Below are 57,671 nucleotides of genomic sequence, written 5' to 3'. Positions count from 1 at the left end.
CTTAGTTTGAGGCAATAATAAGTAAGCCCCAGTAAGCGAAAATAAAATAATCAGCACGGCGCTAAGATCGAGTATCCAAGCCCATGCAGTGCCTGTGTTGCGGCCCTTATGCAAATCATTCACTACAGCAACAACACCGTACTCTAAGGTTTCGACATAGGCTTGGCCGTCGAGTAAGTCCAACGTCAGGCTGCGGTAAGTGCCAGGCCCTTTGCTGACTAAGCTAATTTCGTCTTCATCTATGTCGGCAGTGGCCATATCCATCGCCCATTCACTTTTCAGCCAATGGCCCGTTGCCAAGCGCCACTGGGCATCTTGTGTATCAACGGGTAATAAATAGGCAGGGATGGGCACTTGCTCCCGTTTAGGTTCCTGATCCGCTTGAGAAAACCAATTAGGGTGATTTAACGTTATGCCTGTCACCGCAAAAAACAACATCAGCAACAACAACGCCATAGACACATATACATGGATAATTCGAGCAAAGGATAAAGACGACTTACTGACTCTTAATTTCAATGGTGCACTCTCAAAAGCAACCCGAAGAGAAATGCCTCCAGAATCGGCTTTCCCTATGCAGCCTAAGACTGAAATAAGCTGCATTAAACTAATTTAATGGGTGAGATTAAATGAGATCGATTATCAAATAGAACAAAGTTTACAAACTTTACATATTCAATACTGCAAAAGAAGCTGAAAAATAGGATTGAAGAATAAGACTGAAAAATAAACCGCTTACAGACAAATCTGCATTTAACACTCAAAAGCCATTATCTTTGATTAAATTAGCAGCAAGTCATTTACGGTATCATCTGTAAATACTCATTGGATTCATAGGGATAAAATCCAACATTCACGCTAAATTTTTGGCATAAAATTTACTTTACGCCCCCTCTCGTTTACCTCATTACAATCGGCTACAATCCGCCGCCGGCGACTTGCTGGTACTCCCAAGGAAATATCATCTTGAGTACATCTCTGCTCAAAAAAATGCGCTGCCTGCATATTCTGTGGCTCGCGTTCATGCTCAACGCCTGTGTTGCTCCACTCTTATTAATGTCACCCCAAGGTCAACTGATGTGGGCCCTGCTCAAACCCCTGGTCGGTTTAGATCCAAATGATGTCGGCTTATTCGAACAGCCACTCATCAAAAACCGTATGCAGGAATTGCTGGGTAAAAATTACGATACCACTCTGTCGCTGCTCAAAACGGCCGATAAGATCCAGCAGGAAGGTCCACTTATTTATTTAGTGTCAACTTATACTCCTGTACCTGAGATGGCAGAAAAAGCGGGGCTAGTGTGGAACTCAGACACCAACCAAATGGCAGTCATGCTAATGAAAGGCGGCGCGCCCTTAGTGATCTCTGAGCAATTCAGTAATCAGACAGAAAAGCTAGTCCCAAGCTGGCCGAAGGAATTAGCCGACTATACCGATCCACAGAAGTTACAACAAAAAGCCTTAGATGCGGGCGCGAACCAAGTGCAGCAACAGTTAGCAGTGCCTAATGCCGTCAAAGCAGTTGCCACGGGTGAGGTTAACGCGGTTCAAAGTGCTGTCACTGAGCATGCTGTATTGCCAGCAACTATCACTGATGCGGCAGCAAAAGTAGCCACACCTGCAATGCCAGCGGTTCCAGCGGTTCCAGCGGAAATAAAATCGCTGCCTGTCGTGCCAGAGGTCAAAAAGCAATAACACAGCTCACCACAGTGCCTAATCTACTGGCACTGTGGTATTCACTGTCGTTATATAACAGTGCTAACTCCCCTTCCTCGATATCCTGATTCAAGCCCTGCTTCTTATGGCTGCTGTTATGCTGGTGCTTATGCTGGCTCTTATACTCACTCATAGACTAGTTGTGCCTGCTAACTCTAAGCCTCACTCCACACTCTGTATCCTAGAACTACACGGATAAGGCTTATTCAGCTTGCTGACGACTTAAAATCCAATACATCATTATTGAGTTACCCAACCTATAAACGGCGAGATAAAAACAAACGACAGAAATTCAAGCCAGCTATAGCAAGGACATTGATAGAAAAGGGAAATGCTAAACGAAGAAAACGAAAGAAACCAAACTGCGAATAATGCGAAAGCAGATAGAGAGTGAAAACGAATAGTAAGGATATAGTGAAAAGCTAGAAAGCAAAAAGCCTGTCCGAAGACAGGCTTTTTAACTTTTGGCTGGGGTACAAGGATTCGAACCTTGGAATGCTGAGATCAAAACCCAGTGCCTTACCACTTGGCGATACCCCAATAAACTTGTTTAATCTTCTATCGAAGATTGCATTTTGATGGTACGGGAAGAGAGACTTGAACTCTCACACCTCGCGGCACCAGAACCTAAATCTGGCGTGTCTACCAATTTCACCATTCCCGCATCAAAATGTACCAAAATTGTCTATTCAACAGCTTTGGATTTTTCTCTGATAAATCACTTTAACAGAGTTAAATATGGTAGCAATGGCGGGACTTGAACCTGCGACCCCAGCATTATGAGTGCTGTGCTCTAACCAGCTGAGCTACATTGCCATGGCTGGGGTACAAGGATTCGAACCTTGGAATGCCGAGATCAAAACCCGGTGCCTTACCACTTGGCGATACCCCAATCAACTTGGAAACTGAGAAAAAATGGCTGGGGTACAAGGATTCGAACCTTGGAATGCCGAGATCAAAACCCGGTGCCTTACCACTTGGCGATACCCCAACTAACTCTGTTTCAAACATCCGCTATCGCCGATGCTTCTAAATTCATATATCAAACTTATATTTTAAATATAATGGTACGGGAAGAGAGACTTGAACTCTCACACCTTGCGGCACCAGAACCTAAATCTGGCGTGTCTACCAATTTCACCATTCCCGCACTGCTTCATGTTTACATCTTGAACAGATGCTAGCAATCAATGCTAGAGTAAAATCGACGTCTATTTTATATAAGAATATGCTTCTTAAATAAAATGGTAGCAATGGCGGGACTTGAACCTGCGACCCCAGCATTATGAGTGCTGTGCTCTAACCAGCTGAGCTACATTGCCACTTCGATATTACGCGCCCCTCTCAGCGAGGAACGGGGCGTATTATGCTTATTCGAGGTATCTAGGTCAACAGCTTTTTTTCGCTATTTCCCTTGGGCCAAGCTGTTCGGCTATTACTTCACCAAAGTGAGCAACAGATGTGCTAAATAACACACTATTGCTCGTACTTAGCTTAATTTATCGAGACTGACTACTTGGATAATCCTTGTTATACGTTAAACAAGAAATGCATCACATCGCCATCTTTAACGATATAGGTTTTACCTTCCACACGTAACTTACCGGCTTCTTTCGCGCCAGCTTCACCTTTGTGGGCAATAAAATCTTCATAGGACATGACTTGTGCACGAATAAAGCCGCGTTCAAAATCGGTATGGATAACACCCGCCGCTTGTGGAGCACTTGCACCTACTGGCACAGTCCAAGCACGCACTTCTTTCACGCCTGCGGTAAAATAAGTTTGCAGATTCAGTAATTGGTAACCAGCACGAATAACGCGATCTAAACCTGGCTCTTCGATACCCAGATCTGCCATAAACTCATCGCGATCTGAGATTTCCATCTCAGCCAGTTCAGATTCAATCGCGGCGCACACAGCAACAACGATAGCGTTTTCTGTGGCTGCAATAGCGCGAACTGCGTCTAAGTGTGGGTTGTTCTCAAAACCATCTTCCGCCACGTTAGCAATATACATGGTCGGTTTTAAGGTTAAGAAGTTAAGGTAAGCAACGGCTTCCAGTTCTTCTTTGGATAATTCCATTGAACGCAGCATTTTCGCTTCGTCTAGAATTGGACGCATTTTTTCTAATACTTCCACTTCAAACTTAGCGTCTTTATCGCCGCCTTTAGCACGTTTCTGCTGGCGTTGAACCGCGCGCTCTAAGCTGTCTAAGTCAGCTAAGGCTAATTCAGTGTTAATCACTTCGATATCGCCAGCGGGATCAACCTTGTTAGCAACGTGAACAATATTGTCATCATCGAAACAGCGTACTACGTGACCAATGGCATCGGTTTCACGGATGTTAGCTAAGAACTTGTTACCTAAGCCTTCGCCTTTAGATGCGCCGGCTACGAGACCTGCGATATCTACGAATTCCATAGTGGTCGGTAACACACGTTGTGGATTCACAATCGCAGCTAACGCATCCAGACGTGGATCCGGCACAGGTACAACACCTGTGTTAGGTTCAATGGTACAAAACGGGAAGTTAGCCGCTTCGATGCCAGCCTTAGTTAACGCATTAAAAAGCGTTGATTTACCTACGTTAGGAAGACCAACAATGCCGCATTTAAAACCCATATGCTTACCTTTCTCTCGATTATTGGCTGACAAGTCACACTCATCAGCGAGGTTTAGTCGTCCTGCCCTATGGCAGCACATTACTGAATTAATTAGTTAATTAACTTGAGTCTCGCCAAAGGCAAAACCTACTCCGCTTTAAAGGAGTGTAATCTGTTCATGGCTTTCACCATGTCTTGCTTAAACAAAATCTCGGTAGAACGCACGGCTTCATCTATCGCCGCATCGATAAGCTCTTGCTCTTTAGCTGGCGCTTTGCCCAGTACGTAACCACTCACTTGGTTTTTATCACCGGGATGACCGATACCTAAGCGTAAACGGTAGAAATTTTTATCGTTAGCCAGTTTAGCAATAATATCTTTCAAACCATTGTGGCCGCCATGGCCCCCACCGAGCTTGAACTTAGCTACGCCGGGCGGCAAATCGAGTTCATCGTGAGCTACCAGAATCTCTTCCGGTGTGATACGAAAAAAGTTCGCCAAAGCACCCACGGCTTTACCACTTAAATTCATATAAGTCGTCGGGATCAATAAGCGGACATCTTTACCGTGCAATACGGCTCTGGCGGTCAAGCCAAAATACTTACTGTCGGCGACTAAAGTCACACCGCAAATTCGTGCCAGCTCAAGAACGTACCAAGCCCCCGCATTATGGCGAGTGTGTGCATATTCAGCACCTGGATTAGCCAGACCAACTATTAATTTTATTTCGCTCATGACACTCAATATCGTTATTTCGTCGATGGCAGCCGTGCAAAAGCGTCGACTGAACTGACCATAGCTGCTAAAAACGCGGCATTTTAGCACTCAAAGCCCAAGTCAACAAATGCCACGTCATCCCACTCAGCCAGAACGCAAAACAACGCAGGATTAATTAAGCCCCAATGCATATTTTAGGACGGTCTTTTTGATCGGAGAATTGATGTTTGCCAACTTTAACGCGCCATTGCGCAGCAGCTTCAGCGGCAAGATATCGTTGCTAAAACCGGCGTAAAACACATCCATCGCCGTCATCATCAGCTGGTTATCGCGATAACGTTTGCGCTGATATTGGGCCAGCACTTCATTTGACCACCAGATATTATCTTGGGTTAATGCATCCTTGATGACCGCCAAAAACGCTTCAACATCCTTAAACCCAAGGTTCACCCCTTGGCCAGCGAGCGGATTAATCGTGTGGGCGGCATCCCCTAAAATCACCACGTTCTGACTATAATAACGCTGTGCATGGCGACGAGTGAGGCCAAAACTGCCTTTATTCTCAACGGTGAAATCGGCATCTAAGCGTGCAGGGAAATGCAAACGTATCTGTTCGGCCAACTGTTTGTTGTTAAGCTGCATTAACTGTTTTATTCGGTTGGCGTCGTCGTACCACACCAGCGAAGCATTGTTGCCGGGCAGAGGTAATAATGAACGCGGTCCTTTTGGCGTAAACTGCTGCCAAGTGACATCTTGCTGGCCCTGTGCGGTGTTGATATTGATCAGCATCGCCGATTGAGCATAATCCCACCCTGAAATACCAATCCCAGCCCATTGGCGTACCTGCGAGTGTGCACCATCGGCACCGACCAATAACTTAGCGTTGAGTTTACTATTCGATTGTAAGTGCACACTGACGCCATCACTATCACGGGCAAATGCCACCACTTTATCGGGGCAATATAAAGTAATGCCCGCCAATTGCGTCATTTGTTGCCACAGGGCAAGTTGGATTAAACGGTTTTCAACGATATGGCCTAAATGACTAGCGCCAATTTGCGAGCTGTGGAATTGGGTGATGCAGCCATCAAGCTCCCAAGTTTCTAAGCCAAGATAAGGCACATTGCGCATTTTCAGCAGTGAGTCCAAGGCGCCAAGACGTTCAAGCAGCGTTTCAGAGGCCACACTAATGGCCGAGACTCGCACATCTAACGGCTGTTCGGCTTGATAAGCCTCTGGCGCAAATGATTCAATCACCGCCACTTGCAAGCCCTGCTGGGCTAATCCAATTGCCGTCGCCGCACCGACCATACCGCCGCCGACGAGAATGACATCAAATCGAGTGACGTCTAAATGAGTCACGTCAGAATGAGTTGTATCGGATGTCATCAGTGCACTTGTTTCATCAATTTGGCTCATCTTACTTACCACCTTAGTTACCACCTTTATTGCCTTGTTTATTAATGCCCAAACGACGTCTTTACACTATCTATGCGCCAGCTATTTTACACCGACAGCATTGGCCAAACCTATGCAGGAGAAAGCCACTCACTTTGTATCAAAAGTATGTCTTTTAGCACTCAAACGTGAGCAAATGTTGCTATCACCCCACCTGCTCACAGTTGCTTACAAAGACAAGATTTACCCGTTTCAACACTGACTAAACTCAAGTGGCACGGGCATCATAGCCAAAATCACTTAATCGAGATTTTGTGATTTGGCTGGCGTTATCCGTGCTGAACACTCTCACTTAACTAGCACCTAGCCCTAAGCCGTATTGGACGAGTTAACAAGTGAATCCACCGTATAGATTAGCGAGGATGTCATGAAAACACTGACTCTTTTACCCATAGCCAGTCGCTTATTAATTTGCAGCGCACTTACACAAGACACAGCATTTACATTGGGCACAGCACTCACATTAGTCATTGCACCGCTAGGCCAAGCCATCGCGGCTAGCTCAGCAACTAACTCAGTCGCGAGCCCAAACATTGAAACCATCACAGTGACCTATCGCGACCCGCTCGATTATGCCTTATATCAACATACCACGGAAATGTTGAGCGCATTTCGACTCGAAATTCGTGAAGACATCGGCATTCAAGCGCGTAATAGCTTGATGGAAATGGCCAAAGCTCAGCATGTTAACCGTCTTAACCTCGCCCAACTACAAGCCAGTAATAAAAACCTAGCATTTGTACGGGTATCGCCCTCGGCAAAAGCCAACAGGTAAAAGTGAGGACAAAGCTGGTCAGCAGCCATAACAGCAGGTAAAATGTCGCGCTATTTTTATTGGTCATCTTAGGGCGACACAACTGATGAGTAAGAAACTCCATATCAAGACTTGGGGCTGTCAAATGAATGAGTATGACTCATCCAAGATGGCTGATCTGTTAGGCGAATACCAAGGTTATACCTTGACTGAAGAAGCGTCTGAGGCAGACATTCTCCTGCTGAATACTTGTTCAATCCGTGAAAAAGCGCAGGAAAAAGTGTTCCATCAGCTAGGACGCTGGAAGACGCTTAAAGATAAAAATCCCAATTTGATTATTGGCGTGGGCGGCTGCGTTGCTTCACAAGAAGGCAAAGCGATTAAAGACAGAGCCCAATGTGTCGACATTATTTTTGGCCCACAAACGTTGCACCGTCTGCCCGAGATGATCGAGCAAGTGCGCCGTGGTGACAAAGCGGTTATCGATATCAGCTTCCCTGAAATCGAAAAATTCGACCGTCTGCCAGAGCCCCGAGCCGAAGGCCCAACCGCGTTTGTGTCTATCATGGAAGGTTGCAGCAAGTACTGCTCGTTCTGTGTTGTACCTTATACTCGCGGCGAAGAAGTCAGCCGTCCATCGGACGACATCATCCTTGAAATCGCCCAATTGGCGGAGCAAGGTGTGCGCGAAGTGAACCTGCTAGGTCAAAACGTGAATGCCTATCGCGGCGCAACTCACGATGGCGCTATCTGTACTTTTGCGGAATTACTGCGCTTCGTGGCAGCCATCGACGGTATCGATCGTATCCGCTTCACGACTAGTCACCCGATTGAATTTACACAAGATATTATCGACGTTTACGAAGATACCCCAGAGCTAGTGAGCTTCTTACACTTGCCAGTACAATCGGGTTCTGACCGTATTCTAACGGCAATGAAGCGTGGCCACATGGCGATTGAATATAAGTCAATCATCCGCCGCCTGCGTAAAGCCCGTGAAGGCATTCAAATCAGCTCAGACTTTATCATTGGCTTCCCTGGCGAAACCAAAGAAGACTTTGCTGATACCATGAAGTTGATTGAAGACATAGGTTTCGACCACAGCTTCAGCTTTATCTATAGCGCACGTCCGGGCACGCCAGCGGCGGATTTACCCGATAACGTCGATATGGAAGAGAAAAAGCAACGTCTCGCGATTCTGCAAGACCGCATCACCCAGCAAGCCATGCGCTACAGCCGCCACATGATGGGCACAGTGCAACGTATTCTGGTTGAAGGTCCATCGGTGAAAAATCCAATGGAACTGCGCGGCCGTACTGAGAACAACCGAGTGGTGAACTTCGAAGGTCAGCCAAAACACATTGGTACTTTCGTGGATGTCGAAATCGTCGACGTTTACACTAACTCACTGCGCGGTGTCTTTATCCGCGGCGAAGATGAAATGGATCTACGTCGTAGCCTGCGTCCAGCTGAAATTTTGGCCAAGCGCAAGCAAGATGATGAGCTGGGTGTGACTCAATTTAAGCCATAAGCTTTAAATCGGCTTAAACAGTACCTATATAGAAAAGGGCGACTTAGTCGCCCTTTTGCTTTCACGCACTTTTATTTAAGTCCACCGAGGCAATTGCTATTTTCCGTTAGCAATTATCGGCCATGACTCGTAAACTGAACTTATATTGCGATGGTTAACCAACCTCGTACCTTGCTTTCTTATTCGCTATTGGGAGTGCTATTTGTCCAGTAAATTAACTACCATGAATCTGTATCTCGAACCCGCAGAAACACGCCGTTTGGCTTCACTGTGCGGTCCATTCGATGACAATATCAAGCAGATAGAACGTCGCGTTGGCGTTGAAATCGTCCGCAAGAACAATCATTTCCAGATCACCGGACTGCCACGCAATTGTTTAAGCGCCAACAACTTACTCAAAGAACTCTATATCGAGACCCAAACGGTCAAAGGCAGCACGCCCGATCTTGAGCCTGAACAAGTCCATATCGCCATTCAAGAAGCCATCGCCCTAGAGCAAGAAGACGCGAGCGACGACAGCAGCATTAATATCAAAACCCGCCGCGGTGTCATTAAGCCACGCAATCCAAACCAAAGCTTATATGTGGCCAATATTGTGCGCCACGACATTACCTTTGGTATTGGCCCTGCGGGAACCGGCAAAACCTACCTTGCGGTTGCAGCGGCAGTGGATGCGTTAGAACGCCAAGAAGTGCGCCGAATTTTGCTGACTCGCCCAGCGGTTGAAGCGGGTGAAAAACTCGGTTTCTTACCCGGTGATTTAAGTCAAAAGGTCGATCCTTATTTACGTCCACTCTATGACGCACTATTCGAAATGCTCGGCTTTGAAAAAGTGGAACGCTTAATTGAGAAAAACGTCATCGAAGTGGCGCCGCTTGCCTATATGCGCGGTCGCACCTTGAACGATGCCTTTATTATTCTCGATGAAAGCCAAAACACCACAATCGAGCAAATGAAGATGTTCCTAACCCGTATCGGCTTTAATTCCCGCGCGGTGATCACAGGCGACATTACGCAAACCGACTTGCCTAAGCATCAAAAGTCCGGCTTACGCCACGCGATTGAAGTGTTAAGCCAAGTAGAAGAAATCAGCTTTAACTTTTTCGTCTCCCAAGACGTCGTGCGCCATCCTGTGGTTGCTCGCATCGTCGAAGCCTACGAGGCCTTTGATTTAAAAGAGCAAACCTTAAAGGCCAAGAAAGAAAGCCAATACCAGAAACAACAGGAAGCCGCAGCACATGAGTCTTGATTTAGCCTTAGATATTCAACATGCCACCACCTGCGACTGGTTGCCAACGGACGAGCAATTCGCCCTTTGGGCCACGACCGCGATTGGCAATAGCATGGATGAAGCTGAATTAACTATACGTATCGTCGACAGCCGCGAGAGTCAGATGCTCAATAGCACCTACCGCGGCAAAGACAAACCGACCAATGTGTTGTCATTTCCCTTTGAGGCACCGCCAGAAATTGAACTTCCTTTACTAGGAGATCTTGTCATTTGCGCGGCAGTCGTTGAAAATGAAGCCCGTGAGCAACAAAAAACCTTAGAAGCGCACTGGGCACACATGGTTGTACATGGTTGCTTGCATCTGCTAGGGTATGATCACATCGAAGATGAAGAAGCTGAAGAGATGGAGTCGTTAGAGACCCAACTCATTGAAGGCTTAGGCTTTACTGACCCATATAAGGAACAATAGTTAGCTAAGATAATCCCTATCAAAAGCTAATGAGAAAACTATGAGTGACGATATCCCCCCGAGTACGAACGCCCACAAGAAAGGTTGGTTTGATAGAGTAAGTCAGCTATTTCAGGGCGAACCTCAAAATCGCGAAGATTTAGTCGATGTGATTGATGGTGCAGAACAGCGCGATCTGATCACTCAAGACACCCGCGAGATGATAAAAGGTGTATTAGACGTTTCTGATATGCGTGTTCGGGATATCATGATCCCAAGAGCTCAAATTGTCGCCCTCCAGATAGACAACTCGGTCGAAGAATTACTCGCCACTGTGATTGGCTCAGGTCACTCGCGCTTCCCCGTCGTTAACGAAGATAAAGACCATATCGAAGGCATATTGCTTGCTAAAGATTTGATCCCTTACGGTTTCTCCAACAGTGATGAGCCCTTCTCACTGGACCGCGTGATCCGTCCTGCTGTGGTTGTACCCGAAAGCAAACGCGTCGATGTATTGCTAAAAGAATTCCGCTCACAGCGCTACCATATGGCGATTGTGGTCGATGAATACGGCGGTGTGTCAGGTCTGGTGACTATCGAAGATATTTTGGAAGAAATTGTCGGTGAGATTGAAGACGAATTCGACCACGATAGCACGGAAGAAACTGAGATCCGCAAAGTCGGCAACACGGTTTATATGGTTAAGGCCTTGACGCCAATCGAAGATTTCAACGAAGAATTCAATACTGAATTCAGCGATGAAGAGTTTGATACTGTCGGTGGCTTAGTCTCACACGCCTTTGGTCATCTGCCAGAACGCAACGAGAGCATCATCATTGAAGGCATCGAATTTAAAGTGATCAATGCTGACACAAGGCGTTTAATCCAACTCAGAGTTAAACTCCCCGATCCTAATACTGGCGAAGACGTAGAATAATCACTCGTGCTAAAACAAATCCGGGCTTTTGCCCAACAAAAGTCCCGACCTAGTGCTTTGAGACTCGTACTGGCATTTGCCCTTGGCGCCAGTACGGCGCTTTCATTCGCGCCCTATTCTATTTGGATAATCTATCCGTTTGCCATGGCGATTGCCCTCTGGCATAGCCGAGCGCTTGACGCTAAGGCGAGCTTTTACTATTGGTTAAGCTTTGGATTTGGCTGCTTTGCCGTAGGGATCAGCTGGGTACATGTGAGTATGGATACCTTTGGTGGTATGCCGCTCATCGCCTCCGTTGGCTTGATGGCCTTGTTGGCTTTGTACTTAGCCTTATATCCGGCACTAACAGGTTTAGCGCTGGCTTGGTTAACTAAAACGCTCAGTAAAAATGGCGAAACCACGTTTAGCCTTTGGCGTAATCTCGCCCTCTTCCCCGCCCTGTGGACCTTGACCGAATGGGCTCGTGGCTGGGTGATGACAGGTTTCCCCTGGTTATGGGCCGGTTACTCTCAAACCCAAGGGCCGCTTAAACCCCTTGCCAGTATCATAGGCGCACTCGGGTTAAGCTTTGTGCTGGCCATGCTCGCTGGTGCATTAGCCCTTTTTTTTACTAAGCGTTATAAGAGTTTACTGCTTTTACTGCCACTCAGTATTCTGGCAGTTTGGGCTGCACCTAAGGTTTCCGACATTCATCCTACGGGTGAAAATGTTAAAGTGGCACTGGTGCAAGGCAATATTCCCCAAAGCATGAAGTGGGAACCCGACGCCCTGTGGCCTACCCTATTAAAATACATGGATTTATCCCGCGAACATTTTGATGCCGATATCATTATTTGGCCAGAAGCGGCAGTTCCCGCGCCAGAATCTATGGTGCAGGACTTTTTAGATAACGCCAATAAAGTCGCCAATCTAAACCATACGTCAATCATCACTGGCATTATCAGCCATCAAAATAACGAGTTTTATAATTCATTGATTGTGCTTGGTAATCATAATCAGAAACAACAAGCTGGCCCTGACTATGAGGGCGATGGTAGCAATCAATTTAAGAAACATCATCTGTTGCCGATTGGCGAGTTTGTGCCCTTTGAAGCGCTGCTGCGCCCGATTGCGCCTTTCTTTAATTTGCCTATGTCCTCCTTTGCTAGAGGCGAATATCAACAGCCAAATCTAAGTGCCCTAGGCCATAAAATCGCGCCCGCGATTTGTTATGAAATTGCCTTCCCAGAGCAATTACGCGACAGCGTTAATCAAGGGACAGATATACTGTTAACTGTCTCTAACGATGCTTGGTTTGGTAGTTCAAACGGCCCATTACAGCATATGGAAATCGCCCAAATGCGCGCAGTTGAATTGGGGCGCCCTTTATTGCGGGCAACCAACAATGGCGTGACTGCGGTAGTCGATGAGCATGGCAATATCACAGCATCCTTACCCCAGTTTGAAACAGGTGTGCTAAGCGCAACCATTCCCTTGGTGACAGGCCAAACTTGGTTCGCAAAATTAGGCCAAACACCCCTGCTGCTGCTCTGTGGCTTACTGGTATTACTCGGCTTTGGTCGACGTGTAAAAGCGCAATAGGATCAAGACCATGCATTACCCAATCAATAAACAAGATGCGGCTGGCTTTACCTTGATTGAACTGGTCGTGGTGATTATTGTACTTGGGATCTTGGCAGTGATTGCCGCGCCTAAATTTATCGGTTTGAGTAAAGAGGCTCGGGTACAAACCCTGAGCCAATTACAGGCCAGCGTAAAAACCGCCAACACACTAGCCTACTCCAAAACCCAAATGCCCAGCCTGCGAAGCCAAGCCGTTGCAGGCCGCGACGATATTATTGATATCGACCTCAATGGTGATGGCACGCCCGATACCAGATTGAAATGGGGTTACCTAGATAATACCGATGTGGAAAACTGGATCACCTCAGATGATAAGCTCATCATTCAATATCAAGGCGTTGATATCACTTACATAGGTTACGATCTTAACAACAATACCTTAGTAGATGACGATCAATGCTATTTCCGCTACACCCAAGCCAGCGATGCCAACACCCCGCCGCTATATGATATCAACACCCAAGGTTGTTAGGCTGACACTCAGTTAACCTGTGTTATCCCACAATTGTCTGCGAATAGATTAGGCTGATTGCGCGTTCCACGTTAAGGTGAACGATTAGACGTGGCCTTATACCAATCATAGTTACTGTTGCTGTTACTGTGTCTGCATAGCCAATAGATTGGTACCATTACCTCGTTCCTTAACTAAGGTACACATCAAGGCAACTCTATGGCACTGCTTCGCGTGCGCTACCAAACCCACGAGTTTGGCGATCTCGATATTCATGTCAGAACCCTAAGAGACAATCAGGAATTTGACGACATCGATGGCGAAGCTGAAAAGCTCGGTATTTCCTCCGCAACTTGGCCGTTATTTGGCATAGTCTGGCCATCGAGCCAAGTGCTATCGCACCACATGGCAGACTACAAAATTGGCAATAAACGTATTCTTGAAGTGGGCTGCGGTATTGGGCTCGCGAGTCTAGTGCTCAACCATAGGCACGCCGATATCACAGCAACAGACTATCACCCAGAATCAGGAAATTTCCTTAAGCAAAATGTCGATTTAAATCATGGTCGGGCGATCCCGTTTGTGCGCACTGGCTGGGCAGATGCAGAAACGAATTTAGGCTTATTTGATCTGATCATTGGTAGCGATCTCTTGTACGAACAAGAGCATGCCGATCTGTTGTCACAATTTATTGAGCAGCATGCTAAACCGGTTTGCGATGTGGTCTTGGTCGATCCCGGTCGTGGTAATCATGCCAAATTCAGTAAACGTATGGTCACCTTAGGTTACGAACACACACAACATAAACCCATTCACACTGAATTCTTATTGGCGCCTTTCGGTGGCCAAATCCTCAGTTACTGCCGTACGAACAGCTGATATTGTCTGATTAACCAAGATAGCGGTGATTTCGGTTTAATTGATCAAAAAAACGACGCAGATGCGTCGTTTTAACGAAATAAGATCGTTAACGCGACTAAGGCGTTAGCGGCTCGCGGGTAAATTCTTCGTGATCACACTCTGGGCAATCTGGGATGGGACTCGGAAATTCAATACTCATTTCATTGCCACAGTTAGTGCATACCATGATGCCCTGACTTACTATGTCGCCACTTTTGTAATAACCATTTTGCTTAAAATCTTGCGTTAATTCATGCCATTCCACTTGGCTGCGATCGGTTATTTCACCCAACCAATGCCAAAGCGTATTCTCCAAAGTAATCACAGTTTGGCTGTGGCTCAGACTATCGGCGTTCTGCTCGCGAAGAAAACTGGTAATATCACGTTTTAAGAATTGTTCTACTAAAGCGAGCTCATCTTCTCCAGCCTGTTGTTTAAGACGTAAAAACTCCTTACCTTGAGTGACAGAGTTAAATAAGTTCTTTACAGTCAGCGTGTTATCTTCTGCAAATTGAGCTTTCACTTCGGTAATTAAGGCTTGATACAGTCCTAGTAACACGTTACTTCTATCATTCATAACCAATACTCCTTCATACGAACCTTTTTAATGCATCGCTTCTAGTTTATTCTATGCAGATCTTACTCGCGCTGATATGGCGTTAGATCAAATAATAGGCGGCACTGCCGGAAATAGAGTGATGCAAGAGCAATATAATCCCTCAGAAATTGAAGCCTTAGTGCAAAAGCACTGGCATGACAACAAAACCTTCGAAGTCACTGAAGACGCAAACAAAGAAAAGTTTTATTGCCTTTCGATGTTTCCGTACCCTTCTGGCAGACTCCACATGGGACACGTACGCAACTATACCATAGGTGACGTAGTTGCACGCTTTCAACGTCTTCAAGGCAAAAACGTGCTCCAGCCTATCGGTTGGGACTCATTTGGTCTGCCCGCAGAAAATGCCGCGATTAACAACAAGACTGCGCCTGCGCCATGGACCTATGAAAACATAGAGTACATGAAGAACCAGCTGAAACTGCTGGGTTTTGGTTACGATTGGAGCCGTGAAATCGCCACTTGTACCCCAGAATATTATCGCTGGGAACAATGGTTCTTCACTAAGTTGTACGAGAAAGGCCTAGTCTACAAAAAGACAGCTTCGGTCAACTGGTGTCCAAATGATGAAACCGTACTGGCGAACGAGCAAGTTCAAGACGGTTGCTGCTGGCGCTGTGATACCCCTGTGGAACAAAAAGAAATTCCACAGTGGTTTATTAAGATCACTGCCTATGCAGAAGAATTATTAAACGATATCGATACCTTAGATGGCTGGCCTGATCAGGTCAAAACCATGCAACGTAACTGGATTGGTCGCAGCGAAGGTGTAGAAATGACCTTCGGCGTCGCAGGCCACGATAAAAGCTTCGATATCTATACCACGCGTCCTGATACCTTAATGGGCGTGACTTATGTGGCGATTGCTGCAGGTCATCCATTGGCTGAAATCGCCGCGCACACCAATCCTGAGCTTGCCGCCTTTATCGATGAGTGCAAAAACAGCACAACATCAGAAGCCGAACTCGCGACCATGGAAAAACGCGGTGTCGCGACAGGGCTTTTCGCCATTCATCCTATTACTGGTAAGCAAGTCCCAATTTGGGCAGCTAACTTTGTGTTGATGAACTATGGCACAGGCGCTGTGATGTCAGTTCCAGGCCACGATCAACGTGACTTCGAATTTGCGAAAAAATACGGTCTAGCGATTGAGGCTGTGATCAAGCCTGTTGATGGCGAAGTGGACATTAGCGAAGCCGCTTATACCGAAAAAGGCATACTGTTTAACTCAGGAGAGTTTGACGGTTTAGACTTTGAAGCGGGCTTTAATGCCATAGCCAACAAGTTAGTTGCCGAAGGTAAAGGCAAGCGCCAAGTCAACTATCGCCTACGCGATTGGGGTGTTTCACGTCAGCGTTACTGGGGCGCACCTATTCCTATGGTGACCTTAGCCGACGGCACTGTGATCCCAACGCCAGCAGATCAACTGCCAGTATTACTGCCAGAAGATGTCGTGATGGACGGGATTCAAAGCCCAATCAAGGCCGATAAAGAATGGGCAAAAACCCAAGTCAACGGTCAAGATGCGCTACGCGAAACCGATACCTTCGATACCTTTATGGAATCGTCTTGGTATTACGCCCGTTACTGCAGCCCGCATGCAGACGAAATGTTAGATCCCGCTAAAGCCAACTACTGGCTACCTGTGGATCAATACATTGGCGGTATCGAACACGCGTGTATGCATTTGTTATATTTCCGCTTCTTCCACAAGTTACTGCGTGATGCAGGTCTGGTTAACTCTAACGAGCCAGCCAAACAACTGCTGACCCAAGGCATGGTGCTGGCAGATGCTTTCTACTACATCAACGAAAAAGGCGCCCGTGTTTGGGTTTCTCCTTTAGATGTAGCGACCACAGAAAAAGACGACAAGGGCCGCATTACTAAGGCTATCGACAAAGACGGCAACGAGCTGGTTTATACCGGCATGAGCAAGATGTCTAAGTCGAAAAACAACGGTATCGATCCTCAAGTCATGGTTGAAAAATACGGCGCCGACACGGTTCGTCTATTTATGATGTTCGCCTCACCACCAGAATTAACTCTGGAATGGCAAGAGTCTGGCGTTGAAGGCGCACACCGCTTCATTAAACGTCTGTGGAAATTGGCAAACGAGCATGTGAACCAAGGTAACAGCGAAACCTTAGATGTCAGCACGTTAACAAGTGACCAAAAAGCGCTGCGCCGTGAAGTCCACAAGACTATCGCTAAAGTGACCGACGATATCGGCCGCCGTCAGATGTTCAACACTGCGGTTGCCGCCGTGATGGAACTGATGAACCATCTGCAAAAAGCACCACAAACCACAGGTCAAGACAACGCCATTATCGGCGAAGCCTTATCCGCCATAGTGCGTTTGCTGTACCCTATCATTCCGCATGTGAGCTTTAACCTGTGGAACGAGTTAGGCAATGCTAGCAACATCGAAGACAGCCAATGGCCAGTCGTTGATGAAGCTGCGCTAGTTGAAGACAGCAAACTCATCGTTGTGCAAGTTAACGGTAAAGTTCGCGCAAAAATCACAGTGGCTGCCGATGCTGATAAAGAATCAGTAGAAGCCTTAGGCATGAGTGATGAGCACGTGATCAAATACCTAGACGGCCTGACTGTGCGTAAAGTGATCTATGTGCCGGGTAAACTGCTTAGCATAGTGGCCAATTAACCGCTGCTAATAACTAGCTATACCCTAAGTTATTGAAGTGGTAGCAAGGCGGCAATTAACAACAGCCCATGAGCTTAAGTATTCTAAGTGATTGGGTTACTTGAAAGCCGCCAACAAAGCGGACGCTTCAAGCCAGCAGGTATACAACGAATAGGAAACCGCGAAATCTATGCTTATCAAACGCATATGCTTCGCAATCATGGCGCTAGTAATTATGACCAGCGCCGGTTGCGGTTTTAAGCTTCAACGCAGTTATCAAATCCCCGATGCCCTCAATCATTTGAGTTTGAGCAGCGCGGATGAATACAGCGAACTCACCCGTTTGGTGCGTGAACGCCTGCGCTTGAACAATATCCAAGTTGTCGACGCCGCCGATGACGTTCCAGTATTAAGGTTAATCACCGACTCCCTAGAACGCTCGACCTTATCTTTGTACCCCACTGGTAACGTCGCCGAGTATGAGCTGATTTATTTAGTCGAATTTGCTGTGGCATTGCCGGGTAAAGAAGCGCAGCCTTTCAAGGTTGAAATTCGCCGCGACTACTTAGACGATCCACGTACCGCATTGGCAAAGAGTCGTGAAATGGAATTGCTGACGAAGGAAATGCGTATCCAAGCTGCGGATCGTATTCTGCAAGCGATGGCCAGTACTGAGGTGAATTAATGCGGGTCATCAATTTAATGCGGATAATCTACTAAATGAGAGTCTATCCCGATCAACTCTCCCGCCACCTCAACCAGTTATTTCCTTGTTATCTGATTTTTGGTGATGATCCTTGGTTGATTGAAACCACCAAAGATCAGATCCGCCAATTTGCCAAGCGTCAGGGTTTCGATGAAAAAGTCCAACTCATTCAAGAGACGGGCTTTAATTGGAACGACTTGACTCAGGAATGGCAGGCCATGAGCCTGTTTTCCAGTAAGCGTCTGATTGAGTTAACCCTTCCACAATCTAAGCCCGGTGCCGAAGGCTCAAGTACACTGCAAGCCCTATTGCAGACGCCCAATCCCGATATGCTGTTGATTATCGAAGGGCCAAAGCTCGCCAACGAGCAAACCAACAGCAAATGGTTTAAGACCTTAGATGCCCATGGCATGTATCTGCCCTGCGCTACGCCAGAGGGCGATCAGTTTATGCGCTGGCTCGATGGCCGCATCAAGCACTTTAAGCTCAATCTGCAGCCGGATGCCCGCGCTATGTTGCATTCGCTTTATGAAGGCAATTTACTGGCTGCCGATCAAGCCATGCAGTTGCTGCAACTCCTGAGTCCAACAAATCCCGTCAGTGCCGATGAACTGAGCCACTATTTTGAGGATCAGTCGCGCTTCACCGTATTCCAACTCACGGATGCATTACTGAATAATAAACAGGATAGCGCGCAGCACATGCTGGCCCAGCTCAATGGCGAAGGCACAGCCTTACCTATCCTACTGTGGGCCTTGTTTAAAGAGCTCGGCTTATTATTCAATTTGAAATGCGAGCAAGCCCAAGGCGTCGCGCTGAGTGCGCTCTGGAGTAAACATCGAATTTGGGATAAACGTAAGCCTCTTTATCAAGCGGCGCTGCAACGGCTCAGCCTCGAACAGCTCGAACACATGCTCGCCCTCGCCTCGAAACTTGAGCTCAACTTAAAGCAGCAGGGTAAAGAGGATTGGACTGGGCTCAGCCACCTGTGTCTGTTATTTGATCCTCGAGCCCATCGGCATCTGGCACATATAGCCATAGACTAATCATAGGTTAACCAAAGAGTTGATATGCGCATTGGTATTTTAGGCGGCACCTTCGACCCGATACACTATGGTCATATCCGTCCGGCGATTGAAGTAAAACACGCATTAGCCTTGGATAAAATCCTACTGATGCCGAACCATATCCCGCCCCATAAACAGCAGCCTAACTTAACCACAGCGCAGCGGCTCAAGATGGTTGCCGATGTCTGCTCGCAGCTTGATGGCTTTGAGCTGTGCGATATCGAAGCTAAACGCGACACGCCTTCCTACACAGTGGTCACCCTTGAGCAACTGAAAAGCTTACATCCTGAACATGAGCTGTTTTTTATCATGGGGATGGACTCTTTCCTCCAATTAAAAAGCTGGTATGAGTGGCAACGCCTATTCGACTTTGCCCACCTCGTTGTCTGCCAGCGCCCGGGGTGGCAGCTCGATGCTGCGCATCCTATGCAGCAGATATTGACGGCCCGCAGTCAAGCGCCCAAAGAAACACACGAAGGGCATGCTAAAAGTACCCATAAAAACAGTGGGCAGATTTTCCCTGTGACAATTACGCCACAGGATATTTCCTCGACTCAAATCCGCGAACAACTGGCAAAAGGCGAAATTCCCGTCGATTTACTCATGCCCGTCACGCTAGATTACATCCAAAATCAACGACTTTACTTACCTTAGCTCGAACCGTAAGCAGATATCGCCAACTCAACTGCCAATGGCAATGTATTCCCAGCAGCAACACTGGTATACTACCGCGCTATTTAAAATTAATGAGGTACGCCAGCGTGCAGAGCGCGGAATTAAAACAGTTTGTTGTCGACAAGATCGACGACTTGAAAGCCAGAGACGTTGTTGTTCTGGATGTCAGCAAGCAATCTAACATCACTGACTACATGGTCATATGTTCAGGTACATCAAAGACTCACGTTAAAGCTATCGCTGAAAACCTTGTGGTTGAAGCGAAAAAAGCCGGTATTCCACCTTTAGGTGTTGAAGGCCGCGAAAGCAGCGAATGGGTTCTTGTGGACATGGGCGATGTGATCCTGCACGTTATGCAAGATCAAACCCGTGATTTCTACCAGCTTGAAAAGCTCTGGTCAGAAAAGCAAGACTGATGAAGTTACAGCTCATCGCAGTAGGAACACGGATGCCCGATTGGGTTACCCGTGGTTTCGAAGAATACCAGCGCCGTTTTCCCCGTGATATGGCGCTGGAGCTCATCGAAATACCCGCTGGAAAGCGGGGGAAAAATGCCGACATTGTCCGGATCCTTCAAAAGGAAGGCGAACAAATGTTGGCGGCTATTCCCAAAGGCAATCATATTGTTAGCTTAGATCTCCCCGGCAAAAACTGGACGACCCCCGAGCTAGCAACCGCGTTGACTAAATGGCAACTGGATGGTCGCGATGTCAGTTTACTGATTGGCGGACCGGAAGGATTAGCGCCAGCTTGCAAAGAAGCGGCAAACCAAAGTTGGTGCCTGTCGGCATTAACCTTACCTCATCCCCTAGTACGGGTTGTGGTCGCCGAAAGTTTGTACCGCGCGTGGAGCGTGAACACGAATCACCCCTACCATAGAGAATAGCGGGATCTTGATGTTAACGAGTGTCAACCACCCGTCATGGGATCAGCCGGAGATAGCATAAGTGTCGCCAAAAAAGCGGATAACAATGCATGATCACGCCGCCGAGGCGTCTCTTTTTAAGCGCCGAGCGCTATTCACCTTTTTTTGCGTTTTCGCCCTATTAAGCGTGTTAGTTACCAACCTTTATCATTTACAGGTTGAATCCTATAAGGATTATGAAACTCGCTCGAACGATAACCGTATCCGCGTTGTCCCAATTGCCCCGAGCCGTGGTCTCATTTACGATCGTAACGGCGTGCTATTAGCTGAAAACTTACCCTTTTATTCCCTCGATCTAGTTCCCGAAAAAATCAGTAACATGTCAGAGACCTTAGATGAGCTCGGCAAGTTAATTGAGATCAGTGAGGATGAACGCGAAACCTTTACCGAAGCGCTGAAATTTCATCGCCGCTTCAAACCACTGACGCTGAAAAACCAGCTGACCGAAGAGCAAGTGGCGATTTTCAGTGTTAACCAACATAAATTTCCAGGCATTTCAGTCGAAGCGGGTCTGAAGCGTAATTATCCCTATGGCGCGCAAATCACCCATGTGCTGGGTTATGTCGGCAAGATTAACACCCGAGATCGCGCCCAGTTAGAGCGCAGCGATCTGTGGAAAAACTATGCGGCTACCAAAGACATTGGTAAGCAAGGCATTGAAAAATTTTATGAATCCCTACTGCATGGCAAACCGGGTCACTTAGAAGAAGAAGTGAACAACCGCGGCCGCGCGATTCGCACCTTAAAAATTGTGCCGCCAGAGCCGGGGCAAGATATTTACCTGACGTTAGATCTGAAGCTGCAGCAAAAAGCGGTTGAGCTACTCACAGGTCTGCGCGGTTCTATTGTTGCAATCGATCCCCGTGACGGTGGCGTTTTAGCTATGGTGTCGAGCCCAAGCTATGATCCAAACCAATTTGTACAAGGAATTAATAACAAAGATTACAGCGCCTTACTCAACGATAAATCACGCCCCTTGATCAACCGCGCAACCCAAGGTCAATATGCGCCCGCATCAACCATCAAGCCCCATCTCGCACTCTTAGGTTTAGATGAAAAAGTCATTACCGAGAGCACCCGTGTGTGGGACCCAGGTTTTTGGCAAATTCCCGGTGTCGAACGTAAGTACCGTGACTGGAGACGCTGGGGACACGGCTGGGTTAACGTTTACAGTGCCATTACCGAATCCTGCGATACCTTCTTCTACGAACTCGCCTACAAAGTTGGGGTAGACCATATTGCCCGCTTTATGGAGCAATTTGGCTTTGGTCAAAATACCGGAATCGATATCTTTGAAGAATCCTCCGGCAACATGCCATCCAAAGAATGGAAACGCTTAAAGTACAATCAAGCTTGGTACATAGGCGATACCATTTCCGTCGGTATTGGCCAAGGTTATTGGACAGCAACCCCATTACAACTGGCGAATGCCGTTGGGATCATGGCTAACAAAGGCCGTCGTTTTCCGCCGCATCTGCTGAAGTCCATTAAAGACAATACGGCCAAGATTGACTCACCGATTAATGAGTTACCGCCGATTGAGCTTAATAGTCCCCGTAACTGGAATATCATCAACGAAGCGATGCGCCAGACGGCGAATAAATCACGCTTTACCGATGCCACTTACACCGCCGCGATGAAAACAGGTACGGCGCAGGTTATTGGCGTAGCAGAAAATACCAAATACGATGCGAGTAAAATTGCCGAACATTTCCGCGATAATGCCTTAGTTGTGGCCTATGCGCCCTTCGAAGATCCTAAAATCGTCCTCGCAGTCGTGATGGAAAACGCAGGTTGGGGTGGCGCAAATGCTGGCCCCGTCGCTCGCGCCATGCTCGATGAATATATGCTTAGAGATACTTGGAAACCGCAACCATGAGTACCCATAGCCAATATCAAAACATCTGGCAACGCTTACACATAGACTTGCCATTATTGCTCGGCCTATTGGCTGTGATGGGCTTTGGCCTGTTCGTCATCTATTCTGCCAGCGGTGAAGATTTAGAGATGATGGAGCGGCAGCTGTTCCGTATGGTACTGTCGCTCGGCATCATGTTCACTATGGCGCAAATCAATCCTGAGGCCCTTAAACGCTGGGCCTTACCCATTTATCTGGCGGGGATTGTCTTGCTGCTTGGGGTGCATTTTTTCGGTGAAATCAACAAAGGCGCACAGCGCTGGTTGAACTTAGGCTTTATGGAGTTTCAACCCTCAGAGCTGATTAAACTCGCCTTCCCCATTACTATGGCTTGGTATATCAGTAAGTTCCCTCTACCGCCGAAGAAACGCTATCTTGCGGGTGCGGCGGTGATCTTGCTGGTGCCGACTCTACTTATCGCTAAACAACCCGACCTCGGCACATCGATTTTGGTGGCTGCATCAGGCATTTTCGTGCTGTTTTTATCCGGCATGAGCTGGCTCATTGTTGGTGGCTTTATCGCCGCAGTGCTCGCCTTCCTGCCTATCCTTTGGTATTTCTTGATGCACGATTACCAAAGAACACGGGTATTGACCCTGCTCGATCCTGAGCAAGATCCCCTCGGCGCGGGTTACCACATTATTCAGTCGAAAATCGCTATCGGCTCTGGCGGACTCTGGGGCAAAGGTTGGCTCGACGGCACTCAGTCACAGCTTGAATTTATCCCTGAACGTCATACCGATTTTATCTTTGCGGTGATCGGTGAAGAATTTGGCTTAATTGGCAGTATCTTACTGTTAATTATGTACCTCTATATTATTGGCCGCGGTTTAGTCATTGCTTCGCGCGCCCAAACCAGTTTTGCTCGACTGCTCGCCGGTAGTATCACGCTGACTTTTTTCGTTTATGTTTTTGTGAATATTGGCATGGTTTCAGGTATCCTGCCCGTGGTAGGTGTACCACTGCCCCTTGTCAGTTATGGTGGAACCTCCATGCTGACATTGATGACAGGGTTTGGCATTCTTATGAGCATTCATACCCATAGACGTTTCGTAGATAGATAATTTTTAGGGACTTTTCATGCCTACTCTCCGAGCTTTTTTAGCTCCACTCGGTTTACTGTGTTTTAGTTCATTGTTAGTCGCCTGTACCACGGCGAACGAACCGACACCCGCGCAGGCACCCGTTCCAAGCACGCCAGTGGCTCCGGCCGCTGAAATCGCGCCCACAATTCCCGCTGAACTTAAAGAAGAGTTTATCCAAGCTCAAGTAAAACAAGGTTTTACTCGTGCAGAAGTGCTCGCTTTTCTCGACAAGGCAAAATACAACCAAGGGGTTATCGATGCGATGACCCGCCCATGGGAAGCAAAACCTTGGCATGTGTATTATCCCATCTTCTTAACCGAGAAACGCCTCGACGCTGGTCTCGCCTTTTGGAAAAAACACGAGAAAACCATCGCGAAAGCCGCGGCTAAGTACAAAGTTGACCCACAGATTATTGTCGCCATCATCGGCATTGAAACCTTCTACGGCCAATACACGGGCAATTATCCTGTGATTGATGCCCTCTATACCTTAGGGTTTCACTATCCGCCGCGCGCCACCTTTTTCCGTAAGGAATTTGGCGAGTTGATGAAGTTAGTGAAAGAAGAACATTTAAATATAGATACCCTCAAGGGCTCCTACGCAGGCGCTATGGGTTATGGCCAGTTTATCCCCTCAAGTTATCGCCATTACGCGGTTGATTTCGATGGCAGCGGCAACCGCGATTTATTACAAAGTCCTGAGGATGCCATCGGCAGTGTGGCCAATTATTTCCACGAACACGGTTGGCAAGCCAATGCGCCGGTCGCTTTACCGTTAGTGAATAACAGCAAAACAGCACCTAAAGCGAAAGTGTGGGCAGGTGAAAAGCTGAACTATAAAGTTGCAGATATTTTAACGCCTACCTTAGCCTTAGCCGATGCGCGGGACTTAGATGTTTCGCAAAAAGCCTTACTGATTGAGCTTGAACAAGCGGATCACAGTGATTACTGGATTGGCTTAAATAACTTTTATGTGATCACTCGCTATAATCGTAGCCCTTTGTATTCAATGGCCGTTTATCAATTTAGCCAACAATTAAAAGAACAGCATGCCTCTAAAAAATAATCTTTTACAGCTTGCCGCCTTGGTTATGTGCTTCGCCCTTGCGGCGTGTTCTTCAAGCCCAAACAACGCCAGCAAGAAAAACATGGACCCGAACAAGGGCCGTTATTCGCTGAAGAATGACAAGCTGCCGCTGAATCCACCGAATGTGGATAATGTGCCGAACGCGACGCCTAAGTACGAGCCCTATAGCCGCCGTGGCAACAAGCCCTATACGGTTTACGGCGAGTCTTATACTGTGATGAACACGGGCCAAGGCTTTAGTGAAACCGGACGCGCCTCTTGGTATGGAGAGAAATTCCATGGCTACGAGACCTCTAATGGCGAGCCCTATGATATGTATTCCATGTCGGGCGCCCATAAGACACTGCCACTGCCGAGTTACGCTCGGATCACTAACTTAGATAACAATAAGCAAGTGATCATTCGCATCAACGACCGTGGACCATTCCATTCAGATCGTATTCTCGATGTCTCCTACGCCGCCGCCCATAAACTCGGTATGCTCGGCAAAGGCACAGCGCGGATAAAACTGGATGTGGTTTATGTTGGCAGTGTTGCAGCTACTAATTCGGGCGTAGCTAGCGCACAAGATACGGGCAATCATTACATTCAGTTAGTGGCCTCCAAAGATAGGGCCAAACTCAATGCCATGGCGAAAGAGCTTGAACAGAAATATCAGGTCAAGACCCGTGTACAAGCAGCAAACAATATGTTTAGACTACAGCTCGGCCCCATAGGCCAGCCAGAGTTAGCCGACAAGCTACTCAATAACGTCAAGCAAAATGGTTTTCCTGAGGGCTATATCGTCCATGAATAATGACCGTTTGCTCTGATCAGAATTGATTTAAAAATAGAGATGAAGGAACCTTCACTAAAACCCACTGTCGGAAAGTGGTACACTGTTGAAGATCTTCTCGAATCCTTTCCATTTCATACAACTAAAAGACGTGCCAAGTTAATGATGAATTTTGTAAAAAGTCCCATTAAAACATTGCTGCTAATTTCCAGTGCCTCTCTCCCCGTTTATGCTGCGCAGCCTATTATTACACCTGATGCACCTTCAGTAGCCGCCAAGGCGTTCGTATTGATGGATTATAATTCGGGTCAGATTATCGCTGAAAGTAACGCTTACGAAAGCCTTAACCCAGCCAGTTTAACTAAGATGATGACCAGTTACGTGATCGGTCAAGAAATCAAAGCGGGCAATGTCTCCGTTGATGATGATGTGACTATCAGTAAAAATGCTTGGTCTAAAAACTTCTCAGACTCTTCTAAGATGTTCATTGAAGTGGGCACTACGGTTAAAGTGGGAGATCTAAACCGCGGTATCATCATTCAATCGGGTAACGATGCGTGTGTGGCGATGGCCGAGCACATTGCCGGTACAGAAGGCGCCTTCGTTGACATGATGAACTCATGGGCGAAGCAACTGGGGATGCGTGATAGCTACTTCGAAAACGCCCACGGTTTAGATGCAGAAAACCACAAATCAACCGCCTATGATATGGCATTACTGGGCGCAGCGTTAATCCGTGACGTGCCAGATGAGTACCACATCTATAGCGAAAAATTCTATACATTCAATGGTATCAAACAATACAACCGTAATGGTTTATTGTGGGATAACAGCATGAACGTGGACGGTATCAAAACCGGTCACACCTCAGGTGCGGGCTACAACTTAGTGGCATCGGCAACCAAAGACGGCATGCGTTTAATTTCAGTGGTGATGGGCACTCAAAGTGAATCTGCCCGTAAAGCTGAAAGTAAGAAATTACTGACCTATGGCTTCCGTTTCTTCGAAACCGTAACACCATACAAGGCGGGCGATAGCTTTATCACTCAGCAAATTTGGTACGGCGACAAGAGCACAGTTGATTTAGGCGTGGCAACTGACACACCTATCACCATCAGCCGTGGCCGTGGTAAAGACTTGAAAGCTAACTTCGAGCTGACTAAGCCATTAGATGCACCGTTGAAAAAAGGTGAAACTGTTGGCCGTCTATTCTTCCAACTTGATGGTAAAGACATCGCCCAGTTCCCACTGGTGACGTTGCAAGAAGTCAACGAAGGCAGCTGGTTTAGTAAATTAGTAGATTACTTTAAACAGATGTTTTCTGGATGGTTTAGCTAAGCTAAGTCACATAAATAAAGCCACCTTCGGGTGGCTTTATTTTTTTGGGGAGTGCATCGCCCTTGAATCGGGTATAATCGTCACCATATATATCCCCATATAGCCGCTAAGAGTACTGAGTATGTTAGACACTAAATTTGATGAACTGATGGATTTCCCCTGCGCATTTCCTTTTAAGGTCGTCGGTGAAGCCCATGAAACGTTAACTGACAAAGTTGTGGCTGTGGTACAGAAACATGCACCAGGTGATTACTCACCGTCGACCAAAACGTCGAGCAAAGGCAGCTATCACTCCATCACGATTCGCGTGACAGTCACCAGCAAAGATCATATCGAGATTTTGTACACTGAACTTGCCGCCATCGAAGGTGTACGCCGCGTACTATAAATATTCCTCAAGGCCATGAAATGTGATCTGTCTTACATTTATGGCCAATAAGCGTATAATAGCCCACTCATTTCTAAGGGGAGAGGTTGCCCTTGCAAGACACGACTTTGCACATTCGACATCTTGGAAAACAAGATTACGAATCAGTGTGGCATGCGATGCAGCATTACACTGATACGCGCGACAGCGAAAGCCATGATGAACTGTGGATTGTCGAGCATCCGCCCGTGTTTACCCAAGGCCAAGCCGGCAAAAGCGAGCATATTTTAAATGCTGGCGATATTCCGGTTATCCAAGTGGACCGCGGCGGTCAAGTCACCTACCACGGCCCAGGCCAACTAGTGGTATATCCTCTTCTCGATATAAAACGTAGTAAAGTCGGCGTACGTCAACTCGTCACCCATATAGAGCAAAGCATTGTCGATATGCTCGCCAAGTACGACATTAACGCTTATGCCAAGGCAGATGCGCCAGGCGTATATGTGGATGAACGCAAAATCGCCTCCCTAGGATTACGCATTCGTAAAGGCTGTTCATTCCATGGATTAGCCCTCAATGTCGACATGGATCTGGCGCCATTTCGCCGCATCAACCCTTGTGGTTATGCCGGTCTTGAAATGGTGCAATGCAAAGCGCTTGGCGGACCACAAACCGTGATTGAAGCGGGCGAGCAACTCACCATTACTTTTAGCCAATTACTGGGCTATCAACACCTAGTTCATCATCAAGGATTAGCAGCGTCATGAATAGGCCTGAACGTTTACAACCCGGAGTAAAATTAAGAGATGCCGATAAAGTGTCTCGTATTCCGGTCAAAATCGTCCCCTCAGAGCGCGACACTATGTTGCGTAAACCCGATTGGTTACGGGTTAAACTGCCGGCATCGAATCAACGCATTTTAGAGATCAAGCAAGCGCTGCGTAAAAATGGCCTGCACTCGGTCTGTGAAGAGGCATCTTGCCCTAACCTCGCGGAATGCTTTAACCACGGCACTGCGACCTTTATGATTTTGGGTGCGATTTGTACACGTCGTTGCCCATTCTGCGACGTTGCCCATGGTCGTCCGCTTAAGCCTGACGCCGAAGAGCCGGTTAAATTGGCGCAAACAATCCGCGATATGAAGCTGAAATACGTGGTCATTACCTCGGTAGATCGTGACGATTTACGTGATGGTGGCGCGCAGCATTTTGCCGATTGTATCCGCGAAATTCGTAAACTGAATCCAGACATCAAGATCGAAACCTTAGTGCCTGATTTCCGTGGTCGTATCGATGCCGCCTTAGATATTTTGTCGACTGAGCCGCCTGATGTGTTCAACCACAACTTAGAAACGGCGCCAATGCATTATCGTAAAGCGCGCCCAGGTGCGAATTACCAATGGTCGCTCGATCTGCTCAAACGCTTTAAAGAGCGTCATCCCAATGTGCCAACTAAGTCAGGCCTGATGATGGGACTGGGTGAGACCAACGAAGAAATCGCTCAAGTATTACGTGACTTGCGCGCCCACAACGTTGAAATGCTGACCTTAGGCCAATACCTACAGCCGTCTAAGTTCCACTTGCCGGTTGAACGTTATGTGCCACCAGCTGAGTTTGACGAGCTTAAAGCCTTAGCCGATGAGTTAGGTTTTACCCATGCAGCCTGTGGCCCATTAGTGCGCTCAAGCTACCATGCGGACTTGCAAGCCCAAGGTAAAGAAGTCAAATAACCTTCTTACTTAGATGCGGATAACCTTGATGCAAACTTCAGGTGACGCTGAGTTTAAGTGAGATAGAGTTAGGGTTATCCAAATAAAAAAACAGCGCTTAAGCGCTGTTTTTTATGGCTGTGTTTTGTGATAACGACTTATCACAATCGTTCGCGTTGCTATCTTTTTACGACATGAATGCGAATGCTCAGCTTATTCTTGGGTTATCGCTAAATCCATCAAGATAGCGTCTTCTTTACCGCCTGCTATTGGGTAGTAACCTTTGCGACGTCCCGATTCAATAAAGCCAGCCTTTTGATATAAAGCACGGGCGGCAAGATTGGATTCTCGCACTTCTAGCATAAGCACCACAGCGGCTGATGCCTTGGCCGAAGCCACCACAGCATTCAGTAATAACTTGCCGTAGCCTTTACCCTGCTGGCTTGGTAATAGACAAATATCCAATAAAGTCACTTCATCAACAATTTGCTGCACTATTGCAAAACCTAAAAGGCCATCAACCGAATCCGGATCTGAAGCAGCGTCAGTATTAGCATCTGATCCTGCACTCAGCTTTAAACCTAAAACACGATACAAATGCCCGAAACAATCGGCAAGGTTCCCCTCACTCATGGGGTGGCTATGGGCCAAGGATTCAAGCTGCGCCATTTGAGGAACATAGGTTGGTGTCAGCGCGACCAGTTCCACAGGCAAACCTAAGGTGAGTTGTGTGGCAAGTTGTGCTGCGAATGGGCTATCGACAGAAGGGGTGTTCAAAGCATGTATTCCAAAATATTCGTTATTAAACTGTTCTGTGTTCGGGAGACTTATTTAAGACTGACTTCAATATGCTTTATAAAGTATGAACTATGACTTAACCACAACTTGGCCGCTAACTTGCTCGCGCCATTGGTAAATCTGCTGCCAGAGCGCGCTTTTAGCCTGCCAACCCACTAACAAATCGGCTAAGGGTTCAGACACTAACCATGCGGTGCGTGGCCTCACTTTATGGCGGCGCAAATCCCAGACAATCTGTTTACCCGTATGGGGCTCACAATCAAAATCACATTCTTCGCGTTTGACGTCGATAAGCTTTAGCACAGCGTCGATAAGCGGTTCAGCCTCGGGTAACTCACCGTTTTCATCCCAAATCACTAAATAAGGTTTCACCTTAGTGTCGCGCACTCGCCAAGTTGTCACATTCATGGCGGTTAAATAGGCTGATTTATTCATTAGGGTCAGTTTTATTCAATTCAAGTATCGACTCACAATATGCCGCTAGGATAGCAGTTCTGCCTAGGCATTGTTACTGCCACGCGGCTAATGGAGCTGATATCAAGCCGATTAATGGCAGCACCATTACGGCGTTTAACGCAGGAATGTTCAATCGGATTTATAGATGTATAAAATCTAATTTACTCATTTTACATTTAATATCAGAAGATTAGACTGAACACACTCAGTAAGACAATAGCAGGAGAACGCCATGATAAATATAGGTATCAATCAAGCCAACAGAGAAGAAATCGCCGCTGGCCTCAACCAACTCTTGGCCGACAGCTACAGCCTGTATCTTAAAACCCACAGCTTTCACTGGAATGTTACCGGCCCCATGTTCACTAGCCTGCATTTGCTATTTGAACAGCAGTATACCGAACTTGCCCTTGCGGTTGACCTTATCGCAGAGCGAGTACGTGCATTAGGTGCCAGAGCGCTAGGGTCCTATTCGGCCTATGCCGCGCTGACCGAGATTAAAGAAGATCAGGGCATCACCAAAGCCGAAACCATGATCCGCGAACTGTTAAACGATCAAGAGTTAGTGATCCGTAATGCCAGAGCCCTGTATCCACTGGTGAATCAAGCCAATGACGAAGCGACTGCGGATCTGCTTACCCAACGTATTCAGCTGCATGAGAAAAATGCCTGGATGCTACGCAGCTTATTAACGGAATAATTCGCTAGCCGTATTATTGCGCTAACCAAAACAAAAAAGTCGCCAAGCGGTTACGCTTGGCGACTTTTCCTTTAAAGCGATATCACTCAAGTTTAGAAGTGCTTAGATTTAGAGGCGCTTAGATTTAGAAGCACTTAAATTTAGAGGTACTTAATCCAAGCCTGAGTGCTGTGTTTTTTATACTCGCTAAACCGCTTAACGGGATAATACAGCGCGATGACTAACACGCCCGCGATTAACCAAATCCATCCCATACTATTCACCCCAAATAATTCACCATGGTTCGCACCAAAAATGAATTTCGCTAAGCTATAAAGCATTAATAACACGTACAAATGTAAGATATAGAAGAACATAGGTACTGAGCCAAACACAGATAACCCATGGCCGACTCGCGCTAATCTCCCCTCTACTTTCCCACTTGATGCAAAATACCGCTCAAAGGCCACTAAGCAGAAAAACATGCCGCCTAAGGTCACCAGTAAAAAACTTAATGATGGCGGGTATTTGGTTAAGTTGAGTACCGACATTAAGGTTTCACCCAAATGTGCCCCCGACTGCCAAGGCAAGGTTTCGCCATAGATGTTAAACCCGCGTAGCAATGCAAAAAGTACCCAACAGCTTATCCCTAACTTCAGCAGTGTTTGCTGGCGCTGCGAGGCTTCAAGCGAGTTACCATTCGATTTCTGAATGAAAATAGGCCCAGCGACATAACCCAGTAAAATCACGCCCATCCAAGGCAGCGCGGGATAACTCACTTTGATCTTAAGCGCACCTTCACTGACAAGATATCCACGGTCGTGCAATATGGTCCACAGACCGTAAGCCCAATCATTGGGTTGAAAATGAATTGGCGTCAACAGATTATGACCAAAGACAATCGCTAATCCTAAAAAGGCCATCCAAAGTCTAGGCAGATTTATCAGCGCCGCCAGCGTTAACATGCTCAGGCCGATCACCCAAATGACCTGCAACCAAAGCGTGTGGTAGTTGCCCATCCAAGAAATGTTGATCACTAAGATTTCGAGCGCGATTAAAAATAAGCCACGTTTAATCAAAAACGCCCGCGCTGAACGCGGCAGTCCATGACTGCGATTAGCATAAAGCCATGCAGAAACCCCTGTTAAAAACACAAACACTGGCGCACAAAAATGCGCGGCAAAGCGGCTTAGAAAAAGCCCCCAAGAGGTCGAACTCAAATCCATAGGGTCGCTCACCTGCATATGCAGGAAAAACCGTTCCCGCACATGATCGAGCAGCATGATAAGCATCACCAGGCCGCGCATCATATCGATACTATTGATACGGCTACGGCCAATAGAACGACTCAGTTCTTGCTCGGCAGAACCTAACGGTAACTCAGGACTTGTGTTTATGCTCGAACTGATGTTAGAGCTGTTATTAGAAATGTTAGAACTCATAGCTGACACTCACTCTAATGCTACGTGGCTCACCGGGTACCGCCCAGAGCGCTGAATAACTGCTGGCGATATAGTGCTCATCCAATAAGTTGTCCAGATTGATACCAAGGATAAAGTTGTCGCTCAAGTGCGTATTCATAAACACTCCAACCAACTGATACGACGGTAATTGGAAACTCGGATCGGCAGAATCACCCAGACGTGAATCCACATAACGCCAACTTATGCCTAAATGTCCATCGATAGAAAACGCATTCAGATCCCGCTTCAGCATCACACTCGCAGTATGTTTTGGCACATTCACCAGTGGACTGCCCGCAGGAATAAGCACGCCCCAGTCGGGATTCAAGCTGTCGTTGGCAGTGCGAGTATTCAAATAGGCGTAGGATAATTTGGCCTGTAAATTCTCCGTCAGCTCGGCAACTAAATCGAGTTCAACGCCGCTACTTTTTGCTTTACCTAAAGTGGCTGAAAATCCGACATTGAGCGGATCAGAGGTCAGAATATTGCTCTTTTGCGCATCAAACACCGCCAAGCTGCCACTGACTGCTATGCCATTATCAGCTAAGCCATTAAACCAATTGCCATTAAACTTCATCCCTAGCTCAACTGACTTGCTCTCTTCGGCTTCGAAGGGCTGACCTACAAAGTCGGTTCCCGAAAGCGGCAAAAAACCTTCAGAGTAAGAACTATAGAAACTTAAGGCATCGGACCATAAATACACCAGACCCACTTTAGGGCTAACCCTGCTATCGGTTTGCTCTGATAACGTATTTTTCGCAACTTCACTGATATCTTGCTGATAACTATCGAACCTTAACCCAAGATGCAGCTTCCACTTTTCAGTGAGATCCATTTGATCTTGCAGGTATGTGCCCCACGCCTTTTGGGTTTCGTTATTCTCATACAACAAACTCACCTCAGGCTGAGGCCCACCATATTGAGGCTCATAAATATCAATGGCATATTCGCCCTTTTGGCCGCGATAGCGATACAACCCCGTCTTTAAACTGTAGTGATAGGCATCAGCGCCGAGCAGCAAATTGTGGCGAATGAACCCCGTATCCACATGCCCACTTAACTCTAGACGCAGTGAATTATCCTCGGAGGCATAATCTCGGTATCTGTGCTGCCGGGTAAGCGTGCGACCATCATTAAATAGCGATTGCCGACCCTTTGCCAACTCGGCATCGGACGAATAGCCCTTCAAGCTAGAATCGCGATAGTTATAGCCCGCGGTTAATGACCAATCATCATTTAATTCATAGTCATAGGTCAGCTGGTGTCCAGTGGCATTGACCACAGTTGCGCCATCATTAGGCTCACCTAAATAACGCGAGCGTGGCACAGTATTTATATCGTTGTTGAGCACAATAATGCCGCGATCGAATAACTGTTCTTGCTTGAGGTATTCCATTTCATAGAGTAGCGAGGCTTTATCGGAAATCTGCCAACGCACTGACGGCGTGACGATTTTTTTATCGCTGAACACATAATCGCGAAAACTATCGTGTTCCTGCCACGCGCCGTTAATTCGAAATGCCACATTGTCGGTCAAGCCGGAAGTCACATCTCCCTCTAATCGATATTGATCGAAACTCCCTGCCGATGCCTTTAAATAACCACTGGTTTGATACTGAGGTTTCTTCGTAACTATATTGACTGTACCGCCGGGCTCTGAGCGACCATAAAGCGCCGAACCTGGGCCTTTTAAGATCTCCACGTAGGCCACATTCGATAAATCTCGATGACCACTAAAACCTCGACCACCATTAAAGCCATTGATTAAATAGCCCGATGGCATGTTTTCATTACCCGGAAAACCGCGCAGGGAAAAGCTATCCCATAAACCGCCGCCATTGTTTTGCCGCGCCACACTGGCGGAATAATCCAACACATCTTGAAACCGCGTCAGTCCCGCATCTTTTATCAATTGCTCGTCTAACACACTGATCGCTTGCGGAAGCTCAGTTGCAGACACATTGCCACGGTAAGCTTGGCGATAGTGGATACTTAAACGCTCAATGTCAGTCTCTAAAATAGCATTACCAGATTGAGCATCCTCCGCAGCCAACAACATTGAAATAGGATTGAGTACAAACAAGGCGCCCAGCAACAGCGCAGCGCGCTTGGGAATATAAAAAGAGGTCATTTTCACTCCGAAAATAAACAGCATCGGCGCCTTAGCTAAGCCAAGGCGCTCAAAGTTAATTAAGATAAATTGAATAAACAGTAACTTATGCTGTTAACGGCGGAGCACGACTATTGAAGAAACGACTAAAAGGTCGCTTAAAGGAAATGGCTTGGAACTCAACCGAAATATAACTCTGCTGAGCCAATTGAAAATGAAAGGGCGTACTGGTTATCGCATGTTGCAACTGGTGCTGATGTAAGCACAGCGAACAATGGGACTTAGGGTCTTCATTGGCATGGGAAATACTGTGAACAGCAATGGCCACAGACAATAGCACCAACATGGCAGCAAGCCATATCGCTAGGGTGCGTCTTGTTTGCATCACACTATTCAAACCATACTTCCTCAAATAATTTGGCAGGCGATTGTATGTTAAGCACAACTAAAGTTGCAAACCGATTTACCTAAGCCGCAGGGCTTAAATGTTACAAGAGGTATACGACAGTTTTGTGAGAAACAGTATTTGTGAGAAAAGGCGATAACCGCGAATGAATAGAGGGAGTACTGAATATATTGAGGCTAAATGGCAGACAAAATAAAACGGCTCGCATATTTCTATGCAAGCCGTTGTTTTATTTGGCAGGGGTGGCAGGACTCGAACCCGCAACCATCGGTTTTGGAGATGGTAATTTAAAACATAAAAATCAATCAGATAAGAATTTTTTTAGAAAGCTAAACTCGAAAAAACATCTAATAAGCATATGATTCTTGGTGTTTTACATTGTTAATTTCTAACTTTTTTAATCATATAAAATGATATCTATTCGCTCTTACTTAACTACCGCACTTTTATAGAACTAGACAACGAACCTCAATCAGCTTGTATTTGTATAGGCTATCTGTTCACCAGAGATTTTTGCAAGACGAGTTTTTTGAGCCAGTTTGCTTTCGCTTTATCATCGCTCGTGATAAGACTTCCTTGGTTGATAATCATTTTCAAGATGTAGGTTAGTCTTCTGGCGTGGGTGCCACCATATTTTTTTACTTGTATAACTTGATCGATGTGGGGTTCTCCATAAAGTTCCTGATAGAGTTCATCAAGTTCGTAGAGTACTGTGTTGATGAAATACGTGAGTAGTTCTGCACACCATGATTTTTTCATTGCACCTTGTTTATCTGCAACTGACTTTGTGTAAAACACATTTCGTTGCCAACCAAAGAGCTTATTTAGTTCGGTGGTGAAATTGGTATTGGCGTTCCATCCAGAAGAAGTAAGTGGAAAATGTGTCAGTAGATAAGTACCTTTCAGGTTGGTGTAAGCTTGAGAGTAGGCTTGTTCAATATTGAATCTGAGTTCATGCAGCTCTTGTTGGTTGCATTCATGTTGTAGTCTTCTAAATTTGATCTCATCATAACTACTACTGATGGGCATCTCTGTGAACCCAGTTGTATTGAGTTGATTAATGAAAATGTGGACCTCATTACTGACCCGACGTTTGTTTTGTTCAGCTTGTCGCTGTAGTGCTTGTTCGCGTTCATACTGCTCTTGTTTTAGTCGCAGGCTAGTTTCTTCTTGTTCTTTTGTTATTTTTTCAACTTTCCTAGTGGAACGGTCAATGGCTCGTAGTAATAATATCGAGCTGATGGCAACTTGTGATTTTGTTTTTATTCTGTTGAGCGTATCGAATGCAATCTGAGGGGAGTGTGTGCCTTCAATCACTTGCTGTGGCAATTGGTTGATAATATTTTTAGTTTTCCAAATTTGTTCGGCGCGTTGCGTCCTTGCTTCGATAGCCGCAAGTTGGGTGGTAATGATGTTGCGGTACCGATTAACATTCGAGATGAGTTTGTAGTTTTCAAAAATAGGGGTGTCTAGTGTGTTAAGCATGGCATACCTGAGACTTTCAGAATCTCTGTAGTTTCTTGTGGTCCATATATTGGAGGTTTCTCTTCGTAATAGTGAGATGAGTTTATAGCGTGCTGCTCTGAGGTTCTGCATACGCAAGTAATCAATGTGCTGCTTTGCTTTGAGACATTTATCTCTAAGGTGACTATGAAATCTGTAATCAGTATGGATGACTTCAAGACCACTGAAGGGGTTTATGGGGTGTTCATCGTTATCCGTGATAGCAGTGAGTGCTAAGTGGCTTTCATTTCGCTTTCGAATATTAGTAATAGTGATCGCGAGTCTCTGGCGGTTATGCTGGTGTAGCTTAAGTTTGGCGTCACTAAGAGATGTTGATGTCTTTACAGCGAAGGGGAGTCTGAGTTTTGGGGCAGTATTCAGCACTTCAAGTGAAGCTAGATGAAATTGGAAGTTAGCTCCGATCTCTTGTCTCTCTTTACAATAGTAGTATTCAGGAAATTCCACATCTAGGATGAGTTTACCTTTTTCTTGACTCAATTTTAGAGCACGTTCTGTAGCAACAAAGGCATTACATTGTGGCCGACTGGCTTCTGAACATGCTTCCCTAGGAATGTTGGAGCCATACATGATTAACTCGTATGTTGTTTTATTGTGTTCCGCGCATTGTGGGCTAAAGACCCATAATAAGTTAATGTTTTCTTTCCTGAAGAACTCTTCTCTTTGTACCACGATGAGTGGTGACATCCACCATCGAGTCAACTCAATTGCCCATTTTTGACCATTCTTATCAGTAAATTGAATATCTGGCCTACGCCACGTATTTCTTTTTGGATCGTCAGAGAAGATTAATTTTTCTGTTTTGACGGTGCCAGGACTTACGAAGGGATCATTATCTAGGATTTTGCTCAGGGCCATTTTTGTGGACAGATGCCATTCTCCTTCGCCATTGTAGATCTGAGAAAACAGGGTACTTGGTGTATTATGGTAGAATGGACAGTTCTCGGTAAGTAATATGTCATGGGCGAATTTTGTGTTGTGGTAAAGATACGCTGACCGATTTTGGATTGAATTTGCTGCACGATAGAAAAGCCCACATCCGCATTGAGAACAGGTAATGTATGTTTCGTTGTCTTTGATGTGCTCGGCGATGATGCGTTTGAGCAAAGCTTCTTCGTGTAGTTGCACTCCATCACTGCTGGGCAGTGTTATTTTTGAAGCTAAGATGGGGTGATTTTTCCCTTTTATGAAGACTTCCCAAATTTTGTGACGTAGTACCGTATCCATCGTTCGCACTCTTTTATTCTTCTGTATGATTACTAAAATTTAGTCACTAGGCCATCTCCTCACCCATGATCTCGGATGACGACCTGCTTTTTTAGAAAAAAAACGTACTACATGTGAATTGAAAACATTTCTGATTGATTGTTAGCTCTCTCAACTCATGGGTGATATATATTTTGTATATCATTCTCAAACACCTCCCACCAATTTACTGAACAGGTGCTGATAAGAAGGATGGAATGAGCCTATTAATATGGCTAATTGTTCTCTTCTTTTTTGTACTGATAATCCACTAAAGTATTCCACTCTGCTATCGAGGATTGATGCCAGTTTATCCTCAGTAATCCCCAGCAACTGCTCCATACGAAATATTATTTCAGCAAATTCTATAGAAAATGCTGCATTAATGGTAATTTCTACGAAGTGTTCTAGATACAGTAACTGAGACCTTTGAAGCTTATTCAAAGCGCGTACAGAAAAGCCTGTGCGGACAAGAATGACTTGAATCAGAAATGGGATCCATTCAACTTGAAACCCGTATTGGGTTATCATGTCATCCCCAACGCGGATAGTGTCTTGTTTAAAGCTGCCTTCGTAAGCTTTGCGAATAGTGTATGCAAGCCCTGTAGTTATTCCCTCATAATCAACCAGAGAGTTTGACTCTCCAGCATCTAAAACAAGCTTGCGAAGATCGTACAAGGTGCCGAAATCCCCCCATATTTCAAAGCCAAGGTTACTTTCCAAAATTCTATGCTGAAGCATCATTCATCCTTCTGTAGACAATAATAAGCATGTTGACAAGGGTTTAATGTTGTATGTACTGTGTTCCATTGTCAAAATACGATCAATAACTTAATGTTGTCGTTTGGCAAGTTAAATAGATTTGGCCTTTCTAAATCCAAGATGACTTATATGTGGAAACTTTTCTGCATGCCTAGACTGACACCACCCATTCTATTCATTCCTTCGCAGGTTAGCCTATTTAATTGACGCTATTTAGATCTCATTCCATAAACTGCAAGCTTTCACAACTCTCAAGAAGCGCTACGCCCCTAGACATTTACTTAAAATATCCGTGCAACAATCCCACATATCAACCGAAGCCAGCAAAACTGACTGTCTTTAAGCAATTTAAAACAAATATGGTTTACTAAACACTCAATATTTGGGTCTTGGCAGTTCCTATCGTGCAACCGTCCCATATGTTTAAGCAGTAATCGTGCAGCAAACCAATATGCTCAAGGCTTAAGCGTGCAACGTTCCCATATATGCTTGAGTAGTTGCGTTACATGTCACACTTAATATTCGTGACATGTAACGCTACCTAAAAAATTATTAAAAACCATTAACATACCAATTCAAAACTGCACCGACCTAATCTCACTCGGGATATTCATATCTAACTCTAGATATAAGGTGTTTGTCCAAATTGGGCAGTTTGGCGTGCCAATCTCAGCAGTTATCAGCGGGATAATGGCTCCGTCCACTAAGCACGGAGTTATTTTTATGAAGTTGAATGGTATTGAACTACTCAATCTAGCTGTAGCACATGAGCTAAAAGAAGTTTGGGTCGTCAGGTTAGATCCACCCGACCAGCCCGGTAATCGGGGGCCTGATGATGACCTGCTCTGGCCGGAGGTTTTGCTATGCAAAAGTTCTGACGATGCTACTCATCTGGCTGAGTACCTAAGCAAAGCAGCCTTTGATGATTTCTCTGATTTTATGGCCGCAGAAGAAGATGGGGAAATCCATTCAGTACCTCAGGATGCAGATCAGTACATAGTTGCGCTCTGTAGAAACATTCAAAGGTACAGATACGCATGGCTGGTAGAACCAAGCATCAAAAGTATTCAGCAAATCGAAGTACTCAAGGAGGCCTGTGATCATGAGAAGTAAGCATTTATTGGGCGTGGTCGCTTTTACGTTGGTTGCTTACTCTAGTAACTTACTTGCTCAGGAGAGTGCAACCGTAGGGCAGAAATCAACGCAAGAAAAACGTTCACAGAAAGAAACAGCAATCAACGATGAAACCAGCATGGAATTACAACGACAAAAGGGTGAAGAACAACGCAATGGTGAGGAAATAAGGGATACCACTTCAACCTCGGTACGTGATTCGGATGAAACATCATCGCGGCGCCAGAATCAAATAACTAACCGTCTGGCGGTTAAAACAGCGCCTCTTGCAATGCTAAATGAACTGTTTACATACATAGAGAAAGGTCATTCTGCAAAAGGACGAACTGCAAATGTAATCAGACATTGTGCGCTCATTACAAAACCCAAAGCACCACAATTTCAAGATCTAGAACCTAAACCACTCGTAACCAGCGTTCAGGCTTGCATGGCGTGGAATAAGGAAAAAACGATAGGCCAGTGCCAGGTTGAGTTACACCAAGCAAACTTCAATTGGGCTACGACAGGTATGCCATCGTTTATCAGAGTACCATCAGACAGACTCATTGAAGACGGCATGTGTTGGGCACTTTATGGTCTTGTTGCCGAAGCAACTCTTGAAGATATATCCAATGGGATTCCACTCAACGGAAATAATATCTCTGACATCAAATTAGCCCTAGCAAACGCGATGGGCAAACAATTGGTGAGAAATGACCTGCCAGATAAAGCCAAAAAGATTGTGGAAAGGCAATTTGGGCAGAACTGTGTAATACCAACAAGTCGCGGTTATCACTATGAAGGAAAATACGAGTGGTCGTGCGGCTCGTTTTCTGTTGATCCAAAAAACATCTCGGCCTCAATTGGTGAGTTCACTCTGTTTGGGAAAGGAAACTCTCTATTTGGTGAGACCTGGGAGATGGAAACGTCACAAAGCCAGGACACGCTCTTTTCAGTATCGACTAATAGAGCAAACTCAAAAGAGGCATCAACGTCTAACGCTCAATATGCAAGCACAGACAACCGTTCATCTAAATCACGAAACCTGTCAATGAGAACGTCAGAGCGCTTACAAACAGAAGAAGCATCTAACCTCAGCAACTCAACAGAAGCAAGTTTCACAGTGTCCCAGCCAGGTATCAAAGGAGGTAACTAACAATGAAATCTGTACTTTATGGCATCATCATTGCGAGTCCAATCACAGCGATTATCATCTATTTTACCTTATCCGGCAGACAAGAAGTTCTTATCCAACAGAAAACACATGAAGTTCAACAACAAATCCGTTCAGAAGAATTTCAGCGTAATTTTTCTAAAGCATGGACTGAATTTGACCGGCTCAATGAGCATGACAAAGCAACATTTTCGGCTGACGATGCTGAACGTGATGAGCGGATCAAAAAACTTAAAAAACTTCGTTCTCAACTGGAAGCATCTGATAGCCAATCAATGGATAGCCTTGAAACTGACCTAGCTGAAATGCGAAAGGCAATAAAGGAGGCTGAACACAGGAAAAACACAAAATAGTGAGACTATAAAATTTCAAATATCGGGCTACACTCCCCCATATATAATTTGTAGTAGCTCATATCTGATGGTTTGGACTTCATCTGACAGGCCGCTATGAGCGAGAATCAGTTGTACAAAACTGGAGTTCTCAAAAAACTAATGTCCGCTTTACCGTATTTTCGGAAATTCGATTCAGCGAGACCCCGGAAATACGACGATGCACGTTAATAGCAATTAAAGTGCATCGTTAGTTCACTAAGAGCGAATTGCGGACATTAACTCCGCGCTCAGCTAGCACTTGTTGAATTCATTCAACCTAATTTCCAACTCGCCTTTATATTTTTCATTGGAGCAATTTTTAATTGCTTCCTGAAGTTCTTTAGTTACATTCTCATTATCACCCAATTTCATATAACAACTACTGAGTAGGTCGTGATAAATAGATATTCTTGCTGATGCTTTCTGATCGGTTTTTGCTGAAGAAAAACATTCTTTAGCACTGGATAAAGCATCTGCGTAATGACTACTCCCTAATTCCAAGTATGCTTTTGCTTTCTCATAAAGCAGCCAATGATTTACTTCTTTCTGGGGAACTTTCATTATTGCCATTATTGCTTTTTCTGGTTTCAGACCCAAGATATATGTTTTTGCAACACATCTTCCATCAAATGAATTAAGCTGCTCATAATCACTAATTTCATCTGCAAACGATAAAGCCGAATTAATTAATAACTTGGCAAGCCTTTTTTTATTTTCTCGTTCGGCTGCTACTGATGAATTAGTAAGTGCTTCACATGCGCTTGCCCATTGCCTTTTTTCTATTTGATTTGGTGGGATAGCTATCAACTCTGGTATGGATTCTGCAATTCTGACGCACGTCATGCTATGCTTATATCCAAACATTGATGTAAAGGAGACGAATGCTTCATAAAACTGATCTAAGCCTTCTAATGCTGACATAGATATCACGTCAGCTAGCTTTCTCACTAAATCTTGCTGTTCGTTAATCTCTCGAGCTATTTGACTATATGATCTTAATCTAGCGAGAGCCGCTAATGATACGCGAAGAGGTACTGAAAGCAGCTCATCTTGGATATACCCTAGTAGAGTGCGCATAGCTTTTTCACCTGCATCCTTTACATCTTTATTAACTCCGTGTTGAGTTCCTAAGTGAGCGACTTGCCCATACGTTGCATGCCACTCAGGCTTTAAATACAGTAGTCGATTGAATGACTCTAAGGCTTCGGGATACATACCTGAACGTCTAAGAGACTTTCCTATATGATGAAGGAGTTCTAGCTGTATATTTTCTGATATATTCTTTTGTAAGAGCTTCCCATATAAATTAGCGCAATCGTTGTAATAACTTTTTCTTGCCTCTTTATCATCAATCGTGTACGAATGAATTTCCCTTGCGTCTATTACGCTCTTAATTTTTTGTAAACTATCGTTCTCGGTAAGAGTAATTTCATATATCTCTTTATGAAGCTCTATTTTTATATCACCCTCTAACTGTAAAAGAGAGTAATGAAGCCAGTCAATTTCTCGATATCCACGTCGTAAATGCTCATTTAATATGAGTTCTGAGCACAAATGTATCTGCCTAAGAACACTTGGTGTCATATCGCCAGCACTTGACGAAATAAAGTCTTCAATCGAAGAAACTAAAGATGAACTATCTAATTCATCTTGAACGGCTATAGATATAAGGTCGTGAATTCGAAAAACTCCAGTTGTATTCTCGGGAACAAGAATTGACAATTTTTGTAAAGAGTTGCACTTTAGAACACCAACGAATCTCCTCAAAAACTCAATGTCATGCGAGTTTATTCCTGTATTTGCTATTTTTTTTAATGCTTCAAGAGAACTTGGAGGTAAACCAGAAAGAATTTTTCTTACAATTGATGCACCACTGGAGTCATCAATCAATTCTGGCTCATTTAGAATCTCACGATAAATAGTTTCCTTATCTATACCCTGTTCATAACCTAGTTTTTTGGTCATTGATAGTATTAATGGTGAAAACCGGCATCTTGAGATGAATTCTCGACATAATGCAGAAGCTGACGAAGTATTTTCCCCGATGAGTGCGAGTGCGCTATCTATCGAAAACTGAGGAATAGAGAGATATATTAAACTTTGCGGTGCTGAAATTTGAGAAGTAACTAGAACCACTCCTCCTTTGGAAAACCCTGCTTTCAACTCTTCAAAATTATTTTCTTCTAGTCCTGTTTTAAAATTATCAATCACAAGGATAGATTTTTCAGAGTTAAATAACCCTGCTACATTAACCGGTGCCCCTCCTCGACTTCTCTGGACAGAGCTAAGTGATGTATCAGAATTCCAATCCTCACCTCCAATCCAAATATAATTTGGAAAAGTTAATTTATTTCTTCTAACGAAATCAATAGCTGCTTGGGTCTTTCCTGATCCACTAATTCCATGCAATACGCAAATACTGTTTCCATTTTTAAAGTGATTACTGACGGCACCGAAAACTTCTTCAGCGAGTACATATCCATCACAAGCATTTGGCAATTTTCCAAAGTACTCATAATTATCCATATTCTGAGAAAAAGTTGGAAAATATTGTTTGTAAAAATCGGCGGCTGTGGGATTGTTTATTGATTGTTCATATACACCTTTAGCAAGTTCTCGAGCATCAATTATTATTATGCGTTTTGCGTATTCCTGACCAATATTTGTAGAATTAAATTTTGCACGAAAAGATGGATTTTCTTCTTGATTACTAATTAGATATATCTTGTCTGGACCCGAACCGCCTTTATGACCTAAGGCATGAAGTACATCTTTATTTATTTTCGAATAAATAGGTGCTTCTTTTTTGCCTGAGTAATCGAAGTAGCCTTTCTCCGCACTGTATTCTCCGACAATCGAGGAGTCATCAGAAAATGTGTCCACTGTATAGCCAGAAGGCATATAGTCCTTATTCAGTCCATGATGAATAAGAGGTTGATTCTCGCGCAGAGAAATATAATTGTGGCCAACTAGCTCTATACCTGTTGCGTCTAAGCAGGATATTTCTTCAATGAGGCCTTTAACTATTCTCTTCTTTATGTGCTCAGACAATTTTTTATCCCTATTCAGGTTTAGCGGAGAGTATCGTTCACGCAGGAGGTTAATATTGGTATGTTATGCTGGAACGCTTTATCTGGTTCTACCAAATAATTGGCCAGCGTTAATTTTTTGGTAAAAACTGGCTTACAAACAACCACGATCAGACAGCTATCAAAAGTGTGTTTCTTATCTGTTATTTTAGGCTGATTCACTCTAAACTTCTAAATTAGAATGTTTTTTCCTCTTCAGCAACAAATAAATGCGCCTGTTTTTTAATCAAAATGTGCCAGCACTCTGATTACAGTAGGGAACACTAAGTATTCGTCCATATGCATGAGCAAAGCCTGCTGTTAGCAAAGATGAAAATTCAACGTTCAGCAGATTGTAGGCTTATCGTTCAAGCTCTGGAACAGAGCCATATTAGTTGCAACTGTTCTTTCTTGGAATCTGAATGGCTTGAGTTTTAGACAGTACCATAGGAGCAAGTTATGCAGTCCCTACATAATCAAGCCAGTTTTTTTCAACGAATCCTGCAACACCTCCAGCCGGATTATACAATGGATAAAGTCCTAAAAATGTTTCATGCACACTCGCCAAGTCGTCAGTTTTGAGCACATTGGTATGTTTCAAGAGATACAGTAAGGCAATTGTCGGCGAACGTGACATACCTTGGTTACAATGCACAAGAACTTTTTTATCCGAAATGTTTTCAACGATGGCATTTACAGCTGCATCCATGATTTCTTTTGAAATATATGCAGGATCAGGTGCATCAACTAAATTAAGAATTAGTCGACCATCTCGTTTCGCGATTAAGTATTCTGGGTGAGAATTCGGTGCGCCTCTGCCAGAGTAACCTAGAGCTTGTCGGTGATATGGTTCTTTGCAGGCATGAATAATGTACCAACCATTTTCCCTTAATACGGTTGTTGCATCATTTTCATTACCAACAAATAGATGTGGATAGACCTCTATCATTACTTACCTCTCTTCATTTTTTCATGGAAACTCATCGCTCTCATCATCTGAAAATGTCATATCGTAAAGCTGCTGTATTTTCTTGTTGAGATCGGTTTTCATCAATGCCATACATCGCTACGCTCTGAATTTGAGCTTAGAGTAGCGTCAATAGTAGCTTCATCAATAATATCCGTAGATTCGAACAGTCCTGACTGTTGAACCTGTTCTTTAGCTACTTCAATGTCCGTAACGAACATAATTACGGCAAGGTCGCGTGTGGCTCGTGAACAGCATACGTAAAAGAGTCGTCTTGTCCGTTCAATTACACTATCTTTTCCAATTGCAATATTCTGATTATCGTTGTCTGACAGCTCCGTTATGCCAAAGTATTTACCGTAGGAAAACTGCTTTTGACTTTGCCCCTCTTCATCGTCGATCAATACCATTACTCGTTCGAATTCTGCTCCTTTGACGCCTTGCTGGGTAGCAAACGGTGATAGGTCCTCAAGGTAGTGACGGTAACCAGTCAGCTCATTGATGTTGCAATCCAGAAAGGCAATCACGGAAGGTATTTCAGAATCATTGCTATCAGTTTCTAGAGATTCTGAATTTGAGCCTAAATACTTTTGCCATGCTTCTTCAAGCTGCAATATACCGGCATTAAATGCAAAATTAAGTGCATCCCGAATGGTGGCGTCTCTCGATCGCATGAGGCGTGCAAGCTCTAAAGTAGACGTCTGTAGTTTCAACAGAATATCTGCGGTGTTAGCGCTGGACAAATTCGTCGAACTCAAAATCGGGCAATTAGTTCGTAATATGCTCATGACATCAAACTTACGATTTTGGTGGACGGCCAATGTCAACGGTAATAGATATGTAATAAAGGGTCTTAGCGGCCAACTAGTGCCATCTTTCAGCCCTTCCTTTAAGCTCGAGGGAGCGTTGTCGTTAAGAGCTGAATACAGGTTTGGGAAACCGAGCCGAGTAGCGGCCATACGATGGACTACTACTAATGCTCGGACATCTGCTGCGCGGTCATCACTCCTCCAAAGCTCATCGTTATTGACTAATCGGAGCCATTCACGAACCTTTACCATTTTCTCTGAACGATTATTGTCAGCAGACAGCAGAAAGATCCTAGCCGAACCTTCGATTGGCACCAGAACTCCGTCTACTTCACTCACTCTCCCTCGAGTTTGTTCTAATCCATCTCCAGGTTGGCGCACAGCGTTTACAACTTTTAGTACGCGTAGCGGGCATCTGAAATTTTCTGGTTTTGTGATCTGTGTCCAGTTAACCGGTATGTCAATCGCACCTGCGCCATCCATATAAATTTTTTGCATTGGGTCGCCAAAAAAACCTAAACAAAACTTTACCTCAGTAGTCTCAGCAATATTGCGAAAGGCTGCCACGATATCAGATCTTGTGTCTTGGCTTTCATCAACGAAAATTACTGGATACCGACTCGCGATAATGCCACGTAATAGCTGGCTTTGTTCAATTAACGTGACAGCTGCATTTATGACGTCCGAGTGGCCAAGTACGCCACGATTAAAATCACTACCTGCTCCATATGTGAAATGCGTCAGGTGCTGCACAACCTCCAACTGTCTTTGATAACGCGCGATATCTTGAAGCAATCTTTCGCGTGTTGCTTCTCGGGTTCTTGGCTTGTCATGATGCTCTTGAGCTTCGGTGATCTTTTCGTTAATACGAGCGAGAACCCAAGTTTTGAGATCGAACTGAAACGGACGTATTACTATCCACAAGAAACTATGGATTGTTGATACGTGAAACAGCGAATCATGGCCCACATCCCCCCAGATTTCGTTAACAGCTACCTCAGTGTAAGTTATACAAGCAACTTGCTGGTTATGAGTTTTTAATTCAGTTCTCCTCGTTTGCCCAAGGTGGGCCAGGGCCTTCACTAGTGATGTAGTCTTGCCCGACCCAGCACCTGCGACCATAACGAAACTAGATGGTGGGGTTTTGTCCAAGCAAGCACGTAACTCCAGATCTGCCTGTGTATCTGGCTGCCCTATACGGCTAGTCATATGCCAATATCCCCGATGTTTGCCAAGTGAGCTACCTCATCATCAGATGGAGGCGCTATCTCATCTTCCAACCAGCATAGGCCCTCTGCTATATAATTCGGAACAACCCATTCCGTCGGATTGTGAGCCAATAGAGCTAAGGCAAAGTCGGTCTTGTGGAAACTGGTATTCTTAACTTTGCGATACAAGCTTTGCGCAATACCATTCAAGTCTAAGTTGTTAGCCCCTTTTATGCGTAATCCAAGATCCTTGCGCTCAAAATCTTGACACCATACTAGATTTTGTAACGCAAAAGCTTCCTCTAAAGTCCTCCCTGTTAGTGATTCAGTTATGCCTCGCCAAGTCACGTCAACCGGAGTTTGGTAAGCAACATGCACTAATGCATCACTGGATACTGCTCTTTGTTGAGTACGTTGTTCGGGTGATGCAGCCAGCAATTCGGTAATGGAACTTAGACCTGGAAGCCATTTTACTAAGGTTTGATTTGACGTGAGCGCTCCAGCCTCATTGACCATACAAGCCTTGCGTCCTCGGCGAGCAGCTTCAGCCTCTTCCGATTCTTCATCAAAATCGGGAGCTGCATTAGCATCATCGTCGTCAGGTTGTGCGTCCTCTTCCTGTTGGTTGTCAGCGCTGACGATAGGAGCGAAGACGCTGTCTATGTCGGTAACTATTAAAGTAGTAAGGCCTAAGAAGTCGATGAGACCTTTGAATCTATGGCCGAATGCACCACCTATTTCAAGGATACTCAGGTAGTTTGACTGCAACTTAGGTGCGGCTTTAGCGATCATTTGAGTCATCAGTAATCGCTCGACATTGCCCTCAACCAGAATCGCTGCGTCCGCGAAGAATAGATCGCAATGAGTGAGTCTTAAATAACGTTCTAGGAAGTCTCTAGTGCGATCAGATGGAACGCTCGGATCGTTAGCTGTCTCATAAAATGCTTTCATGCTGAGAACCTGAGAACGTTGGACTCCTTCATCGGTAGTTCGGCGAAAATAACGGATAGGTTTAAAGCCGCGTTCGAAGAGTACATGTGGCGAATGCGTAGTGACCACAAGCTGGCTGGTGCAATACGGTATGTCTTTTTCGGGGGTTGCGAGGATATCCAGTACTTTACGAATGAAAACCTGTTGCAGCTGAGCATGCAGATGTGCTTCTGGCTCCTCAATAAATATCAAATGGAGCGGAGGACGGTTTTCTTCTAGATCTATCCATCTGGCGTGAGCATCAAGAAGTTCAACAACCATGTAGATCAAGTTTTTGAAACCAAGCCCATTGTACCTGTCTGGCAGAGTAGCCTCCGTACGACCCTCGGAGCCTAAAGCGTAGTGAACGCGAGCACCATCGTGACTACTGAGGATAGTAGCAGGATTCAGAGCTGTCTTAATCAACAGCCGAGGGTTGTGAACTCCAGGGTAGCCAAGTTGAGCTAATTGTTCGAGTGTGGGGCCAAAGACCCGTTCAAGATGGTCGTTTAACATGGTCTCAGATTGGTAAAGCGCACGTTGCGCTTCGTGATCCTCACCGTGTTTCTCGAGGTTTCTTTCATAGAAACGACTCAAACAACGAGATAAGTCCTCAGAGCGAGAACCGCTATTAGAATCTGAAAGATGGCGTTGAGCGTGCAAGCAATCTACTTTGACGAGACTATTCAGTACGTCTTTGCCGCTACGGCCTTTGCCAGGCATCAGTTGTAGAGGTTTGTAACCATCTAAAGCAACAAGGTTGCTGTCATGCTGCGCGATGTCAAGAACGTAATAATTAAACTCAAAACTTTTTCGCAGATAGTTATTTGAGGTATCTGATAAAAAGTCGCAAAGGGTGCGGGGTTGTGGGTCATATCCAGTAATACTAGGATTTTGAACTGTAGCTTGAATAACCGCCTGACGAGCGCGATTTCGAACTTCTTGGAAACTGCTTCTTAACAACAGAGTGTCTACAGCAGCGAATTCTACTCGAATCCCGACTAAATTGCCTTGCCATTCTAAGCTAGGCAACAAATCGATTACTCGATAAAGATCTGCTGGTTTTACGCTAAACCATATGTCGATGGCAATGTTTGGTAGCTCGATGCCACTAACACCTTCGCCAAATGAGTTGATTGCTTCCCAACATTCGGCACTAAAGTCGTGAAGTGAAAATTTGTCCTTAGACGCCGAAGTGAATAGTTGGAGGGCGTGCGCTGCTGATGTCTTTCCGCTGTTATTAGCCCCAACAAAGATAGATATATCTGACGCGAGATCGATGCGAACATTCTTTAGTCGCCGAAAATTACGAATACAGACGGTTTCGATGTGCATATTGACTAACTCTCCATGTTTGATAGTTCGCGGTAGGAGCAATACTCTGTCGTAACCGCACATTCCTTCTCGCAACAAAATTAACGATTCAGCTGTTAATTTAGATATAAACACTTTGTACCCAAAGAAAAAATTGGTCAATAGAATTGAACGAAAAGAGAGACAAGTCACTCATTAACAATGACGATAGTTATAAACCTAAAGTAACTTTTTTTGGCGTATGTAATTCCCCTAATCTCAAAGACAAATCACCACTGATAGAAATAATTTGGGCTGCTACCAGCGTAATGTCGCAGTCCGTATTAATTACTCTGACCTTTCCCCGGAATTAGTGCCAATCTCTCATGAGATTTCAAGCTCTAAATCCATTCGTCAAATTGGCATTTGCTCAGGAATTAGGATCTTGGTTTTTCTCCAATGTGATAAATTTGAAATTACTAAGGGACTATGTATATTCAGTTGTTTTCGATGAGAATATCTTTTCATTGGTGAATGTGTGTTTTTGGCACGGCAATCCCCGTATTTATGGCCATTAGAATCATCCTTATTCGAACAGACACCAAAGTCAGGTGAGTTTTAAGCCACTATAGATGGCAAAAAAGGCAGATAACCTGCCTTTGTTTATAAATGTTAAAATTTGAGGTAACTCTTATTTTGCCTCATCCGGCTTAAGCGCTACTAGTTCCTCTAAAGGGCTCGGTCCAGTCTGCTTATAATTAATTACCACCGGATTATTTTGACGAACATCAGAGAAGTCCAGACGCAATCCTGCTTGGCTCTCCCCTGTTACATCCTCCAGGCAACGTCGAGATTCCCCATCAAGAGCAGCCATATATTTCTGCTCATTACCTTGAGGGCCTAGTGCCATGGTAATAAGGCAATCTTTGCCATGTTCGATCTTGTAGGTAACATCAATGGTCTCATCACTTGCTGGGATCTTAAAAATAGTTAGTGAGGTGGTACAGATTTCTGGTTTAGTTGCACACCCGGCCAAAGAAAACAGGGATGCAGCAGTCAGAATGAAGATTGTTTTTTTCATTTCAGTTTCCTCAATTGCTTAAAAATAATTAACGAGAAATAGACTTGTTTTTGTCTCGATCTATTTTGGGCTCGTTGCTTAGTTGATTTTGGTTTTCTATTGCGGAGTGACGCACTTTCTCTCTCGCTTGAGCTTGAGCTATGGCTTTATGATGTTCTGGTTGAGGTTGATATTGGCTATAGTCTTTTCTAGCGGACTGGGATAGCTTGTTATAGGTGCTAACAATCAGCCTGTCGGCTTCTTTCTGTTGACCACCTTGTTCTAATTGCTTGGCATTAGTGATGGCTTCAGACATAAGCCCATGTCGCTGCTCTGTTTTGGCGGCTAGTTGAAGGCGTGACAACTCAACACCTAGAGCTTTTGTCATTTTCCCAATATCTTTTTTTAGTTCCTGGGCAGATTGTTGCTGCTTTGTCTTGTCTGACTCAAAAAAGATTTTCTGAATAGCCTTTGCCGCCATCCAAACTAAAGCACCTGCGGCCTCGGTAAAAATATCGTTCTCTAAATATCCCCGCTGATAGTTAGAAAGTGTTTTAGAGAGCCAGTTATCTTGAGTTGGTTTCTCGTGCCCCATGCTTTCGACTTGCTTTATTAGCAACTGGACAGAATCAACAATTTTCATCTGCTGCTCAGATAGCTGCCGATACTGCTCATTCATATGAACATGATCAAAAACGCTGGTTTTCATCTGCTTATCTTTAATAGGATGACTATTCATGCTTTGCACAATTGACTTAGCCGCTGATTCAAGCTGCCCAACCAACTTGTTGGGGTCAGAGCCATCAGCTTTGCTAAGTTCTTGATAGAGCGCCGCAACTTTCGCTTTTTCGTTCAATTCCATTCCAATTACCTCTTAATGACGATGTTTTACATGCAGGTTTCCATTAACCCACTCTGCGCTAATGAAATTATTGGGCTCGATGATGTGTTCAAAGTGGCTAGCTGACGCCTCTATACCTGCATGAAAGCGCTCGATCTCAGCCTGATAAGTCCGCATTTCAGCCACAAGGTTGGATAGTTGAGAGTACAGATCAGGCTTGAGCTCTCTTCTGAAGATTTTTCTGAAAATACTATTAATCATTGAGTGCCCCCTTGATACCAAGAAGCAATAGGTTCGAAATGATCTCCCCACTCCATGATCTTCAAAAAGTCATCGGTATTATCTACTCTTGCTAGTCCACAATAAGTTTTCGTGTACCGACCATCGATGCACTTTAATACTGTGAAGTGAAGAGGTTCACCTGCTTCTGTTCTTGCAGCGGTTACACCTCGTCTTTGATGAATATGAGCGTCATTTATTGGAAGTACTAATCCGTTAACTTGAATATCTGCCGCCATAGTGTCCTCATTTATCTATACTCTCTTTGAGCTAATATTTTCTCAGGTGAGCAAGCATTAGATGGCACGCCAAAGTGCCCAATTTGGACAAAAAGAAAGGGGCCTGAGCCCCTAAACGAAGAGTGTGGAAATTGAATTCAATGATCTAGCGTTTGTGTTCGCCAGCTTCTACTTGTTCACGAGAAAAGACTGTGGGACAACGTGACAGATCCGGTTTGCCATAGCCATTCACAGCCTCAGACCTGCTGCATATATAGGCATCAAACCGACCTGTGGCTTGCATCATTTTTTCTTTGGCCTTCATTGACTCGCTTGCCTTTTCTAGGTAATCACAGGCAGGATAAGACCAAGTTGCGAGTCCTGAATGGCCTGCCGCATATGTGGAGCAGGTTTCCCGCTCCGTGACTTTCTCTGTGTAACTTGCAATACCACTTCCTTTTTTCTGGAGCTGAGTCTGAATAATTGAGTCGTGCTGGTACGGACCGGGATAGCTCCAATAGGGCACCTGATAGCTGTTGAATGTAGGAGAGTACACCGACATAAACCCACGAAGACCCTCGCTTTCGCCAGCAATGTAATCAGCAACACGTTTCCAGTTACCATCTGTCCATTTCAAGCAGTGATAACCACCATCCGCTTGACGAGGTTTAGCTCCCAGCGCGATAGCGAGCTCATCAATTTCGATGTCACTATCCTGGCTGCTATTACCTGCACCAAACGCTGCACACATACCACCCACGTGCATTACGGATATGACACTGGAGCGCCCAATTGCGAACGGTCTGATATCAAACGCATCAAAGTATCCAGTTCGTTGATAATTATAGAAGTTGGCAGCAATCATATTCATTGCTCCTGATCTGGATTGCATGTTTAACAAATCACGAGACATTTTAAGCGCACTATCCCAACCAACTCGCGACGCAGCTGCCGCAATAAGGCTGCCCATCACATCATTATCATGAGACGAGATAGTGTATTGAACAGATGAAACTGGAGTCCGCACTGCACAGTATTCGTAATATTCATTAAAGGCTTGCTCCTTTTTCTCCTGCGAGGCGGCTTCATTATAGTTCACCAAGAATTTATCCAAGCTCAGTTCCTGACCGTTCTCCGTACACTCACTACCTCCGTTGATTAGACAACGCTCATAAATCTCAACCGTGCTTTGGAAAGAGGCAGCGTTGGTAAGCGCATAATAGCTGATGAAGTCGTCAACGGAGCGCAATTCGCCAGAATCATTGAAGCAATCATGGAATCCATACTTCATAGCCATATTAGCTTTATCTGAACTGCTATCTAAGTTTGAGAAACTCCATCGCCGTTGTTCTTGGCGTCGCTTATCGTTGGCAGTGCGAATGCGATCCAAGGCTTGCGTTTGATTCTCTTGACCTAGCAGCTCCGCTGTCCACAAGTTGAAGGTTTGCCACTCGGCACCTAAATTTGCCACCATCTTAGCTGCCGAGTTGAATGCCTCCTCGCTACCGAAATCTTCCTGTTTGAATCCAACAAGTTTCATGTCGGCTAGTGCCGCCTGGATGTTCGGCTCTGTTTTTTCTACTTTTTGAGTCGGCATATTTGACTGAGTGTTGCCGGTGATATTTGGCATAGTCGCGGAACAACCTGCCAATACAGTCATTACAGCGATTGACGTAAAAAGAACTTTCACTTTTAGATCTCCCTTTTGGTTTCGAATCCATTTCATTTTCAAATAAAAGGGCAGTCTAGCCAGTACGCCAAACTGCCCAATTTGGACAATAGACAGCAATCATCTTGTTAGACTGTGCTGTCTGTCACCTCTTGATTTCTCGCGTTCTTGAACCCTATCCGCTAATTGCTCTAACGAGCGTCCTGATTCTGGATGCTGCCATAGCTTATCAATCAAGTGGTCAAGCGGTTCCAGAGACTGGTAACGGCTTTCCTTAGCCGTCTGTTTTTGACCTGAACGCTGCTCCACAGCTCGGACAAACCCTTCCTTTGAATCGGTGTATAGATACACGCGGTCCTTTGCTCTTGATATCTGCACGTAAAACTGTTCTGTGTTCAATAAAGCTTCCCGGTTGGTTTCCGCGTGCACAAATACGTTCTGGGCTGTTTTACCTTGGGCAGAGTGAACAGTCATGGCGTAACCGTGATCCCAATGGGAATTAGCCAGTTTGAACATGTCAAACTCACCGGTTTTACCATTTGAAAGTCTGAAAGTTACGTTCGTGCCTTCTATCTTCTCAACCGTGGCGGTGTCATTGTTCAATCGTCCAGTCGGCTTATCATTATCACGCCAGACGATCGTCTCACCAACGGCCAAACCACTTTCAGTTAGGTTGAACATCTGGATGTTCTTGGCCGCATAGCGTTCAGGGGAGAAGCGAATCAGGTCAGCCTGCTCATTGGCCCCGAACTTCTTAAGCAAGATATCGTTATTATCTCGCCCAACAACCTGATAATACAGGCCCTTCTTGATGCCCTCACGCTTGAAGCTACGCGCAAACCGGACGATTTGCTCATTTTGATACGATGTCACCACACGCCGTTCAGCTTCGGTTGCATCGACTGGTGATAGCTGGTTAGTTCGGAGCTCTTCGCCCAGAGTGCCTTCTTTCTTTAATGCTTCACGAACTAATTCATTCGTGCGACGACGGCCCTCACGGCTTGGTTCGAGGATAATACTTTTGGCTCGTTCCTGCGGCGCAAGAGCCATGTAGTCCGTCACAAGCTCTTGTCTGCGGGCTTCACCGCTTTTCTCATGGTCGATTTTTCCGTTTTTTTTACGAGAAACCATTTCCTTTATCGTGCTACCGCTCTCCTCTAATCGACTGAGAGCGTGAGAGGCATTCTTCATAAGGGAGAGATACACCGCATCCCGAGTACCTCGGTTCGTCTGTCGAACGATTTCTTCTAGATGATAGGTTTCCATCCCGTGATTTTGAAGCTGCCTGAAAGCAGCACCAGCTTCGACTGAGGCTAGCTGACGAATATCACCGGTCAATACGACACTAGCCCCCGATTGCCCCGCACGTTGCAAGAGGTCTCGCATTAGCTTGGAGCCTACCATGCTGGACTCATCCACAATCCAAAGTTGAGGAGTTTTTTCCAACATTTTTCCAAGACCGTCACGTTCTCCCTGTAACTCTGATCTTTCATATTGGAGTTCGTCGAGTCGTTTCTGATAGAGCGGTGAATTCTCGGGAATAAGAATCCCCGTCTTTTCATCAACATACGGATTGGAGAGGGCTTTTTCGATTTGCTCTAACCGCTTATCAATTTTATCGATCTGGGTATGAGTTTTCCGTTCTTGAACCCACTCGTTGCGGTTTTGTGCCAGAAAAGACTGAATTGTTCCAGACTGAATTCCAGCACCATCAATCAAACTCTGACCAGCAGAATTCGTAGGGGTAAGCCCCCTAACCTCATACCCCATATCCCTCGCTGTCTCAGCTACAGTTCGGAGGACGGAGGTAGTTTTAGCCGTACCGGCGAACCCTTGCACTCCAACGATCCGATTCTCGGAGAGCAGAATGCCCTCAGTAGCTTTCCGTTGGTCAGCGTTCCACTCATATCCGAATTCGTTGGCCTTCTCCTCAGCATTGGAAATGGCCGCAGCAGCCTGTTCCCGGCTGCATAATGCCTGAACACGGTCGCGGCCAAGGTATTCTTCCTTGAGTACCTCATCCTCGATGTCGATGGCCGCTTTCGACGTATATCCCCGCACATCAATCTCTCGCTTGCTAACCTTATCAAAGGTTCTAACCGACTTATCTATGAGCTGACCACTGCCAATTGCAGCATCAATCGCATTGTTAACATCAGAAAGTAGTACTCGCGATCCGGCATAACGACTCGCCTCTTTGACTAGATCATGGTGCGTCCAAGATGTATCACGCTCTCCAAGGTGTTCTGTCGCCCACATGACGGCTTCATTTGCCACTTTAACACGCTCCAGAAGAGCTTCCGTTTTCATTTCAAGCGTCGGGATATTGGCTTGTGATTGTCGAATAACCTTCTTCAGATCGTTAAGTTTGTCTTCACCGATTTCGGCATGCCACTTTTCAAGAAGCTCTCCACGCTCCATGTGAACCTTGCGATCCCGAGTGTCAAGAGTCGCTGTTTCTTTCTCTGCGGCTGTCGCTGAATCTCGTGTTTTCCCACGAGCCTCCAGAGCTTTCTCTATTGCCTCTGAACGCTTTGAGAACTCGCGAATGACCTCTTTACTAATAGACGCAATTTCCCAAGTTCCACCTTTTTCGTGATCAAGACCGTAGCCCAAAGACTGCACTTCTTCCGCAAGATATTGACGATAAATAAGGCCAAGGTGCTTCTGGTCGATGAAAAGGGGCTTGTTCTCAATAGATCTCCATAGCCCATCCGCCCGCTGCGTCGCATTCATAACCACCACATGAGTATGCAGAAGTGGATCAAAAGCGCGGCTGGTTGTATGCTTAAAAGTTGCCGCAACCATTGAAGCTGTTTTCTCATACTCAACAGTATTTTCAGCTCGATTGCGGTTCCTTGTAACAATATACTCTTGCTCTATATAGCGTAAAACGGCTTGTACAGCTTTGTCGTGGGCGCTAAGTAGTCTCTGATCACCCACGACCTCGGATAAAATAGAAACGCTCTTGGGTGCTAAAAACGTTAAGTCAATTCCAGGTTGATGCTTCCACTCGCCATCTCTTACAGTTCCAAGTTTTTGCCCGTCTGGGAGCTGTCCCTCCAGAAGAGATTTGAAGGTTTCTCTATCTACGTCTCCTGACAATCCCAGTGTTTCCGCTCCGTCGCCAAACCATTCAGACGGGGACAAACCATCAACGTAATAATCGTCTTTTTCAAAGTAATGACCTGCCTGAGAGGCACTTTTTATTGCTTTGGGTGACATCATGATTTTTTGCCTCCTTTTCCAAGCAGACCAAATACCAAATCATCCACTCCATCCGTTCCCAACACTGAATGTACTTCCTGTTCTATATCACTTAGGGCTGGTAATTGCCCTTTAGACACCTCAGTACCATGCTTATTGGAAAGTTCTTTCGGAGCAACGTCAGTATCAGCTTCCATTTTCAAGGCCCGTGCGGCATTGAGCAGACGCATACCAACTGTCTCATTCTCATCACCTTGAATAAAACCGTCAGCGATCTTTGGAAGTCTCAAGAAGGGAATATCAATACGGGCTTTACTCTCCACACCCCAAATTTTGGCAAAACAAGACAAATCAGGCAGGTCCATGATTTCACTGGTAAGCACAATTTTTCGGTTTTGACGTTTAGAACTGACCCGAACTCCGTCTCGAATGTCATCGGCGGAGTAGTTTAAGTCTTCATCAACTTCCTCACGCTCAGCTTCACCAAGTACTTTGGAGACCCACTCAGCAGTGTCGGCATTATTCAAACGAAAATGAAACTGTGTGGAGCACAAGCCAAGTATGGTTTTAGAAGTGTTTTTCCCGAACTCTTCCTCTAATTGGTTTATTTCCTGAATCCCCAAAACAACAGCCGCACCGAAGCCCCTCCCTTCGGCCATCAACATAGAAAGAGCGGGAATTTTTTTGAGACTTGGTAGCTCATCG

Annotated in this window: 51 protein-coding genes and 7 tRNA genes (2 of these 58 cut by a window edge); 27 read left to right on the top strand and 31 right to left on the bottom strand. The window is 45.3% G+C overall.

All coding sequences use genetic code 11. The features are described 5' to 3' along the window. Nucleotides 1-519, bottom strand: the 5' portion of a protein-coding gene (locus DYH48_RS03580; protein ID WP_006086949.1) for a PepSY-associated TM helix domain-containing protein. 78 nt of this gene lie to the left of the window's left edge; the window shows 519 of its 597 coding nt (coding positions 1-519); it begins with the start codon at nucleotides 517-519; the stop codon falls past the left edge of the window. Between the two features lie 471 nt (nucleotides 520-990). Here DYH48_RS03580 and DYH48_RS03575 point away from each other — a divergent pair, with 471 nt between their 5' ends. Further along, nucleotides 991-1,695, top strand: a complete 705-nt coding sequence (locus DYH48_RS03575; RefSeq protein WP_172481236.1) for a hypothetical protein — start codon at nucleotides 991-993, stop codon at nucleotides 1,693-1,695. Here DYH48_RS03575 and DYH48_RS23655 read toward each other — a convergent pair. From DYH48_RS23655 to DYH48_RS03525, 11 genes are all read right to left on the bottom strand, one after another. Continuing rightward, complete coding sequence (locus DYH48_RS23655; protein ID WP_172481145.1) at nucleotides 1,682-1,849, bottom strand: hypothetical protein; 168 nt, start codon at nucleotides 1,847-1,849, stop codon at nucleotides 1,682-1,684. The two genes, DYH48_RS03575 and DYH48_RS23655, sit on opposite strands and share 14 nt — an antisense overlap. 332 nt (nucleotides 1,850-2,181) lie before the next feature. Then, nucleotides 2,182-2,256: transfer RNA gene (locus tag DYH48_RS03570), tRNA-Gln, on the bottom strand. 39 nt (nucleotides 2,257-2,295) lie between these two features. Next, a tRNA-Leu gene (locus DYH48_RS03565) sits at nucleotides 2,296-2,380 on the bottom strand. Nucleotides 2,381-2,455: 75 nt separating this feature from the next. Further along, a tRNA-Met gene (locus tag DYH48_RS03560) sits at nucleotides 2,456-2,532 on the bottom strand. 1 nt (nucleotide 2,533) lies between these two features. After that, nucleotides 2,534-2,608 (bottom strand) — tRNA-Gln (locus DYH48_RS03555). A 24-nt stretch (nucleotides 2,609-2,632) separates the two neighbouring features. Next, nucleotides 2,633-2,707, bottom strand: a tRNA-Gln gene (locus tag DYH48_RS03550). A 74-nt stretch (nucleotides 2,708-2,781) separates the two neighbouring features. Then, nucleotides 2,782-2,866 (bottom strand) — tRNA-Leu (locus DYH48_RS03545). Nucleotides 2,867-2,961: 95 nt separating this feature from the next. After that, nucleotides 2,962-3,038 (bottom strand) — tRNA-Met (locus tag DYH48_RS03540). Between the two features lie 208 nt (nucleotides 3,039-3,246). Continuing rightward, entirely contained in the window at nucleotides 3,247-4,338 is a 1,092-nt protein-coding gene (ychF, locus tag DYH48_RS03535) for a redox-regulated ATPase YchF (RefSeq protein WP_006082735.1), read from the bottom strand. 128 nt (nucleotides 4,339-4,466) lie between these two features. Beyond that, nucleotides 4,467-5,054: an aminoacyl-tRNA hydrolase gene (pth, locus tag DYH48_RS03530; protein ID WP_006082736.1), complete on the bottom strand. Its 588-nt coding sequence runs from the start codon at nucleotides 5,052-5,054 to the stop codon at nucleotides 4,467-4,469. A 153-nt stretch (nucleotides 5,055-5,207) separates the two neighbouring features. Next, complete coding sequence (locus tag DYH48_RS03525) at nucleotides 5,208-6,455, bottom strand: FAD-dependent monooxygenase (RefSeq protein WP_115334069.1); 1,248 nt, start codon at nucleotides 6,453-6,455, stop codon at nucleotides 5,208-5,210. 406 nt (nucleotides 6,456-6,861) lie between these two features. Between DYH48_RS03525 and DYH48_RS03520 the strand changes: the two genes are divergently transcribed. The 8 genes from DYH48_RS03520 to DYH48_RS03485 all read left to right on the top strand — a co-directional run bounded on the left by DYH48_RS03520 (nucleotide 6,862) and on the right by DYH48_RS03485 (nucleotide 14,348). Further along, nucleotides 6,862-7,269 (top strand): hypothetical protein, encoded by a 408-nt coding sequence (locus tag DYH48_RS03520; protein ID WP_115334068.1) that lies wholly within the window; start codon nucleotides 6,862-6,864, stop codon nucleotides 7,267-7,269. 85 nt (nucleotides 7,270-7,354) lie between these two features. Next, nucleotides 7,355-8,779, top strand: a complete 1,425-nt coding sequence (gene miaB, locus DYH48_RS03515; protein WP_006082739.1) for a tRNA (N6-isopentenyl adenosine(37)-C2)-methylthiotransferase MiaB — start codon at nucleotides 7,355-7,357, stop codon at nucleotides 8,777-8,779. 202 nt (nucleotides 8,780-8,981) lie between these two features. After that, entirely contained in the window at nucleotides 8,982-10,028 is a 1,047-nt protein-coding gene (locus tag DYH48_RS03510) for a PhoH family protein (protein WP_006082740.1), read from the top strand. Further along, nucleotides 10,018-10,479 carry an rRNA maturation RNase YbeY gene (ybeY, locus tag DYH48_RS03505; RefSeq protein WP_012587022.1) on the top strand — a complete coding sequence of 154 codons (462 nt, stop codon included), beginning with the start codon at nucleotides 10,018-10,020 and terminating at the stop codon, nucleotides 10,477-10,479. Before DYH48_RS03510 ends, ybeY begins: the two co-directional genes overlap by 11 nt. Nucleotides 10,480-10,519: 40 nt before the next feature. Further along, nucleotides 10,520-11,395 (top strand): CNNM family magnesium/cobalt transport protein CorC, encoded by an 876-nt coding sequence (gene corC, locus DYH48_RS03500; RefSeq protein WP_006082742.1) that lies wholly within the window; start codon nucleotides 10,520-10,522, stop codon nucleotides 11,393-11,395. A gap of 6 nt (nucleotides 11,396-11,401) precedes the next feature. Further along, on the top strand, nucleotides 11,402-12,976 hold the full coding sequence (gene lnt, locus DYH48_RS03495) for an apolipoprotein N-acyltransferase (protein ID WP_115334067.1): 1,575 nt from the start codon (nucleotides 11,402-11,404) through the stop codon (nucleotides 12,974-12,976). A gap of 10 nt (nucleotides 12,977-12,986) precedes the next feature. Continuing rightward, nucleotides 12,987-13,490 carry a pilus assembly FimT family protein gene (locus DYH48_RS03490; protein WP_107403977.1) on the top strand — a complete coding sequence of 168 codons (504 nt, stop codon included), beginning with the start codon at nucleotides 12,987-12,989 and terminating at the stop codon, nucleotides 13,488-13,490. A gap of 198 nt (nucleotides 13,491-13,688) precedes the next feature. After that, nucleotides 13,689-14,348: a class I SAM-dependent methyltransferase gene (locus DYH48_RS03485; protein ID WP_006082745.1), complete on the top strand. Its 660-nt coding sequence runs from the start codon at nucleotides 13,689-13,691 to the stop codon at nucleotides 14,346-14,348. A gap of 97 nt (nucleotides 14,349-14,445) precedes the next feature. On the opposite strand, the gene DYH48_RS03480 is transcribed toward DYH48_RS03485, so the two are convergent. After that, nucleotides 14,446-14,946, bottom strand: coding sequence for a zinc ribbon-containing protein (locus DYH48_RS03480; protein WP_006082746.1), 501 nt, complete (start codon nucleotides 14,944-14,946; stop codon nucleotides 14,446-14,448). Nucleotides 14,947-15,067: 121 nt separating this feature from the next. Between DYH48_RS03480 and leuS the strand changes: the two genes are divergently transcribed. The 14 genes from leuS (at nucleotide 15,068) to lipA (ending at nucleotide 29,298) form a co-directional block, all read left to right on the top strand. Then, nucleotides 15,068-17,647 carry a leucine--tRNA ligase gene (gene leuS, locus DYH48_RS03475; RefSeq protein ID WP_115334066.1) on the top strand — a complete coding sequence of 860 codons (2,580 nt, stop codon included), beginning with the start codon at nucleotides 15,068-15,070 and terminating at the stop codon, nucleotides 17,645-17,647. A 169-nt stretch (nucleotides 17,648-17,816) separates the two neighbouring features. Then, nucleotides 17,817-18,311 carry an LPS-assembly lipoprotein LptE gene (locus DYH48_RS03470; protein ID WP_115334065.1) on the top strand — a complete coding sequence of 165 codons (495 nt, stop codon included), beginning with the start codon at nucleotides 17,817-17,819 and terminating at the stop codon, nucleotides 18,309-18,311. A 35-nt stretch (nucleotides 18,312-18,346) separates the two neighbouring features. Next, the gene (holA, locus tag DYH48_RS03465; RefSeq protein ID WP_012587018.1) at nucleotides 18,347-19,378 is read left to right on the top strand and encodes a DNA polymerase III subunit delta; all 1,032 of its coding nucleotides are present in this window, start codon (nucleotides 18,347-18,349) and stop codon (nucleotides 19,376-19,378) included. 24 nt (nucleotides 19,379-19,402) lie between these two features. Continuing rightward, on the top strand, nucleotides 19,403-20,053 hold the full coding sequence (gene nadD / locus DYH48_RS03460; protein ID WP_115334064.1) for a nicotinate-nucleotide adenylyltransferase: 651 nt from the start codon (nucleotides 19,403-19,405) through the stop codon (nucleotides 20,051-20,053). Nucleotides 20,054-20,160: 107 nt separating this feature from the next. Then, on the top strand, nucleotides 20,161-20,490 hold the full coding sequence (rsfS, locus tag DYH48_RS03455) for a ribosome silencing factor (RefSeq protein WP_006082751.1): 330 nt from the start codon (nucleotides 20,161-20,163) through the stop codon (nucleotides 20,488-20,490). Beyond that, nucleotides 20,490-20,960 carry a 23S rRNA (pseudouridine(1915)-N(3))-methyltransferase RlmH gene (gene rlmH / locus DYH48_RS03450; RefSeq protein ID WP_006082752.1) on the top strand — a complete coding sequence of 157 codons (471 nt, stop codon included), beginning with the start codon at nucleotides 20,490-20,492 and terminating at the stop codon, nucleotides 20,958-20,960. The genes rsfS and rlmH overlap by 1 nt, the downstream gene beginning before the upstream one ends. Before the next feature lie 61 nt (nucleotides 20,961-21,021). Then, on the top strand, nucleotides 21,022-22,878 hold the full coding sequence (gene mrdA, locus DYH48_RS03445; protein ID WP_006082753.1) for a penicillin-binding protein 2: 1,857 nt from the start codon (nucleotides 21,022-21,024) through the stop codon (nucleotides 22,876-22,878). Further along, nucleotides 22,875-23,981: a rod shape-determining protein RodA gene (rodA, locus tag DYH48_RS03440; RefSeq protein ID WP_006082754.1), complete on the top strand. Its 1,107-nt coding sequence runs from the start codon at nucleotides 22,875-22,877 to the stop codon at nucleotides 23,979-23,981. The genes mrdA and rodA overlap by 4 nt, the downstream gene beginning before the upstream one ends. 16 nt (nucleotides 23,982-23,997) lie before the next feature. Then, entirely contained in the window at nucleotides 23,998-25,068 is a 1,071-nt protein-coding gene (gene mltB / locus DYH48_RS03435) for a lytic murein transglycosylase B (RefSeq protein ID WP_115334063.1), read from the top strand. Then, a complete protein-coding gene (locus DYH48_RS03430) occupies nucleotides 25,052-25,885 on the top strand; it encodes a septal ring lytic transglycosylase RlpA family protein (protein ID WP_115334062.1) in 834 nt (277 codons plus the stop codon). The genes mltB and DYH48_RS03430 overlap by 17 nt, the downstream gene beginning before the upstream one ends. A 141-nt stretch (nucleotides 25,886-26,026) precedes the next feature. Further along, a complete protein-coding gene (locus tag DYH48_RS03425) occupies nucleotides 26,027-27,202 on the top strand; it encodes a serine hydrolase (protein ID WP_012089944.1) in 1,176 nt (391 codons plus the stop codon). A 121-nt stretch (nucleotides 27,203-27,323) separates the two neighbouring features. Next, nucleotides 27,324-27,590 (top strand): DUF493 family protein YbeD, encoded by a 267-nt coding sequence (ybeD, locus tag DYH48_RS03420; RefSeq protein WP_006082758.1) that lies wholly within the window; start codon nucleotides 27,324-27,326, stop codon nucleotides 27,588-27,590. A 92-nt stretch (nucleotides 27,591-27,682) separates the two neighbouring features. After that, complete coding sequence (gene lipB, locus DYH48_RS03415; protein WP_006082759.1) at nucleotides 27,683-28,336, top strand: lipoyl(octanoyl) transferase LipB; 654 nt, start codon at nucleotides 27,683-27,685, stop codon at nucleotides 28,334-28,336. Beyond that, the gene (gene lipA / locus DYH48_RS03410) at nucleotides 28,333-29,298 is read left to right on the top strand and encodes a lipoyl synthase (RefSeq protein WP_006082760.1); all 966 of its coding nucleotides are present in this window, start codon (nucleotides 28,333-28,335) and stop codon (nucleotides 29,296-29,298) included. Before lipB ends, lipA begins: the two co-directional genes overlap by 4 nt. A 192-nt stretch (nucleotides 29,299-29,490) precedes the next feature. Here the strand turns inward: lipA and DYH48_RS03405 are convergent, their stop codons facing one another. Then, entirely contained in the window at nucleotides 29,491-30,054 is a 564-nt protein-coding gene (locus DYH48_RS03405) for a GNAT family N-acetyltransferase (RefSeq protein ID WP_115334061.1), read from the bottom strand. A 90-nt stretch (nucleotides 30,055-30,144) separates the two neighbouring features. Then, complete coding sequence (locus DYH48_RS03400) at nucleotides 30,145-30,510, bottom strand: hypothetical protein (protein WP_115334060.1); 366 nt, start codon at nucleotides 30,508-30,510, stop codon at nucleotides 30,145-30,147. Nucleotides 30,511-30,763: 253 nt separating this feature from the next. Between DYH48_RS03400 and dpsA the strand changes: the two genes are divergently transcribed. Continuing rightward, the gene (gene dpsA, locus DYH48_RS03395) at nucleotides 30,764-31,231 is read left to right on the top strand and encodes a DNA starvation/stationary phase protection protein DpsA (protein ID WP_011847543.1); all 468 of its coding nucleotides are present in this window, start codon (nucleotides 30,764-30,766) and stop codon (nucleotides 31,229-31,231) included. Nucleotides 31,232-31,371: 140 nt separating this feature from the next. Here the strand turns inward: dpsA and DYH48_RS03390 are convergent, their stop codons facing one another. The 5 genes from DYH48_RS03390 to DYH48_RS03370 all read right to left on the bottom strand — a co-directional run bounded on the left by DYH48_RS03390 (nucleotide 31,372) and on the right by DYH48_RS03370 (nucleotide 38,699). Next, nucleotides 31,372-32,652, bottom strand: a complete 1,281-nt coding sequence (locus DYH48_RS03390) for an acetyltransferase domain-containing protein (RefSeq protein WP_115334059.1) — start codon at nucleotides 32,650-32,652, stop codon at nucleotides 31,372-31,374. Further along, nucleotides 32,642-34,804 (bottom strand): TonB-dependent siderophore receptor, encoded by a 2,163-nt coding sequence (locus tag DYH48_RS03385; protein WP_115336086.1) that lies wholly within the window; start codon nucleotides 34,802-34,804, stop codon nucleotides 32,642-32,644. Before DYH48_RS03385 ends, DYH48_RS03390 begins: the two co-directional genes overlap by 11 nt. An 85-nt stretch (nucleotides 34,805-34,889) precedes the next feature. After that, nucleotides 34,890-35,180: a DUF2607 family protein gene (locus DYH48_RS03380; RefSeq protein ID WP_071938423.1), complete on the bottom strand. Its 291-nt coding sequence runs from the start codon at nucleotides 35,178-35,180 to the stop codon at nucleotides 34,890-34,892. Between the two features lie 501 nt (nucleotides 35,181-35,681). Beyond that, on the bottom strand, nucleotides 35,682-37,937 hold the full coding sequence (locus DYH48_RS03375; protein WP_115334058.1) for a competence protein CoiA family protein: 2,256 nt from the start codon (nucleotides 37,935-37,937) through the stop codon (nucleotides 35,682-35,684). Nucleotides 37,938-38,123: 186 nt separating this feature from the next. Beyond that, entirely contained in the window at nucleotides 38,124-38,699 is a 576-nt protein-coding gene (locus DYH48_RS03370) for a DUF6904 family protein (RefSeq protein ID WP_147287760.1), read from the bottom strand. 741 nt (nucleotides 38,700-39,440) lie between these two features. Between DYH48_RS03370 and DYH48_RS03365 the strand changes: the two genes are divergently transcribed. The 3 genes from DYH48_RS03365 to DYH48_RS03355 are packed head-to-tail and all read left to right on the top strand — an operon-like array spanning nucleotide 39,441 to nucleotide 41,357. Next, nucleotides 39,441-39,830: a hypothetical protein gene (locus DYH48_RS03365; RefSeq protein WP_115334056.1), complete on the top strand. Its 390-nt coding sequence runs from the start codon at nucleotides 39,441-39,443 to the stop codon at nucleotides 39,828-39,830. After that, nucleotides 39,820-40,986 carry a hypothetical protein gene (locus DYH48_RS03360; protein ID WP_115334055.1) on the top strand — a complete coding sequence of 389 codons (1,167 nt, stop codon included), beginning with the start codon at nucleotides 39,820-39,822 and terminating at the stop codon, nucleotides 40,984-40,986. Before DYH48_RS03365 ends, DYH48_RS03360 begins: the two co-directional genes overlap by 11 nt. 2 nt (nucleotides 40,987-40,988) lie before the next feature. Continuing rightward, nucleotides 40,989-41,357, top strand: coding sequence for a hypothetical protein (locus DYH48_RS03355; protein ID WP_115334054.1), 369 nt, complete (start codon nucleotides 40,989-40,991; stop codon nucleotides 41,355-41,357). A 273-nt stretch (nucleotides 41,358-41,630) separates the two neighbouring features. Here the strand turns inward: DYH48_RS03355 and DYH48_RS03350 are convergent, their stop codons facing one another. The 11 genes from DYH48_RS03350 to DYH48_RS03300 form a co-directional block, all read right to left on the bottom strand. After that, entirely contained in the window at nucleotides 41,631-44,429 is a 2,799-nt protein-coding gene (locus DYH48_RS03350) for a tetratricopeptide repeat protein (protein ID WP_115334053.1), read from the bottom strand. A 474-nt stretch (nucleotides 44,430-44,903) separates the two neighbouring features. Next, complete coding sequence (locus DYH48_RS03345) at nucleotides 44,904-45,395, bottom strand: dual specificity protein phosphatase family protein (protein WP_115334052.1); 492 nt, start codon at nucleotides 45,393-45,395, stop codon at nucleotides 44,904-44,906. A 101-nt stretch (nucleotides 45,396-45,496) separates the two neighbouring features. Further along, complete coding sequence (locus DYH48_RS03340) at nucleotides 45,497-47,431, bottom strand: UvrD-helicase domain-containing protein (protein ID WP_115334051.1); 1,935 nt, start codon at nucleotides 47,429-47,431, stop codon at nucleotides 45,497-45,499. Further along, entirely contained in the window at nucleotides 47,428-49,734 is a 2,307-nt protein-coding gene (locus DYH48_RS03335) for an ATP-dependent endonuclease (RefSeq protein WP_115334050.1), read from the bottom strand. The genes DYH48_RS03340 and DYH48_RS03335 overlap by 4 nt, the downstream gene beginning before the upstream one ends. Nucleotides 49,735-50,383: 649 nt before the next feature. Then, nucleotides 50,384-50,773 carry a hypothetical protein gene (locus DYH48_RS03330; protein ID WP_115334049.1) on the bottom strand — a complete coding sequence of 130 codons (390 nt, stop codon included), beginning with the start codon at nucleotides 50,771-50,773 and terminating at the stop codon, nucleotides 50,384-50,386. A gap of 28 nt (nucleotides 50,774-50,801) precedes the next feature. After that, a complete protein-coding gene (locus tag DYH48_RS03325; protein ID WP_115334048.1) occupies nucleotides 50,802-51,614 on the bottom strand; it encodes a hypothetical protein in 813 nt (270 codons plus the stop codon). 12 nt (nucleotides 51,615-51,626) lie between these two features. Then, the gene (locus tag DYH48_RS03320; RefSeq protein ID WP_115334047.1) at nucleotides 51,627-51,854 is read right to left on the bottom strand and encodes a hypothetical protein; all 228 of its coding nucleotides are present in this window, start codon (nucleotides 51,852-51,854) and stop codon (nucleotides 51,627-51,629) included. Continuing rightward, on the bottom strand, nucleotides 51,851-52,111 hold the full coding sequence (locus DYH48_RS03315) for a hypothetical protein (protein WP_115334046.1): 261 nt from the start codon (nucleotides 52,109-52,111) through the stop codon (nucleotides 51,851-51,853). The genes DYH48_RS03320 and DYH48_RS03315 overlap by 4 nt, the downstream gene beginning before the upstream one ends. Before the next feature lie 145 nt (nucleotides 52,112-52,256). After that, complete coding sequence (locus DYH48_RS03310) at nucleotides 52,257-53,780, bottom strand: hypothetical protein (RefSeq protein ID WP_256613022.1); 1,524 nt, start codon at nucleotides 53,778-53,780, stop codon at nucleotides 52,257-52,259. 99 nt (nucleotides 53,781-53,879) lie between these two features. Continuing rightward, nucleotides 53,880-56,987 carry a MobF family relaxase gene (gene mobF / locus DYH48_RS03305; protein ID WP_115334045.1) on the bottom strand — a complete coding sequence of 1,036 codons (3,108 nt, stop codon included), beginning with the start codon at nucleotides 56,985-56,987 and terminating at the stop codon, nucleotides 53,880-53,882. Beyond that, nucleotides 56,984-57,671, bottom strand: the end of a protein-coding gene (locus tag DYH48_RS03300) for a type IV secretion system DNA-binding domain-containing protein (protein ID WP_115334044.1). 1,286 nt of this gene lie beyond the right edge of the window; only the last 688 of its 1,974 coding nucleotides appear in the window; its start codon lies off the right edge, out of view — the gene reads right to left on this strand; it ends in the stop codon at nucleotides 56,984-56,986. Before DYH48_RS03300 ends, mobF begins: the two co-directional genes overlap by 4 nt.

This window comes from Shewanella baltica (assembly GCF_900456975.1).
Lineage (GTDB): Bacteria > Pseudomonadota > Gammaproteobacteria > Enterobacterales > Shewanellaceae > Shewanella > Shewanella baltica.
This window is presented reverse-complemented; position numbering and strand designations above follow the sequence as displayed.

Coding starts and splice junctions, on each gene's coding strand:
- DYH48_RS03575 (WP_172481236.1), top strand. CDS start 991: ATGCGCTGCCTGCATATTCTGTGGCTCGCGTTCATGCTCAACGCCTGT.
- DYH48_RS23655 (WP_172481145.1), bottom strand. CDS start 1,849: ATGAGTGAGTATAAGAGCCAGCATAAGCACCAGCATAACAGCAGCCAT.
- ychF (WP_006082735.1), bottom strand. CDS start 4,338: ATGGGTTTTAAATGCGGCATTGTTGGTCTTCCTAACGTAGGTAAATCA.
- pth (WP_006082736.1), bottom strand. CDS start 5,054: ATGAGCGAAATAAAATTAATAGTTGGTCTGGCTAATCCAGGTGCTGAA.
- DYH48_RS03525 (WP_115334069.1), bottom strand. CDS start 6,455: ATGAGCCAAATTGATGAAACAAGTGCACTGATGACATCCGATACAACT.
- DYH48_RS03520 (WP_115334068.1), top strand. CDS start 6,862: ATGAAAACACTGACTCTTTTACCCATAGCCAGTCGCTTATTAATTTGC.
- miaB (WP_006082739.1), top strand. CDS start 7,355: ATGAGTAAGAAACTCCATATCAAGACTTGGGGCTGTCAAATGAATGAG.
- ybeY (WP_012587022.1), top strand. CDS start 10,018: ATGAGTCTTGATTTAGCCTTAGATATTCAACATGCCACCACCTGCGAC.
- corC (WP_006082742.1), top strand. CDS start 10,520: ATGAGTGACGATATCCCCCCGAGTACGAACGCCCACAAGAAAGGTTGG.
- DYH48_RS03490 (WP_107403977.1), top strand. CDS start 12,987: ATGCATTACCCAATCAATAAACAAGATGCGGCTGGCTTTACCTTGATT.
- DYH48_RS03485 (WP_006082745.1), top strand. CDS start 13,689: ATGGCACTGCTTCGCGTGCGCTACCAAACCCACGAGTTTGGCGATCTC.
- DYH48_RS03480 (WP_006082746.1), bottom strand. CDS start 14,946: ATGAATGATAGAAGTAACGTGTTACTAGGACTGTATCAAGCCTTAATT.
- leuS (WP_115334066.1), top strand. CDS start 15,068: ATGCAAGAGCAATATAATCCCTCAGAAATTGAAGCCTTAGTGCAAAAG.
- DYH48_RS03470 (WP_115334065.1), top strand. CDS start 17,817: ATGCTTATCAAACGCATATGCTTCGCAATCATGGCGCTAGTAATTATG.
- holA (WP_012587018.1), top strand. CDS start 18,347: ATGAGAGTCTATCCCGATCAACTCTCCCGCCACCTCAACCAGTTATTT.
- nadD (WP_115334064.1), top strand. CDS start 19,403: ATGCGCATTGGTATTTTAGGCGGCACCTTCGACCCGATACACTATGGT.
- rlmH (WP_006082752.1), top strand. CDS start 20,490: ATGAAGTTACAGCTCATCGCAGTAGGAACACGGATGCCCGATTGGGTT.
- rodA (WP_006082754.1), top strand. CDS start 22,875: ATGAGTACCCATAGCCAATATCAAAACATCTGGCAACGCTTACACATA.
- mltB (WP_115334063.1), top strand. CDS start 23,998: ATGCCTACTCTCCGAGCTTTTTTAGCTCCACTCGGTTTACTGTGTTTT.
- DYH48_RS03430 (WP_115334062.1), top strand. CDS start 25,052: ATGCCTCTAAAAAATAATCTTTTACAGCTTGCCGCCTTGGTTATGTGC.
- DYH48_RS03425 (WP_012089944.1), top strand. CDS start 26,027: ATGATGAATTTTGTAAAAAGTCCCATTAAAACATTGCTGCTAATTTCC.
- ybeD (WP_006082758.1), top strand. CDS start 27,324: ATGTTAGACACTAAATTTGATGAACTGATGGATTTCCCCTGCGCATTT.
- lipA (WP_006082760.1), top strand. CDS start 28,333: ATGAATAGGCCTGAACGTTTACAACCCGGAGTAAAATTAAGAGATGCC.
- DYH48_RS03400 (WP_115334060.1), bottom strand. CDS start 30,510: ATGAATAAATCAGCCTATTTAACCGCCATGAATGTGACAACTTGGCGA.
- dpsA (WP_011847543.1), top strand. CDS start 30,764: ATGATAAATATAGGTATCAATCAAGCCAACAGAGAAGAAATCGCCGCT.
- DYH48_RS03390 (WP_115334059.1), bottom strand. CDS start 32,652: ATGAGTTCTAACATTTCTAATAACAGCTCTAACATCAGTTCGAGCATA.
- DYH48_RS03385 (WP_115336086.1), bottom strand. CDS start 34,804: ATGACCTCTTTTTATATTCCCAAGCGCGCTGCGCTGTTGCTGGGCGCC.
- DYH48_RS03375 (WP_115334058.1), bottom strand. CDS start 37,937: ATGGATACGGTACTACGTCACAAAATTTGGGAAGTCTTCATAAAAGGG.
- DYH48_RS03370 (WP_147287760.1), bottom strand. CDS start 38,699: ATGATGCTTCAGCATAGAATTTTGGAAAGTAACCTTGGCTTTGAAATA.
- DYH48_RS03365 (WP_115334056.1), top strand. CDS start 39,441: ATGAAGTTGAATGGTATTGAACTACTCAATCTAGCTGTAGCACATGAG.
- DYH48_RS03360 (WP_115334055.1), top strand. CDS start 39,820: ATGAGAAGTAAGCATTTATTGGGCGTGGTCGCTTTTACGTTGGTTGCT.
- DYH48_RS03355 (WP_115334054.1), top strand. CDS start 40,989: ATGAAATCTGTACTTTATGGCATCATCATTGCGAGTCCAATCACAGCG.
- DYH48_RS03345 (WP_115334052.1), bottom strand. CDS start 45,395: ATGATAGAGGTCTATCCACATCTATTTGTTGGTAATGAAAATGATGCA.
- DYH48_RS03340 (WP_115334051.1), bottom strand. CDS start 47,431: ATGACTAGCCGTATAGGGCAGCCAGATACACAGGCAGATCTGGAGTTA.
- DYH48_RS03335 (WP_115334050.1), bottom strand. CDS start 49,734: ATGCACATCGAAACCGTCTGTATTCGTAATTTTCGGCGACTAAAGAAT.
- DYH48_RS03330 (WP_115334049.1), bottom strand. CDS start 50,773: ATGAAAAAAACAATCTTCATTCTGACTGCTGCATCCCTGTTTTCTTTG.
- DYH48_RS03325 (WP_115334048.1), bottom strand. CDS start 51,614: ATGGAATTGAACGAAAAAGCGAAAGTTGCGGCGCTCTATCAAGAACTT.
- DYH48_RS03320 (WP_115334047.1), bottom strand. CDS start 51,854: ATGATTAATAGTATTTTCAGAAAAATCTTCAGAAGAGAGCTCAAGCCT.
- DYH48_RS03315 (WP_115334046.1), bottom strand. CDS start 52,111: ATGGCGGCAGATATTCAAGTTAACGGATTAGTACTTCCAATAAATGAC.
- mobF (WP_115334045.1), bottom strand. CDS start 56,987: ATGATGTCACCCAAAGCAATAAAAAGTGCCTCTCAGGCAGGTCATTAC.